The organism is Kineosporia babensis (assembly GCF_021129305.1).
GTDB classification, from domain to species: Bacteria; Actinomycetota; Actinomycetes; order Actinomycetales; family Kineosporiaceae; genus Kineosporia; species Kineosporia babensis.
The window spans coordinates 286,094-343,764 of the sequence record NZ_JAJOMB010000002.1; the positions used below are offsets into that span (position 1 = coordinate 286,094).

Annotated in this window: 48 protein-coding genes and 1 pseudogene (2 of these 49 running past the window's edge); 19 read left to right on the forward strand and 30 right to left on the reverse strand. The window is 69.6% G+C overall.

Features of this window, described 5'->3' with window-relative positions; genetic code table 11:
• Positions 1-555, forward strand: the 3' portion of a protein-coding gene (locus tag LR394_RS04790) for a PP2C family protein-serine/threonine phosphatase (RefSeq protein WP_231439129.1). The gene continues 789 nt to the left of window position 1, outside the view; only the last 555 of its 1,344 coding nucleotides appear in the window; its start codon lies beyond the left edge, outside the window; the stop codon is at positions 553-555.
• Between the two features lie 67 nt (positions 556-622).
• Positions 623-1,750 (forward strand): DUF1565 domain-containing protein, encoded by a 1,128-nt coding sequence (locus LR394_RS04795; protein ID WP_231439130.1) that lies wholly within the window; start codon positions 623-625, stop codon positions 1,748-1,750.
• 3 nt (positions 1,751-1,753) lie between these two features.
• On the opposite strand, the gene LR394_RS04800 is transcribed toward LR394_RS04795, so the two are convergent.
• From LR394_RS04800 to LR394_RS04850, 11 genes are all read right to left on the reverse strand, one after another.
• Entirely contained in the window at positions 1,754-2,707 is a 954-nt protein-coding gene (locus LR394_RS04800) for a glycoside hydrolase family 26 protein (RefSeq protein WP_231439131.1), read from the reverse strand.
• Positions 2,708-2,865: 158 nt separating this feature from the next.
• Positions 2,866-6,384 (reverse strand): BTAD domain-containing putative transcriptional regulator, encoded by a 3,519-nt coding sequence (locus LR394_RS04805; protein WP_231439132.1) that lies wholly within the window; start codon positions 6,382-6,384, stop codon positions 2,866-2,868.
• Complete coding sequence (locus tag LR394_RS04810) at positions 6,381-6,887, reverse strand: pilus assembly protein TadG-related protein (protein ID WP_269328655.1); 507 nt, start codon at positions 6,885-6,887, stop codon at positions 6,381-6,383. The genes LR394_RS04805 and LR394_RS04810 overlap by 4 nt, the downstream gene beginning before the upstream one ends.
• A complete protein-coding gene (locus LR394_RS04815) occupies positions 6,884-7,273 on the reverse strand; it encodes a TadE/TadG family type IV pilus assembly protein (RefSeq protein ID WP_231439134.1) in 390 nt (129 codons plus the stop codon). Before LR394_RS04815 ends, LR394_RS04810 begins: the two co-directional genes overlap by 4 nt.
• Positions 7,274-7,326: 53 nt before the next feature.
• Positions 7,327-7,863 (reverse strand): TadE/TadG family type IV pilus assembly protein, encoded by a 537-nt coding sequence (locus LR394_RS04820; RefSeq protein WP_331283043.1) that lies wholly within the window; start codon positions 7,861-7,863, stop codon positions 7,327-7,329.
• Complete coding sequence (locus LR394_RS04825) at positions 7,749-7,997, reverse strand: hypothetical protein (protein WP_231439136.1); 249 nt, start codon at positions 7,995-7,997, stop codon at positions 7,749-7,751. The genes LR394_RS04820 and LR394_RS04825 overlap by 115 nt, the downstream gene beginning before the upstream one ends.
• A gap of 25 nt (positions 7,998-8,022) precedes the next feature.
• Positions 8,023-8,946, reverse strand: coding sequence for a type II secretion system F family protein (locus LR394_RS04830; RefSeq protein WP_231439137.1), 924 nt, complete (start codon positions 8,944-8,946; stop codon positions 8,023-8,025).
• Positions 8,943-9,824 (reverse strand): type II secretion system F family protein, encoded by an 882-nt coding sequence (locus LR394_RS04835; RefSeq protein WP_231439138.1) that lies wholly within the window; start codon positions 9,822-9,824, stop codon positions 8,943-8,945. The genes LR394_RS04830 and LR394_RS04835 overlap by 4 nt, the downstream gene beginning before the upstream one ends.
• On the reverse strand, positions 9,824-11,152 hold the full coding sequence (locus LR394_RS04840) for a CpaF family protein (RefSeq protein ID WP_231439139.1): 1,329 nt from the start codon (positions 11,150-11,152) through the stop codon (positions 9,824-9,826). The genes LR394_RS04835 and LR394_RS04840 overlap by 1 nt, the downstream gene beginning before the upstream one ends.
• On the reverse strand, positions 11,152-13,371 hold the full coding sequence (locus tag LR394_RS04845; protein WP_231439140.1) for a hypothetical protein: 2,220 nt from the start codon (positions 13,369-13,371) through the stop codon (positions 11,152-11,154). Before LR394_RS04845 ends, LR394_RS04840 begins: the two co-directional genes overlap by 1 nt.
• Positions 13,371-14,117 (reverse strand): SAF domain-containing protein, encoded by a 747-nt coding sequence (locus LR394_RS04850; protein ID WP_231439141.1) that lies wholly within the window; start codon positions 14,115-14,117, stop codon positions 13,371-13,373. The genes LR394_RS04845 and LR394_RS04850 overlap by 1 nt, the downstream gene beginning before the upstream one ends.
• A gap of 286 nt (positions 14,118-14,403) precedes the next feature.
• Between LR394_RS04850 and LR394_RS04855 the strand changes: the two genes are divergently transcribed.
• Positions 14,404-15,162, forward strand: a complete 759-nt coding sequence (locus LR394_RS04855; protein ID WP_231439142.1) for a hypothetical protein — start codon at positions 14,404-14,406, stop codon at positions 15,160-15,162.
• Entirely contained in the window at positions 15,159-16,211 is a 1,053-nt protein-coding gene (locus LR394_RS04860; RefSeq protein ID WP_231439143.1) for a hypothetical protein, read from the forward strand. Before LR394_RS04855 ends, LR394_RS04860 begins: the two co-directional genes overlap by 4 nt.
• A gap of 133 nt (positions 16,212-16,344) precedes the next feature.
• On the opposite strand, the gene LR394_RS04865 is transcribed toward LR394_RS04860, so the two are convergent.
• The 4 genes from LR394_RS04865 to LR394_RS04880 form a co-directional block, all read right to left on the reverse strand.
• Entirely contained in the window at positions 16,345-18,258 is a 1,914-nt protein-coding gene (locus LR394_RS04865; protein ID WP_231439144.1) for a hypothetical protein, read from the reverse strand.
• A gap of 266 nt (positions 18,259-18,524) precedes the next feature.
• A complete protein-coding gene (locus tag LR394_RS04870) occupies positions 18,525-19,220 on the reverse strand; it encodes a hypothetical protein (RefSeq protein WP_231439145.1) in 696 nt (231 codons plus the stop codon).
• 207 nt (positions 19,221-19,427) lie between these two features.
• Positions 19,428-19,859, reverse strand: coding sequence for an SRPBCC family protein (locus LR394_RS04875; RefSeq protein WP_231439146.1), 432 nt, complete (start codon positions 19,857-19,859; stop codon positions 19,428-19,430).
• 99 nt (positions 19,860-19,958) lie between these two features.
• A complete protein-coding gene (locus tag LR394_RS04880; protein WP_231439147.1) occupies positions 19,959-22,247 on the reverse strand; it encodes an HNH endonuclease signature motif containing protein in 2,289 nt (762 codons plus the stop codon).
• A 240-nt stretch (positions 22,248-22,487) separates the two neighbouring features.
• Between LR394_RS04880 and LR394_RS04885 the strand changes: the two genes are divergently transcribed.
• From LR394_RS04885 to LR394_RS04900, 4 genes are all read left to right on the forward strand, one after another.
• Entirely contained in the window at positions 22,488-23,318 is an 831-nt protein-coding gene (locus tag LR394_RS04885) for a PhzF family phenazine biosynthesis protein (protein WP_231439148.1), read from the forward strand.
• Between the two features lie 212 nt (positions 23,319-23,530).
• The gene (locus tag LR394_RS04890) at positions 23,531-24,901 is read left to right on the forward strand and encodes a lysine N(6)-hydroxylase/L-ornithine N(5)-oxygenase family protein (RefSeq protein WP_407936983.1); all 1,371 of its coding nucleotides are present in this window, start codon (positions 23,531-23,533) and stop codon (positions 24,899-24,901) included.
• A gap of 6 nt (positions 24,902-24,907) precedes the next feature.
• Positions 24,908-30,445 carry a condensation domain-containing protein gene (locus tag LR394_RS04895; RefSeq protein WP_231439150.1) on the forward strand — a complete coding sequence of 1,846 codons (5,538 nt, stop codon included), beginning with the start codon at positions 24,908-24,910 and terminating at the stop codon, positions 30,443-30,445.
• 218 nt (positions 30,446-30,663) lie between these two features.
• Positions 30,664-30,882, forward strand: a complete 219-nt coding sequence (locus tag LR394_RS04900; RefSeq protein WP_231439151.1) for an MbtH family protein — start codon at positions 30,664-30,666, stop codon at positions 30,880-30,882.
• On the opposite strand, the gene LR394_RS04905 is transcribed toward LR394_RS04900, so the two are convergent.
• The 7 genes from LR394_RS04905 to LR394_RS04935 form a co-directional block, all read right to left on the reverse strand.
• A complete protein-coding gene (locus LR394_RS04905; protein WP_231439152.1) occupies positions 30,879-31,976 on the reverse strand; it encodes an ABC transporter substrate-binding protein in 1,098 nt (365 codons plus the stop codon). The genes LR394_RS04900 and LR394_RS04905 overlap by 4 nt on opposite strands.
• Before the next feature lie 62 nt (positions 31,977-32,038).
• Entirely contained in the window at positions 32,039-32,410 is a 372-nt protein-coding gene (locus tag LR394_RS04910; protein ID WP_231439153.1) for a beta/gamma crystallin domain-containing protein, read from the reverse strand.
• Positions 32,411-32,500: 90 nt separating this feature from the next.
• The gene (locus LR394_RS04915; protein ID WP_231439154.1) at positions 32,501-33,514 is read right to left on the reverse strand and encodes an NAD(P)H-dependent flavin oxidoreductase; all 1,014 of its coding nucleotides are present in this window, start codon (positions 33,512-33,514) and stop codon (positions 32,501-32,503) included.
• Positions 33,511-34,017, reverse strand: coding sequence for a hypothetical protein (locus tag LR394_RS04920; RefSeq protein ID WP_231439155.1), 507 nt, complete (start codon positions 34,015-34,017; stop codon positions 33,511-33,513). The genes LR394_RS04915 and LR394_RS04920 overlap by 4 nt, the downstream gene beginning before the upstream one ends.
• A gap of 70 nt (positions 34,018-34,087) precedes the next feature.
• Positions 34,088-34,900, reverse strand: coding sequence for an ABC transporter ATP-binding protein (locus LR394_RS04925; RefSeq protein WP_231439156.1), 813 nt, complete (start codon positions 34,898-34,900; stop codon positions 34,088-34,090).
• 4 nt (positions 34,901-34,904) lie between these two features.
• Complete coding sequence (locus LR394_RS04930; RefSeq protein WP_231439157.1) at positions 34,905-35,957, reverse strand: FecCD family ABC transporter permease; 1,053 nt, start codon at positions 35,955-35,957, stop codon at positions 34,905-34,907.
• Positions 35,954-36,994: a FecCD family ABC transporter permease gene (locus LR394_RS04935; RefSeq protein ID WP_231439158.1), complete on the reverse strand. Its 1,041-nt coding sequence runs from the start codon at positions 36,992-36,994 to the stop codon at positions 35,954-35,956. Before LR394_RS04935 ends, LR394_RS04930 begins: the two co-directional genes overlap by 4 nt.
• Before the next feature lie 104 nt (positions 36,995-37,098).
• Between LR394_RS04935 and LR394_RS04940 the strand changes: the two genes are divergently transcribed.
• Together LR394_RS04940 and LR394_RS04945 are read left to right on the forward strand one after the other, a co-directional pair.
• The gene (locus tag LR394_RS04940) at positions 37,099-38,820 is read left to right on the forward strand and encodes an ABC transporter ATP-binding protein (RefSeq protein WP_231439159.1); all 1,722 of its coding nucleotides are present in this window, start codon (positions 37,099-37,101) and stop codon (positions 38,818-38,820) included.
• Positions 38,817-40,586: an ABC transporter ATP-binding protein gene (locus tag LR394_RS04945; RefSeq protein WP_231439160.1), complete on the forward strand. Its 1,770-nt coding sequence runs from the start codon at positions 38,817-38,819 to the stop codon at positions 40,584-40,586. Before LR394_RS04940 ends, LR394_RS04945 begins: the two co-directional genes overlap by 4 nt.
• Here LR394_RS04945 and LR394_RS42695 read toward each other — a convergent pair.
• Positions 40,572-41,249 carry a helix-turn-helix transcriptional regulator gene (locus tag LR394_RS42695; protein WP_231439161.1) on the reverse strand — a complete coding sequence of 226 codons (678 nt, stop codon included), beginning with the start codon at positions 41,247-41,249 and terminating at the stop codon, positions 40,572-40,574. The genes LR394_RS04945 and LR394_RS42695 overlap by 15 nt on opposite strands.
• A gap of 122 nt (positions 41,250-41,371) precedes the next feature.
• Here LR394_RS42695 and LR394_RS04955 point away from each other — a divergent pair, with 122 nt between their 5' ends.
• Both LR394_RS04955 and LR394_RS04960 read left to right on the forward strand, forming a co-directional pair.
• Positions 41,372-42,610, forward strand: coding sequence for an FAD-dependent oxidoreductase (locus LR394_RS04955; RefSeq protein WP_231439162.1), 1,239 nt, complete (start codon positions 41,372-41,374; stop codon positions 42,608-42,610).
• Positions 42,603-42,755 (forward strand): hypothetical protein, encoded by a 153-nt coding sequence (locus LR394_RS04960; RefSeq protein ID WP_231439354.1) that lies wholly within the window; start codon positions 42,603-42,605, stop codon positions 42,753-42,755. Before LR394_RS04955 ends, LR394_RS04960 begins: the two co-directional genes overlap by 8 nt.
• Here LR394_RS04960 and LR394_RS04965 read toward each other — a convergent pair.
• Positions 42,752-43,372: a LysE family translocator gene (locus LR394_RS04965; RefSeq protein WP_231439163.1), complete on the reverse strand. Its 621-nt coding sequence runs from the start codon at positions 43,370-43,372 to the stop codon at positions 42,752-42,754. The genes LR394_RS04960 and LR394_RS04965 overlap by 4 nt on opposite strands.
• Positions 43,373-43,501: 129 nt before the next feature.
• Between LR394_RS04965 and LR394_RS04970 the strand changes: the two genes are divergently transcribed.
• Positions 43,502-43,954, forward strand: a complete 453-nt coding sequence (locus LR394_RS04970) for an Lrp/AsnC family transcriptional regulator (protein ID WP_231439164.1) — start codon at positions 43,502-43,504, stop codon at positions 43,952-43,954.
• 5 nt (positions 43,955-43,959) lie between these two features.
• Here the strand turns inward: LR394_RS04970 and LR394_RS04975 are convergent, their stop codons facing one another.
• Positions 43,960-44,892 carry an endo alpha-1,4 polygalactosaminidase gene (locus LR394_RS04975; RefSeq protein ID WP_231439165.1) on the reverse strand — a complete coding sequence of 311 codons (933 nt, stop codon included), beginning with the start codon at positions 44,890-44,892 and terminating at the stop codon, positions 43,960-43,962.
• Between the two features lie 301 nt (positions 44,893-45,193).
• On the opposite strand from LR394_RS04975, the gene LR394_RS04980 reads away from it, so the two are divergent.
• Entirely contained in the window at positions 45,194-45,664 is a 471-nt protein-coding gene (locus tag LR394_RS04980; RefSeq protein ID WP_231439166.1) for an ImmA/IrrE family metallo-endopeptidase, read from the forward strand.
• Positions 45,661-46,869, forward strand: coding sequence for an MAB_1171c family putative transporter (locus tag LR394_RS04985; protein ID WP_231439167.1), 1,209 nt, complete (start codon positions 45,661-45,663; stop codon positions 46,867-46,869). Before LR394_RS04980 ends, LR394_RS04985 begins: the two co-directional genes overlap by 4 nt.
• On the opposite strand, the gene LR394_RS04990 is transcribed toward LR394_RS04985, so the two are convergent.
• Positions 46,815-47,255, reverse strand: coding sequence for a hypothetical protein (locus LR394_RS04990; protein WP_231439168.1), 441 nt, complete (start codon positions 47,253-47,255; stop codon positions 46,815-46,817). The genes LR394_RS04985 and LR394_RS04990 overlap by 55 nt on opposite strands.
• A gap of 326 nt (positions 47,256-47,581) precedes the next feature.
• Between LR394_RS04990 and LR394_RS42700 the strand changes: the two genes are divergently transcribed.
• The 3 genes from LR394_RS42700 (at position 47,582) to LR394_RS05005 (ending at position 50,620) form a co-directional block, all read left to right on the forward strand.
• Positions 47,582-48,517 carry an RICIN domain-containing protein gene (locus LR394_RS42700; protein ID WP_231439169.1) on the forward strand — a complete coding sequence of 312 codons (936 nt, stop codon included), beginning with the start codon at positions 47,582-47,584 and terminating at the stop codon, positions 48,515-48,517.
• Positions 48,518-48,654: 137 nt separating this feature from the next.
• Positions 48,655-49,362: a calcium-binding protein gene (locus LR394_RS05000; RefSeq protein WP_231439170.1), complete on the forward strand. Its 708-nt coding sequence runs from the start codon at positions 48,655-48,657 to the stop codon at positions 49,360-49,362.
• Positions 49,363-49,450: 88 nt separating this feature from the next.
• The gene (locus LR394_RS05005) at positions 49,451-50,620 is read left to right on the forward strand and encodes a D-alanyl-D-alanine carboxypeptidase family protein (RefSeq protein ID WP_231439171.1); all 1,170 of its coding nucleotides are present in this window, start codon (positions 49,451-49,453) and stop codon (positions 50,618-50,620) included.
• Positions 50,621-50,674: 54 nt separating this feature from the next.
• On the opposite strand, the gene LR394_RS05010 is transcribed toward LR394_RS05005, so the two are convergent.
• From LR394_RS05010 to LR394_RS05025, 4 genes and pseudogenes are all read right to left on the reverse strand, one after another.
• Positions 50,675-53,767, reverse strand: a complete 3,093-nt coding sequence (locus tag LR394_RS05010) for an efflux RND transporter permease subunit (RefSeq protein WP_231439172.1) — start codon at positions 53,765-53,767, stop codon at positions 50,675-50,677.
• A gap of 189 nt (positions 53,768-53,956) precedes the next feature.
• Positions 53,957-54,631: a response regulator transcription factor gene (locus tag LR394_RS05015; protein WP_231439173.1), complete on the reverse strand. Its 675-nt coding sequence runs from the start codon at positions 54,629-54,631 to the stop codon at positions 53,957-53,959.
• Entirely contained in the window at positions 54,628-55,839 is a 1,212-nt protein-coding gene (locus LR394_RS05020) for a sensor histidine kinase (protein WP_231439174.1), read from the reverse strand. The genes LR394_RS05015 and LR394_RS05020 overlap by 4 nt, the downstream gene beginning before the upstream one ends.
• Positions 55,840-55,937: 98 nt before the next feature.
• Positions 55,938-56,258 (reverse strand): annotated as a pseudogene (locus LR394_RS05025) (helix-turn-helix domain-containing protein); the annotation flags it as partial.
• 281 nt (positions 56,259-56,539) lie between these two features.
• On the opposite strand from LR394_RS05025, the gene LR394_RS05030 reads away from it, so the two are divergent.
• Positions 56,540-57,671 carry the 5' portion of a glycoside hydrolase family 26 protein gene (locus LR394_RS05030; protein WP_231439176.1) on the forward strand. It continues 404 nt past the right edge of the window, so the window shows 1,132 of its 1,536 coding nt (coding positions 1-1,132); the start codon lies at positions 56,540-56,542; its stop codon lies beyond the right edge, outside the window.

Genomic DNA, 57,671 nt, shown 5'->3' on the forward strand with positions numbered 1-57,671 from the left:
GTGCTGGTCGACGTGTCCGGCAACGGCTACCAGGCCGGGGCCCGGGCGCTGCTGCTGGCCGGGGCGATGGGCGCGCTGCTCGATGCCGTGCCCTCGTCCGGGCTGCTGTCCGCCGCCAACCAGCACGTGGTGCGCCTGGGCACACAGCTCGGCACCGAAGAGGCCTTCGCCACCGCGGTCCACGTCAGCGTCGACCTGGACACCGGCGTCTTCTGCGTGACCGGCGCCGGCCACCCACCGGTCGCCCACTACCACGCGGGCTCCGGCCGCTGGGACGTCCTGGACGGCGAACAGGGGCCTGCGCTGGGCGTACTCGAGGACGCCGTCTACCCGAAGATCGTCGGCCGGCTGGATCGCGGTGACGCCCTGATGCTGTTCACCGACGGCCTGGTGGAGAGCCGCCGCCTCGACGTCGGCCGGGGCATCGACCGGCTGGTCGGCCGCGCCGATCCGCTGATCGCCCGGGGTGTGGAGAGCGCCGCCGCGCGGATCACCAGCGCCATCCGCACCGAGGAGGGCGACGACCGGGCCCTGGTCATCCTGCGCCGCGGCTGACTACTCCGTTCGGGGTAGTACTGGGGCGTCACTCAAGCGGGGGGCAGGTGGGGTCGAGCAATCCGGGGTGCTGACTCGACGCAACCCACGCGCCCTGTTCCTCGGCCTCGCCACCGCCGCAGCATCCGCAGCCGCCGCCGCGCTGATGGCTGCCCCTTCGCAGGCGGCCTCCGCGAAGACCGCACCGGCCACTTCACCGGCCGCCGGCCGCACCATCCTGGTCTCCTCCGAAGGCCACGACGGCACCACCCGGATGGCCGCCGGACAGCGTCCGCTGGCCACCATCACCAAGGCGATCAAGCTGGCCGAGCCCGGTGACACCATCCTGGTCAAGGGCGGAACCTATGTCGGGGCAGCCGGTTACGGGGCCCGCCCGGGCCGCCGCAACGCCCCGATCCGGCTGCGCGCCGCGGCCGGTGAGCGGGTCGTGATCAAGGGCACCCTGCAGCTCGAGAATGCCGACTACTGGCAGGTCTCCGGGATCAACGTCACCCGCAACCCGGCCGACGGGCGCAAGGAGTTCCTGGTCAAGTTCGACGGCGGGACCGGCTGGTCGTTCCTGAACGCCGAGGTCTGGGGCAGCATCGGGGTCTCCAACCTGATGGTCAGCTCCTCGGCCCGCAACGGGGTGCCACGCGACTACCGGATCGCCGGCAACTGCATCCACGACAACAACGCCGTGGGCGGCGCGTTCATGAACTTCCACAACATCTACCTGATGCCGGGCTACAACTCCGGCCCGGGCGTGATCGAGCGCAACACCATGTTCAACTCCGAGAACGGCGCCGCGGTGAAGGCGGCCGGGCCGAGCGCCGCCACCGGTGCCGCCGACGTCCGGATCCGCCGCAACACGATCACCCGCTCGGCCGCCGGCGTGATCGTCGGCTACGCCAGCCGCCGGATCGAGGTCCGCAACAACCTGATCGCCCAGCAGGTGGTCCGGGCCCCGGCCGGCGCCAAGTACGTGCACAACTACAACGCGGCGGTGATCGGAAACCACGTCAGCGGCTCGGGCAACAAGGTGGTCAGCACCGCCCTGTCCGGGTTCCCCCGGCTGATCAACAACACCAAGGACAGCCGTACGCCGGTCAAGGGCGCCCTGACCAGGCGGCTCACGCCGATCTACACGGCCGGCGTGTCCTGCTCGGGCTACAAGATCAGCGGCGCCGCGGCCCGGTACGGCCGGTTCTCCTGAAACTCAGCCACCGAACAACTGCCGGTACCGGCGGCCGGCGTTCGGCAGCGTCCTCAGTTCGTGGTGTCCCTGAGCCGTGTCGAAGTCGAAGTAGGCGTGGTAGGCCACCCGGTTCTTCGGGTCGTCGATGAAGGCGTGCATCCGGGAGATGAAGTACGGGTTGTCGGCGCCGCCCTTGCGGTCCTCGAACCGGCGCCAGGCGCCCCACTCGGGGAAGGTCAGCGGCTTGTTCTTCGAGCGGGCGAAACGTGACCAGAACTTCAGGCCGTACTTCTGGTCGCGGATCAGCTTCCAGGCCGCGGCCTGACGGTTGTTGCGACAGGTCTTGCCGCAGTTCTTCGGGTAGGGGTAGTGCGGCCACGAGATGTCGTAGACGTCCACCCCGATGAAGTCCACGTACTTGTTGCCCGGGTAGAAGCGTCGTGAGTCGGTCTTGCCACCGTTGTTGACGTTCCAGTCGAACTTCAGGTTCTGCGCCCCCGGCACCGAGCGCATGGTGCGCACCACGTGGCGCCAGTAGGCCTTGAAGTCGCGGCTGTTGCGCGGATGCCACTTCCACGACGAGAGGTTGAACTCCCAGCCCAGCCGGATCACCGCATTGCCCTGGCCGTGGGCCACCAGGTTCTCGGCGAGCCTGCGGTAGTGATGGTTGTACTCGCCCCGGGCCCCGGCCCGGATGCTGGAGCTCTGCCGGGTCGGCAGCATTGCCACCCCGTAGACCATCCGGTACCCCTGGCCCTGCCAGGTCCGCAGCATGTGCTCCGGGTCGGCGATCTCGTTCCAGGTGGTGCGGCTGGAGAAATCGACCACGTACTGCACGTCGCGGTCCAGCCAGTGGCCGAAGGCCCGGACCTGGCCGGGCGAAGTACCGCGGAAAACGCCTAGCTTGACCTTCTTCTCAGCGCCCCGTACCTCAGCGGCCTGAGCGGGGGCGGGAGCGCCGATCGCCAGGAGCACGGCAACCAGGGCAGCAATCGGAGGGAACCAACGGACGGACGCGACAGTCGCGGGCGCAGGCACGCCGAGGACAGTAATCAGGAAAAGTGAACATCTCGGTCATAGCGCAATAAGGTTGCAATACGGTCTCACGCTGCTCGCCGGCAACAGCGGAAGCATCAGTAACTTCCGGTTCCGGTCTGGGCCTGGGCGCGCTGGGTCTGGTGCTGAGCGGCCTGAGTGTGCTGGTGCGAGCCGGGCTGACCCTGGCCGGACCCGGCCAGGTGCTCGATCAGGGTGATGGTCTCCGGCTCGATGTCCACCCCGGACGAAGCCAGCACGAACCGCACGTGATCGGCCACGTCGGGCAGCCGGCCCGGCCCGTGGAGGGTGAACTCGGCGCGGATCACGTAGCGCCACAGGTTCTGCGCGTGCGGCACCGCCTTGAGCGCGGCGGTGGCGGCCTGCTCCACGGCCATGTGGTCGCCGTCCTCGGAGGCGATCTGGCACAGCCGGGTGGCCGCGTCCAGGATCAGCTGCTCGGACTGCCGCTCCACCCCGGTGCGGGGCAGCCAGGTGTAGGTACCGTGCGCGATACCCCCGACCAGCGGCCCGCGCACCAGGTGCAGCGCCCGGATCAGCAGGTCACGCTCGCGGGTCCGGTCCCTCGTGCGGTCAGCCCGGTCGACCAGGGTGCGCACCACGTCCCAGTCGCAGGGCACGTCCGAGGTCAGCCGCAGCCGCCCGTCCGTGCCTTCGCGCAGCCGGGGCTGGCCCGAGCCATCGGCGCCGAGCCAATCCCGGACCTCGGCGATCATGTCGTCCCGGACGTCGCTGGTGACCCCGCGCGGCCAGATCGCGGAGCCGAGCACGGTCGGATGCGTACCCGCCGGGTGCAGCGCCAGGTAAGCCATAATTTCCTCGGCCACCACTAGGCGCCGAGGGTCGATCGGGCCGGGCGCGAAAACCTCGACATTGCCCAGGATCGCCACCCGCACCGGCGCCTGCGCCCAGGTGATGTCGTCGGTCTCGACCACGCCGCCTGGTTCGGCCACGCGCTCGCCCTGCGGGCCGGAAGCGGTAGGTAGGTCCGGAGTCCCGGCGGAGACGAACAGCGAGTGCAGACGCTCGATGCTGCCGTCGCCCAGCCGGTTGGCCGTGACCTGCAGGGAAAGCTCCTCGCAGGTAAGGATTCCGGAGTCGTCCACCTGCAGCCGCCAGCGGGCCCCGGGCAGTTCGCCGGTGACCAGTACAGCGAGATCCGCACCGCGTCCGACCACGGTCTGGAGGCGGGAAGCGGTCTGCACGTTCAGCGGGGCGCCGTAGATGGCGACTCGCTCGGGGCGGGTGCCGGGGGCTGGACCGCCGGTGAGGATCTGGACCGGACCGGTACGGGGCATCCGCGTTGAGCCCTGTTCCAGTTGCTCGGTAAGCGCTTTGGCCCCCGTGCACGGAATCAGTCGCCCTGCGGCGATGGCTGGCAAAGCCGGGGGCAGATCCGCGGTGAGCACTTCAATGCCCCGCGACCACGGGTTTCCGGCCAGCCCCAGCGCCAGGGCCCGCACCACGGCAGCCGCCATGGCAGGGGAGCCAATCACCGCCACCGGTCCGGCCGCGGCGCCCAGGTTGATGAGAGCGTCTCTACCTAGGTTGTCGCGCCCGACGGAGGCCAGTAGTGGGTATGCGCTGTCGCCGTGAGCCACCAGGTGCTGGGCATCGTTGTAGGTAAGGCGCCAGCGCAGCCCGTCGTCCAGGGCGGCCCAGGGCGGGGGAGCGGAGGCATGGGCCATGGTCAGCAGCAGGTCCAGGCCGTCGTCGTCGACCACCGCGCCGTACGCCTGGGGTAGGGGGAGATTGGCTTCCTGGCAGGCCCGGGGCAGCGAACGCAGGGCAAGGTCCAGCAGGGCGCCACGATCGGCGTCCGCGCCGGTGCGTAGCCATACCTCGGTCTCGCGCTCGAACTCGCCCGGCTGGTCTTGTCCGCCCCGCCGCCGGCGTCGTACCAGGAGCAAGGTTCCCAGCATGGCGGCGGTGACCAGTCCGGCGCCGATCAGTTCGGCGGGGAGGCCAAAACCGTCCGATTCGGAAGAGCTTTGATTGGGGACGGGGTCCGCGGCTTTGTTCTCGCCGGTCGCCACCGGGGGAGTCGGGGCGGTCGTCTCCATGGCACTCGGGGGTGAGGCTTGGGTAGTGGTCGAAGTGCTTGAGGACGCGGGTGCGCCGGCGCCGCTGGGAGTGCCGCTTGCGCTCGGGGTACTGGTTGCGCTTGAGCTGGTTGCGCTCTGAGTGCTCGTTGCACTGGGGCTGTTGGTTGCGCTGGCGGCCTGGCTCGGGCTGGCGGCCTGGCTCGGGCTGGCGGCCTGGCTTGGGCCTGCTGGGGAGTTCCCCGCCCCACCGGTGCTCGGCCGGGCGGTGCTGGTACCCCGAGGCGGAGTGGGGTCGGTCGGCAGAACGCCGACCCCCTGCGAGGCCACGTTCGGGTTGTGCGGGGGCAGGAAGTTCGGGTCGCCGGCGCTCGCGATTCGTCCTGTGGCCGAAGTTCCCTGCGCCTCGGTCGAAGACGGCGCAGCTGTGGAGGGCCGGGCGGTGCTCGTAGCCCGAGGCGTGGCGGTCGCCGAAGCGGAAGGCGTCTCCTGCCCGGCCCCAGCACCCGCACCAGCGCCCGAACCGGCCCCAGAATCAGCGCCGTTACCGTTCCCCCGCGGCTCGGCCCGAGGTGTCTCCTCCGGCTCAACCGGAGCCTCGCGCACCGGGTTACGGTCAGCCACCCACCGGGTGACTCCCACCGCATCCTCCGGCAGGATCAGCCGCCATCCCGGCTGGATCAGCCGCGCAAGGTGCAGGGTGCGACCGTCCGGCTGCAAGCGTCCCTCATTGAGCCGGTAGATCTCGTGGTACCGCCGCCCGTCGCCCAGGTGGCGCTCGGCGATCTCCCACAGCGTGTCGTGATGCCGCCCGGTCGGAGCCTCCACCACGTAGACCTTGTGCCCGTCCAGAGCCAGCTCGTCCCGGGCCAGCTGCCCGGTGGATACCCGTTGCTCGGCCTGCGCCGCGCTGCGGCGGGCATTGGCCGCCTCGGCCGCCGCCTGCCGTGCGGTCAGCTGGCGGTTGCTCACCTGGCTGATCGACGCCGACTCGGGCGCCTTCGGCGGGGCGGTGTTGGCGTCGAACACGTAGAAGGTGTCCGGGTCGCTGTAAGCCGCTGCCGTTACTGCGGTTCCGGGCTTGACCGAACCCAGGTCCGGCCGCACCGCCGCCTGCGCCACGCCCATCTGCCCGGCCATCACCCCGACCAGCAGCATCGAGCCGACCAGCCACCGGGCCAGCCGCTGACTCGGCCCGGACAACGGCACCGGCGCGGCCAGCACCCCGCCGCGCAGCGCGGCCCCGAGCTCGACCAGCACACAGATCACGAACTGCAGCCAGGCCAGGGCAGCCACCACCACCAGCACCGCCAGCACCTGGTCCATGCCCAGAGTGCCGGTCAGCGTCAGGGTCTGCGACAGCCGGTCGCCTTCGAGCAGCGGCGCCGCGAGGAAGTACATCAGCGCCGGCACCCCGGCGATCAGCGCGAGCAGGGCCAGCGCGGAGAACAACGCACCGATCCGGGAACGCCGGGGGGCGTCGCCGGAGTCACGTGCCTGCTGGGTGAACCGGCCGGCGCCTGTCGACGACCGGTCCGCGGAATGCGCCGTCATGGCAAGCCCTCCCCGGTGATGCCCACCGCCGGCCGGGCCTGGCCCTGAGCGGTCACGGTGAAACTGTTGAAAAAGATCAAAGAAAGCAGCGCGGTCTTCTGCTCGATCGTCGCCTGCACCGCCACCCCCTCGGCGTCCGCCGTGATGTTCACGCCGGAAGCCGGGTACTGGCGGGCAGCCATGAACTGGGCGGCCGCCGCCCGGGCCGCCTCTGGGTCGATCAGGACCGTCCCGCTCTCGCGCAGCGTGTCCACCTGGATCTCCCGGGCACCGGCCCGGGCCGCCTGTTCCACGTCGTCGGTCACCCGCTGCCGGGCGTTGATCGCCAGCCCGCCGTCCACCACCAGGCCGGCCAGCACCAGCAGGACCACCGCGAAAGCCACCACGAAAATCGTTGCCTGACCAGCATCGTCCCTAGTTCTGAACTGCAACACCGCTCGGAACCGCGCTGCCGATCTGAACTGCACTGCCGATCTGAACCGCACTGCCCACCGGGATCTCATGGCGCACCTCCGGAACCGGTACGCCGGTAGATGTCCAGCGGGGCCGAACTGCTGGCCCGCACCGAGACCGTTCCAGGCAGCCCCAGCAGACCCAGATCGTCCATCGGCACCCGGCAGCTCAGCTCGGTCTCGATCGTGCCACCGGCCACGAAGTTCCCGCTCAGCCCGACCGCCTCACACGTCCAGCGCCCGCCCAGCGAAGCGTTCGCCACCTGCGTCGCGGCCGCCTGAGCAGAGCCCACATCCCGTTCCAGCGAGGCCGCCCGCACCGCGTCCCGGCTCGCCGCCTCCACCTCACCACGCACCGCCACGTACCGCCCGAACGCCACCACCAGCAGCAGGAACGCCACCAGCAAGGGCGTCAACAGCACGATCTCCACCGTCATCGACCCGGTGTCCGACCCAGCACTCTCAGCACTCTCAGCGCTCCGGCGAGTTCTCATAGGTCCGGCCTGAATTCCTCGACCGGCCCCTGGACCACCTGCTCGATCCGCAGCCCGGGGATCCCCGGCACCAGCTGAATCCCCTTACCCGTCACCACGGCCCGCACCTCGTCGGCGCCGACCGCCGAGACCTGTACCGACACGTCCTCGATCACCCCGCGGCCCACCTGTGCCGCATACGCCCGGCCACGAGCCTCCGCCGCGCCGATGTCCTGACTCGTCCGCGCCACCCGGGCCGCCTCTCGCGCCGCGGCCGAGGCCGCCTGGTTGCCGAGGAACAGCAGTGCCGCCTGCACGGTGGCAAAGATGACGAACAACAGCAACGGCATGTACAGCGCCAGTTCGATCGTGGTGGCGCCCCGCTCGGCCCGGACAGCACTGACATCACGGACAGAACGGACAGCAGGAACCGCACGGCCTAGGGAGCGCCGCCGTCGAGGTTGATGCTCTCGGCCTTCGACCTGAGCCGGTCCAGCAGGATGGCTCCCACCGCAGCGGCGATCCCGACCAGCAGGGCGCTGATCACCACCCACTCCACCACCGAGGCGCCGCGGTCGCGAGGCCCCCGGATCACCCGGCTTCGTGCGGCGTCGATCCGCCGCCGGATCACCATCTCTCCGTACCCGGCCGCCGAGGCCGGGTCGAAGCGGAACGGTCCGCTCTTCATCTGTGGTCTCCTTCGTCACGGTGTTTCAGGTCCCGCTCAGCACCCGGACGATCGCCGGGTAGATCAGGAAGATCAGGAAGCCCACCGCCAGCAGGAGCTGGGCGATGAGCATGGACTGGGAGCGGGCCTGGGCCCGTCCCTCGGCGTCGGCCATTTCCCGACGACGCATCGAGGCCGCCCGGGCGGCCAGTGACTCGCGGACCTTCGCTCCGTCGTCCGCGACCAGTTCCAGGGCCGCGCCGAGATCGCTCAGCTCGGCCACCGCGGTCTCCTCGCCCAGCCGGCTCAGCGCCGACCACGGGGTCACCCCCTGCAGCCGGGCGATCGCCAGGGTGTCCCGCAGCCGGACCATCGCCCAGCCGTCGCTGACCGAGGCGGCCGAGTTCAGTGCTTCCGGAATGCCCCGCCCACCGGACAGGTTCAGCGCCACCAGGTCGAGGAACGAGCCGACCACGTGCCGGAAGTCGCGCCGCCGGACCGCCGCCCGCTGACCGGCCTGCATGGTCGGCAGCAGCGCACCGATCAGCAGCCCGCTCAGGCCGAGGAAGATCGGCGTGGTCACCGGCAGCCCGCCGGCCAGGCCGATCAGCAGCGTGCCGAAGAAGAACGGGACGACCGCGCCGGCCGCCGCGCCGAGCAGGCTGTAGGCCAGGTGATTCTCGATCGAGCGGTCGATCAGTGAGAGGTCCGCGCGCAGCCCGGCGGGCAGTCGCACCCCGGAAAGCTCCAGCTGGCGCCGGATCTGACCACCGATGGACGTGGACAGGCGGCCCCCGCTGCTGGTGGCGGTCGGAGTCTCGGCCCCGCCGGCCGATTTCTGCCGCTCCGCGTCCAGGGCGGCCAGCGAGGCCGGGGCCCCGGCGCCCCGCATCACCGGCCGGGCGTAGGCGATCACCAGCAGCAGCACCCCGGTCCCGGCCAGCGCGCCGGCCAGCACGATCGCGATCATGGCTTCACCCCGCTGTGCATGAAGCGCTCCGGAAGGTCGTACGCGGCCAGCTGCTTCAGCCAGAAGAAGCCCGCCGCGAAGAACGCCACCACGATCGCCAGCACGACCTGCCCGGCCGGATGCTGGTAAGGCTCCACGTAGCCGGGGTTGAAGGTGCGCAGCCCGAGCACGAACAGCAAGGTCACCGCCACCACGATCTGCACACTGCGCCGGGTGGCGGCCCGCCCGGCGGTGACCCGGCCCCGCATCTCCACCTCGGCCCGCACCGACTCCGACAGGCTGGTCAGCACGTGCCGCAGGCCCGGCCCGCGCAGCCGGGAGTTCAGCAGCAGCGCGGCCACCACCAGGTCAGCGCTGGCGTCGTTCAGGTCGTCGGCCAGCCGGTGCAGCGCGGTCGGCAGCGGCACCCGCACCCGCAACCGGTCGGCCAGCGTCACGATCTCGTCGGCGATCGGAGCCGGGGCGGCCCGCGAGGTGGCGATCACGGCCTGCTCCAGCCCGACCGCCCCGGCTATCGTGTCGCGCAGCGATTCGGTCCACAGCGCAAGGGCTTCCAGCCGTTCGGCCTGCTGCCGCTCCTCCCGGGCGCCACCCATCAGCGCGGGCCAGGCCAGGATCATCACCACGGCGGCGATCGAGGCGACCGGCCAGGCGGTGATCAGCAGGGTGAACACCCCGGCCAGGACCGCGATCGGCAACCGCGTACCGAAACCCCGGATCCGGCGCATGGTCCGGTCGGAGAACGTCCGGGTGTCGGTACCACCGGTGTGCCGCTCACGCCGCACCAGCGCATCGATCAGCAGGGCCAGCCCGGCGCCGACCAGAGCCCCGGCGGCGAGCATGGCCAGGGCCGGCCCGGTGCTCAGGTCCTGAAGCATCACTGCCACCCCCCTTGCACGGGCACGCTGCTCATCGCCGCCGGGTCGTAACCGGCCACGATCAACTCGTCGATGCAGGCGATCGGCGCGGCCGGAACCGCCCGGCCGTCGTCGCCGGGCTGGAACACCTCGCTGGAGAGCACCCGGCCGTCGACCCCGTTGACCTCACGCACGCTGGTCACGATCCGGCGCAGCCGCCCGCCCTCGGCGTAGTCGTTGCGGCGCTCCACGAACACCACGAAGTCGATGGCCCCGGCGATCAGCATCATCGTGGCCTCGGTCGGCAGTCGCTCGGCCGACTGGATGGCGTAGGTGCAGATCCGGTTGAACACCTCGATCGCCGAGTTGGCGTGGATCGTGGAGAGCGAGCCGTCGTTGCCCTGGCTCATCGCGTTCAGCATGGTGACGATCTCGTCGCCGAGCACCTCACCGACGATCACCCGGCTCGGGTTCATCCGCAGCGAGCGGCGCACCAGGTCGGCCATCCCGATCGAGCCCAGGCCCTCTGAGTTGGGCAGCCGTTCCTCCAGCGGCACCACGTTCGGGTGCAGGTCCGGGAACTCGCCCAGCCCCAGCTCCAGCGACCGCTCCACCGTGATCAGCCGCTCGTGGGGCGGGATCTCGTGCGCCAGGGCCCGCAGCATGGTGGTCTTGCCGGCGTTGGTCGCCCCCGCGATCATGATGTTCTTGCGGGCCAGCACCGCCGCGGCCAGGAACGAGGCCAGCTCGGGGGTGAGCGAGTCGTTGGCCACCAGCTGGTCCAGGGTCACCCGGGACAGCCGCGAGCGCCGGATCGAGACCGCCGGCCGGGGGCAGACTCCCATCACCGCCGACATCCGCGAGCCGTCCGGCAGGCGCAGGTCCAGCTGCGGGTTGGCCACGTCGAACGAGCGGCTGGTCAGACCGGAGTAGGCGCCCAGCAGCTGGACCAGCTCGATCAGCTCGTCGTCGGACTCGGCCACCGGCGGCATGGCCACCTCACGACCGTCCGCGTAGCCGACGAAAACCTGGTCACAGCCGTTGATGTCGATGTTCTCGACCAGCGGGTCGTCGAGCAGCGGCTGCAGCCGGCCGACCCCGAACAGGGCGGCGTGGATGCCCTCGGCGAGCTCGGTCTCCTCGTCCGGTTCCGGGGGTGTGCGGCCGAGCGAAAGTTCCGATCGGGCATGCAGATCCAGTACCCGGCCGATCACTGCGCGGGCGTACTGCCGTTCGTCCTCGGCGCTCATCGGGGCGGCGCCGGTCAGGGCGTCCTCGCGGCGTTGCTGAGCCAGGAGGTCGGCCACTTCTTCCCGGAGCCGCCGCACCACGCGCTGGTCGATCGCCATCAGCGCTCACCTTCTTCGGGTGGTTCGTACGGGTCGCGGATCGGGCGCACGATGGCGGTGTCGGCCTCGATCTCGGTGCTGGGGCTCGGGTCGGTGCTGTTGCTCGTGACGGCATCTGTGCTGGTGTCGTTCAGGTCGGCCTGCGCGTCGGTAGAGGTAGGAGCAACGGACGGTTCGGTGGCCTCACGGTGTCCGGCCCAGGTTCCGGTGCCGTCGGTTCCCAGCCGGGCCCGGTCCCGGATCTCGCGCAGAATGTCGGTGCGGTTGATCGGCAGGGGAGAGACGTTGGCCAGTTCCGGTGATGCTTGTGAGACGGCATTGGCGGGAACCGAAGTCGGCACCACGGCCGGTCGGTAGGGCAGTTCCGAGGGGGAGACGTCCGGGGCGATCCAGCCGGTGCCTCCGTCGCGTTCCTCGGTGAACGTCAGGTTCCGGTCTCGGCGGGGCAGGGGTGGGGGCTCGTCGCCGGTCCGGTCCTCGGGAGCCTGGCCCGTACCGGCCAGATCCGCACGGACCGACTCTTCGCCGACCCCTTCCTTACGGACCGGATCCAGTGGGCTCTCGACGTCCAACGGGCTGCTGAGCGCGTCCAGCCGACTCGATGCCTTGGTCTCGCCCAGTCCCAGCGGATCCTTCGGGTCCGGCTCGATCGTCCTTTCCTGACGCCAGTTCCCGACCGAAGTACTTCCCCCGGAGTAGGTACTCTCGCTCTCGTCGGAAGGCATCACATGGCGCCGGGCCCGACGCCGTTCCGAGGTGTACAGCGCTCCCGGATCCCGACCGAAAGCCGCTCGCCGCGAGCGGGTGTGCCGGAGTTCGTCTCCGGTTTGGTCCGGGCTCGGCTCCGGCACCTGTTCCCGGCCCAGGTCCGAACCGTGCTCCACCGGCTCGGGCGGTGTAGTGAAACCCGCGAAACCCCGGATCTCCTCGGCCGGCGGCGGCGTAAAGATCCCGGGAGCCACGGTCAGCGGCAGCAGGCTCGGATCCTCGTCAACCGGCGGGGCGTCTCCGAAGAACGAGTTCTGGCGGCGCCGCAGCGGCAAGGTCTGCTCGGCCGTCGTCTCCGCAGGCACAGCTTCGGGCCGGGTTCGCGGCTGGACCTGCGGTACGGCAGCAGGTAGCGCCTCGGGCAGATCAACCACCAGGGGACGCGGGTTCTCGGCCACCGGGGCGGGCGCAGGGTTCGAGTACGCGGCCGGCGCCGCCACAACGGGTGATACCGAAGGCCGGACCGAAGATGGTTTCGAAGGCGGCGCCGGAATCTTGCCCCGCGCCTCGGCGAACAGATCCACCTCCGGCGAATCCTGCCCCCTCGGGGCAACCGCAGCAGCCGTATCAACCGCAGGAGCGGGGGCGGCCGGGGCAACGAACCGAGAAGGCGCCGGCCGGGCTGCCTCGACCGGACCGGACAGTTCCGGGATCGTCCCGGCCAGCAGACTCACGGAAGGCAGCAACGAGCGCACCGACCGGATCAGCGTGGAGCGGGCCAGCCGGCTGCGGTTCATCCCGCGCAGCGCCTCGGCTCCGCGCTGGTCGATCGCCATTGCCCCGAGCACCGGCACGCCCACCCCGGAGGAGTGCAGCAACTGCTCGGTCCGGCCGGCCACCGCCCGGTCCCGCTCCGGCGCCACCAGCACCACACCGATCTGCGCACGCCCCGCAAACCGCCCTGGCACTGCACTCGTCAGGAAGCGCAGCCGCTCCCTCAGGTGGGCCAGTTCTTCCAGTTCCGGCCGGGCCACCACGATCACCGCATCGGCCTGGTGCAGCACCGGCATGGTCGGAGCGGTCGGCCCGATCCGCCCGCAGTCGGCGTAGATCGTGCGCCCCGCCTCCGACAGCGCCCGGGCCAGCGGGCTCCACAACGGCCCCAGGCCGGTGGCCTGCTCCGGGCCGTTCACCCCGAGCAGCAGGTCCAGCCCGCCCCCGGTGACCTGTAGGTGGTCCTCGAGCCGGGTCGGGCCCTCAGCGGCCGCGGACCCCTCGGCCGGCAGCCGGCGATGCCCCGGCAGATCCCGGCGCAGCCCCGCCACCAGCGAGAGCAGCCCGAGCTCGGCGTCCAGCGGTGCGCCGTCCGGGCGGCGGTAGCGCAGTGCCAGGTCACCGCCGTCCGGGTCGAGGTCGGCAGCGACCGCGCCCGGGGTCAGGGCGGCCAGGGCAACGGTGAGCGTGGAGACGCCCGGCGCGCCTTTGGCGGAGACGAGGACGACGAGCGCCATCAGTTCCCCTTCGTGGAGGCCCCGCGTTCCAGAAGCACAAGGCTGATCTGGTCGGCGGCGGCCGCGGCGGCGACCTGAACGGCCTCGTCCCGGGCCACGATCAGGGTCACAACGGTGGAACCGTCGCTCCCTCCGGCTCCGAACACCCCGTCCTCCGAGGACTTCACCGAGCTCACCGTGGCCCGTGCCGCGGCCTCCTTGCCCTCACCCTCGACCGCCCGCACCACCTGCACCACGTCCCCGGCCTCCAGACCGCCGGCCGGGAAGCGGCCGATGCTCAGCGGGATCCCGACCGCGGCCTTGTCCGACTTCAGCAGCCCGGCCGCGGCCAGCATCCCGGCGTCGATCAGCCGCCCGGCCGGGATCTCGGCGCTGGCGAACCGGCCGATCACCTCGTCCGCCTGGTCCGCCCCGATCACCGCAACCCCGTCCGAGGCCACCTTGGCCACCGCCAGGTTCTCCGCGGTGATCTGCTGCCCGGCAGTGATGTTCGAGCGGGCGACCAGCACGTCCTGACGCTCGTCGAGACGCAGCGCGAGCAGCCCGGCCACCGCCGCACCGAGCACGATCAGCAGCACCGCGAGCACCGCCAGCCCGGGGCGCCGGGTACCTGGTGGCCGGGGCAGTCGTTCCGAGGCGGCCCCGAGGCCGCTCTTGCCGCGCGGGGAATCGGTCCGGCCACCGGTGCCGGACCGGCCGTCGGCCGACTCCCGGGACCGCATGTCGATGCGTTCCTGCGTGCTCACGAGCTCTCCTTGGCCACCCGGCCCGAATCGTTATCGGATGGTTTGTTCTTGATCTTCCGGTCTGCTCTGATGGGCGGTCTGATGACGCATCCGACAAGCTTCGATGCTGATCGCGATCACCCGTGACGCCAACGCTCCAGGCACTCCACGAAGGGTGACGATAATGCCATCTTGAGGCACCTTATGCACTAATCAGGATGTGATGGTTAGGAAACAGTTGATGGACCGATTCGCGTCGGAAGGGCGATAAGCCCTACTTGCGAGTACAGAGGGAGTCGGAGCTGGCATGAAGCGCCTTTCAGGCGTGGTATACGCGGCCTTCGTGGTGGTCGCGCTGTCCGTCGCCACCCTGTCCGGGTGTGGCTCGGACAACCCCTATGAGCTGCCCGAATATCAGCCCGGACAGGCTGCCGGGTCGCTGTCGGAGGCGGAGCCCGGCCCCGATGCCGACGGTGATCCCGACACCGGCGACGGGCCCAGCGGCGCCGGCTCCAAGTCGTCCGATGCGTCGCCCTCCGAGACCGAACCGATACCAACCGTTTCCCGGCAGCCGAGCCCAGCGTCCTCTGCTGTGACCTATGAACCGGCCGACCCGGCGGGTGAGGGCGCCTGGGTCGAGCGCGGCAAGGTGAAGGCGCGCAACCAGCGCGGCCGGGCCGCCGTCGATGCGGTGGTCGGCTACATGACCCAGCGCGTGCAACTGTCCAACACCTGGCAGGTCGACGAGGACGCCCTCGCCGCCGTCGCCACCGGCCAGGCCGTATCCAGTGCTCGGGAACGCGCCTTGAGCCAGGAGGCCGCCGGGCGCCGGTCCACCGGTGCCTTCGTCGTCAACGTCTCGTCGGTGAAGATCAAGGACGATCGCGCCACGGTGACGGGTTGCCACCTCGACCGTACTTCCGAGGTGGACGAGAACGGATATCAGCTCGTGCCGCCTCCCGGAGGAGTGCTGATCAGCATGGAAGTCGAGTTCGCGCAGGGGGTCTGGCGGGTCTCGTCGTGGCCCACCGAGAAGGTTCCCACCTGCAAGGCGGCCCAGAAGTGAGGGCCCGGCCGGTTCCGCTGGCGCTGGCTGCCCTGCCGCTCGCCGTCCTGGCCTCGATGTCCGCGGCTTCCGGGGCGCGAGCCGATCAGACCCCGGGCGGTGACACGGAGGCCGGTGGCTACTCGGTCTCGGTGCAGGTCAAGTTCACTGGGAATGCAGCGCCGGGTGGGGGCGGCGGCAGCACTCTCGCGGTGAATCTGCACCCGGTCTGCTGGTGGGAAGCGGCCCCCGGCGACTACACGAACGCCGAGGCCATGCTCGACTGGTACGACGCGGTCACCGGTGGGGTGCAGAGCCCCGGCATGTTCGCGCAGTACGGTCCGCGCAGCGTCTGGGAGGACGCCGCCGCCCGGGAGGCGTCCGGGCAGGACCTGTCTTGGTACAAGGCCTACTGCAAGGACCCGCGCGACTACGTGGACTACGGCCTGGGCTCGGTGGACACCGGCGACGACAACCCGATCGCCGGCAACAACCCCACGTGGACCACGTTCCTCTTCCGGGCTTTCGGCGCCGGAGAAGAGATTCCGGCTCCGATGGTCACACCCGAAGAACTGGCCCAGGCCGCCCGCGACAACCTGCAGATCCCCGACCCGGAGATCGACCGCAACCCGCGGGTCCACGAAACTGGCGACGCCACCCTGGTCGGTCTGCCCACCTTCTTCTGGGTCACCGACCCGGACTCGGTGGGCGGCGAGGCCGGGGAGCGCTTCATCCGGGCCGAGGTGGTCGGGGCCGGAGAGGCGGTGTGGGCCGAAGTCACCGCTGCTACGGGCGGTCTCAACCTGGACTGGCCCGGTGGCCACAAGCTCTGCCCGCCTGAGGTGGCGATGAAGCCCTACACCGCCGGCATGGGCGAGGCGGGAGCCTGCACGGTCGAGTTCCAGCGGGCCTCAACGGGTTATCCGGGTGGGTATCCGGTGCAGGCATCCACGGCCTGGACGGCGCAGTGGGTGGGCTCCGACGGAGGTGGCGGTGCGCTCGATCCGCTGGCCAACGAGGTCACTGAGCTGATTCCGGTGGCCGAGGTGCAGAACGTGGTGGAGCCGTAACATTTGGTACGGGGCAGATTTCGAGCAACGGACGCTTGGCGGCGTTCGTGAGGTAGGTAGCCGAGGCGTCCTCTCAGGAAAAGAGGATGGACGCCTCGGCTGGCGTTCGTGAGATCGAGCTACCTAGACCGACCTACCTAGACCGAGGACGCGTAGGCGCCGGATAGCCCACGTCGTCCCACCCGATCGGCCAGACGTAGGGCTCGGACCTGGGGGTAGCGTCCGGCTTCCGGTTCACTGAGGCCATCCTGACCGCCGCCAGTGAACGCGAGAGTCTCTCGGCCCAGGCCGCCTCCACCAGGTCGGGCCGGATCCCCTCCAGCACTGGAGACTCCGCCCGCCGGAAAGCGATCCTGGTGCCCGAATCGGTTTCGGCGTCCGAGCTGTTCGAGCTGTTCCGGGTGTCCGTGTTGCTGCTCCTGGCGTCGGAACTGCTCCGGGAGCCCGAACTGCCTCGCGAGCCCGAACTGCTCCGGGAGTCTGAACCGCTCGCCGTCTCCGGGCCGCAGAGCACCACCGCCCGGCAGAGTTCCGGCAGCGACTGCTCATCCTCGTCCACACAGATCGCGTGGATGCCGGCGTTGGCCCCCTCCTCCAGTAGCGGCAGCACCCCTGGTATCCCCGTCAACTTCCTGGCTCCGTCCAGCACCACCACCACTTCCGGTGAGGCGGTGACCCGCTGGCCAGGGGGAAGGCGCTGCCGCAGGCGTTCGTCGATCAGGCTGCCCAGTTCCAGCAGGCGCCGTTCGATCGACTCGTGGTCGTTGCCGATCAGCACCGAGACCCCTGACGCCTCGTCCGGTCGCGTGTGAGGCAGCCGCGACACCCACTCCCAGCGTCGGCGGGCGGCGTAGTCGTGCCCGGTGAGAACCGTGATCCGTAGCTCGCGGGGAGCATGAAAAGCCGCGCACTGAGCCACCAGCCAGCGGGTAGTGGCCTGCGCGACGGCTGCCCTGCCCACGATCCCCAACACCCCGATGGCCTGCAGGTTCAGCGTGACCGGCACATCTTCGAGCAACGTCGGCAGAGACTCGGGCGGCTGGGTACGCAACCGGGTGCGCCCGACCCGCAGCGGCGCTCCGGAGTCGCGATCCTCGATGACTGTGCGCGGTGGCTGCGGTGCCAGCCCAAGTCTTAGCTGTAGCCAGTCGTCGTCCAGCGGAAGCCGCTCCCACAGGCGGCGCCCCGGCCCGACCGCCGTAAGCAGCGTGACCCCCGGATCAGGAGTGGCCTCCCGCCGCGTCCGGGTCTCCCGGGCCAGAGTGCCCCGGATCTCCTCGCGCGCCTTCTCCCGTTCGCGTATCCACTTCTCCAGCAGCCGGCGCTGCTCGCGCCCCGGTACTGAACGGGCGCTGACCGGACGCGACGGCAGCACGAAGTGGGCTCCACCGCGTGGCCGGGCCGAGCGGGTGTGCCGGAACAGTTCCAGCCCGAGCCCGTTCTCGTACTCCTGGTAGTCGGCGTCCGGTTCGCTGATCGCGGCCAGTTCCAGCACGGTCTCGGACGCCTGAAGGTGGACACCGTGCGGCCAGGTGCGCCGCTCAGTGTGTTCCTGCCCATCCAGCCGGAAGCTGATGCCCTCGCCCGGAATCACATCGACCTGACCACCGGGCCGAGCGCTTAGCGTCAGGGCGTTCGCCGGCAGATCGGCGTCCGGCAGATCCAGTCCGGGGGCTTCGTGACCGATCACGGTCTGCCCGAGGCCCAGCCGGTGCACTCGTCCAGCGCCGGGCCCGTTGACCACCCTGATCTCCGCGACGCCGGTGGGGGCGGGGGCCGGATGTTCTTCGTGCGCGTGCAGTTCGATGACGCTACCCGGACGCACCCCAGCGGAGCGCAACGTGTCAGCCCCACCGCCCGGATTCGCCCGCCGTCCGTCCACCCAGACTTCGACCCGCTCGGCCTGGGCCGGGTCGGTGTCATCGTCCAGCGCCACGAGCAGGTGTGGAAGCACCATGGCCAGTTCGGAATCCGGATGCGCATCGATCAGCGCCTCGGTCTGGGTACCGGCTGCCCTGCCGTCCCGCAGCGTGACAGCAAACCTCACTCGTGACCCCCAGCCGTGTGGCCCGAACCCAGTCCCGGAGCGCTCGAATATGCCACGAAGCGACGGTACGTACCAGTCTGTTGGTGTTCAGCCGGGCACAAAGGGTGGTTAAGAGGCTGGGGCCGGTGGGGGAGATTGTGTCGGCTGGGCCAGGGAGCACGGGGGACTCTGGATCTTGCCGTCAGGTTGGGCCGGGGTTCGCTCGGCGGTTGTGTGCTGCCCGAAGGCGAAGGAGATCGAGTGCTCCCCGGGCAGCCTGATCGACCTTAGGCACATGCCCGGTTCAGGTTCAGGCCGGGGTGGTCCTGACTGGTCTCGTCGGTGACTGCGTCCACCAGCCCAGTCCCGGCCAGCCCAGCCCCGACCAGTCCGGCGCCGACCAATCCGGGCTCCCCGGGACCGGCGTCGATCGCGACCTCACCAGCCGGCTCGGAAAGCGCTGCCCCGGAACCGATCGGTCCGGAACCAGGCGGAAAGAGGACCTTCGCGTTCTCGTCGGGTTCATCGCTCCACAGCGAGCACTCGACCCGGATCACCTTGTCGCTGGACGTTCTCAGTGCGCGAGCCAGATCCTCGTCCGGCGCCTCGTACTGGGCGAGCCAGAGCCGCACCGGACGTCCTCGGAAGACGTCTTGATACGGTTCGACCTCGAGATGATCCTCCACCTCGGCCAGTCCCATACCCAGGGTGACCAGAGCGCAGGCGATCAGGAACGCCAGAGTTGCCCAATCCTGCTCTTCGCCCGGTCGGTAACTTGCCGGCGGGTCGATGAACAGCTCGGGCAGGCCGGCCCATCCCAACCCGTTCGTGTGCACGCGGCGCAGCCGACGAGGCTGGCCGCCCACTACGTCCACTCGTATCTGGGTTGCCACTGCTGACGGCGGCTCGTCCTCCGGTAGATCTGGGTTGTCCGGCAACATGGCCAGACGCTCCAGATAGCGCTGCATCTCGTCGCTCGTCATCGAAAGGTCCTTCCCCCTGAGTCTTTCGGTGAATCCATCATGGAGGAAGGGAGAAGAACGCCCGGAAAGTTGTCCACAGGCCTGAAGTCCTGTGGACAACTCCGGGTTCGTGCGAGTGGCCGTCCCGTGGAAAGGCAGGCCTGTGGATAGTTCGACCTGTGGAAAGCCGCTTCGTGAAATGATCGCCCCTGACGCCCAGGAGCCTGATCAGGAGGACAGCAGAGCCACCAGTTTGTCGAGCTGCTCGTTGGTGCCCTGCTCCATCATGGGAAACATCTCGTCCGTGATCTCTCCGGTGAAGTGCTGCATCAGGCGTGTCTTTCCGCCGTCGTCGCTGAACGAGACAGTGATCTCGCCGCCACCCAGACCACGCTGATCGTCCCAGCCGTAGACCAGCCGGTCGATCGGCTGGAGCTCGCGGATGGTCATCGCGGACGGGTATTCGTTGCCCTCGCCGTCGACCATGGTCAGGTTGAAAGCCCCGCCCTCGCGCAGTTCGACGGTGATCTGGTCGGCCGGGGTGTGCAGTCCGTTCGGCCCCCACCAGCGGGCGATCTGCTCGGGGATCGTGTATGCGTCCCAGACCAGCTGCTGCGGAGCGTCGAAAGTCCGGGTGAGGGTGAGTTCGCGGGTGGGCATCAGAGATTCTCCTTGGTCGGCTCGGTCGATCAGGCTATGAGATGGGCGGCGAGGGTGGAAGCGGCTCCTCGTCTGAAATCGGGTTCTGGTGATGGGCGATCAGAAGGGAGGCGGTCCCAAAGTTTCATCTATCCCGGTGCTTTCACCCCAGGGGGCGTTGGGAGGGCGGTTGACCGGGGGCAGCTTCTGGTTGCGTTCGCGGGCCTTCAGTTGAGCCTGATCGGTCTTGAACTGGCGGTCGAGTCGCTGTTGCCAACGCTTGGTGCGCTGGGTTGTCCGTTCCGCGGCGGGCATGGCGTCTTCGCGAGAGGGGCGGTTCGGCGCCGTATCGGCTGGGCTCGGGGCTGCCGGAGTAGGCTTCGAAGCGGGTTCGGCCTCTGGGGCTGAGGCTGAGGCTGGGGCACTGAGCACGGTCCAGCCGGGCATGCCCGGTAGACATGGTGGTGGGTTGTCGTGATTGACGCCGTCCGGGGTGGTCCAGATGATGGTGCCGGGTGGGTACGGTTCATCCGGACGGACCATGCGGGCTTCCCATCCGCCGAAAGTCTTTGCACGGTGGTGTCTTCTGCAGGCCGCGTGAAGATTGCACGCACAAGTGCGCCCGCCGCGCTCGAACGGCGTCAGGTGATCCAGGTCGCAGGTTGCTGCTGGTCGGGGGCAGTTGGGGTAGGTGCAGGTTTGGTAGCGGGCAATGACCTGGCGGGCCAGGTCATTGCCGGGTCGGTAGCGGTTGGCCTGTGCTGAATCGTGCTCATGGCCCTGGTCGGAGCCTGTACGTGGCGCAGCACCGCATTCTGCACCGGGCTCTGAACCGGATTCCGCCCAAGGCTGCGGCGCTGGGCTCTGGGCAGGGCTGCGCCTTGACACGTCGCGGTGGTCTGGAAAGACCGGCATGAGGACGACACTGGTTGCCTGGGCAGCGATGCGTCGCGCCTGATCGGCCGCGATGGCTCCGTAGCCTTGTAGATGTCCCAAGGTTTCGCTGAGCCCTCGAAGCGTTCTGTCGGTGAGGGTGACAACCGCCAGGGTTGCCCGGCCGTTGCGTTGAGACACCTTGGACAGTTCCCAGAAGGCCGGGATGTGGCCTGTCGGAACGGCTTGCAGGCCGAACTCGGTGAAGAAGCGTTGATCGGCCTCCTCCTGGGCTTGCGTCTCGGACTCCAGACGATCGATCAGAGCGCGCCGCGCACAGGCGGAGCAGACCGAAGGATCGGGCGAATCGCTGTGCTCGGTGCCTTCGGCCGGCGAGTCGGGCGTGCCAACCGGGTCAACTGGGTCAACTGGGTCGGGGTTGTCTGCCTCCGGCTCGGACGGGCGGTGGCCAGGTTGCGGGGCGGGCCGCGGGTCCGGGTCTTCCCGGGTGAACTGTCGTGGATCGCGCGCCAGCGGCACGTCGATTCCTTCAGCCAGCGCCTGGAAGATCGCGGCCAGGGCGTCGGCCCGGCGCTGCTCATGGGTACGTGGATCGGGCCGGCCGGTGGCCAGGGCGGCGTCGCGGGCCGCGTCGGCCATCGCGTCCAGAACTGCCTCGATGAGCTGGATCTTCTCGGCGGAGAGGTTGGCTCCGAAGGCGGCCATACCGTCGGGCAAAGGCTCGGTCCAGACTCGGCGGGCGTCGTTGGCCTGGCGGTGCCGTTCGTTGGTGTCGGTCGGCCGCAGCCCTTGGAGCAACTGCCCGATCAGCTCCTTCAGTTGTGGGTAGGCGAGCGCCGGAGCCTGCAGAACCAGCGCGGCCTGCACGATCGCCCACTCGTCACACCCCGGCTTGAACCACTCAAGACCGGGTGACGGGTTGTGCAGCCGCCGGGCGATCAGTTCGGCCCGCAGCCAGTCCAGGCGGCCGGCCTTCACCAGCGCCATCACCCCGGGCAGATTCTTCGTCAGATGGACGGTGGTGGCCACGATATGACTCATGCGCTGCGGCGTGATGGTCAGCTCGGGCGCCAGCCGGTTTGCCACCATGGTCCGCGAACCGATCTGCGTGGCGTCATCCTCGTCGGGATCGAGGTCGTCATCGGATGCGTCGGGATCGGCCGAACCGTCCGAGACATCCGCTCCGTCGGCAGGACGAGCCACGCGAGCACGCGGACCCCGGCGAGGACCTCGACGAGCAGGCGCCGTGCGCGCCGCCAGCAGAGCGATTGCCTCGGCTTGGCGCGCAGCGAACTGACGCAGAACGAATTCCGACTCCAGCACCGACTCCAGAAGCGCATCCGCTGAGAGGCCCTTCAAATCGTCAAGCTTCGAGAGGTAGGCCCCCGGAACGGTGGCTCCAGCCGAAGCGTCGTGTCGGCCCTCGTAGATCGAGTCGCCGTCTGATCTCGGCGACGTGGGGGCGAGGCTGGGCAGTCCACCCACCCGGAAGGTTCCGTCGCTAAGTCTGCTCACGCCAACACCCCCGTATGGCAACATCTCTCGGCAGTCCCGACTGCTGAGAAAGAGACTAGCTCGCACCACCGACAATCTTGGCCAACCACCTAAAACGCCCATGCGGGGCAGGCGTCGCCGCAAAGGTTCCAAGCCACAAGCGTCCTCAAGATCGAAAGCGGTACAGCCGAACGCGAGACCGGTCCACGGACACTGAATTGGCCGTGTCACCCCCGACCGGCTCGCGGCACCGTAAAGGGCATGCGCAGATTTGCCCAGGTGGATGTCTTCACTTCTCGGCCCGGTCTCGGCAACCCGGTGGCCGTCGTCCTCGATGCCGAAGGCCTCAGCGACGAGGAGATGCAGCGGCTGGCCAACTGGACCAACCTCTCCGAGACCACTTTCGTACTGCCCGCGACCACCTCAAAGGCCGATTACCGGGTCAGGATCTTCACGCCCGGGCGCGAACTCCCGTTCGCGGGTCACCCCACGATCGGCACGTGCAAGGCGCTTGTGGACGTAGGTCAGCTCCAGTCGGGTGCCGCGTGGGTCCAGGAATGCGCCGCCGGGCTGGTCGAACTGCGGCGTTTGGACGATGGCGCGACGGCTTTCGCAGCGCCGGCGGCGGTCTCGGTGGAACCGCTGGTCGACGAGGAACTGTTCACCCGGGTGCTCGGGGGTGTGAAGGCGGACCAGCCGACGATCATCGAGATCGGCCCACGCTGGCTGGTCGGCCGGGTCCGGGTGGAGGAGTTGCACGCGTTGCAGCCTGACCTGGCTGCCTACCGGAAGCTCTGCGCGATCACGACAGACTTCACGCTCTACGCCCTGGACGCCGCCGGCGATCTGCACGTGCGCTCGTTCTTCGATGACGGGGGCAGCCTGATCGAGGACCCGGTCTGCGGCAGCGGTAACGCCTGCGTCGCCCGCCACGTGCAGCTGAGTGGGCTCGATGTGGCGCTGGGCAGTGGGTACCAGGCTTTCCAGGGGCGTCATCGGGGACGGGACGGTCGGATCTCGGTGCAGCTTGGTGAACAGAACTGGATCGGTGGCGAGGCAGTGACCGTCGTCTCGGGCACCATCGCCGTCTGAACTGGGACGTCGGGCCGAAACTGTGGAGCAAGAGCCCGCTGAGTTGGAGGCCTTGGCCGGAATCTTCGAACCCGGAGCCACGTCGTCGGGACCAGGCACTGCACCTGTCGGGTGAATTAGGGTAGCCTCACCTAAGTAATTCGGGCGTCGAGCCCGGCTGCGGTGCGTCCCGGAGGCCCCTGGTGAGCTTGCTGTCATTCGACGGATCGTCCATGGGGACCCCGGACGAGCTGTCCCATCCCGTTCACGACCTGATCGGCGTCGGGTTCGGCCCGTCGAATCTCGCCCTGGCGATCGCCGCGGTGGAGCACAACGACGGGGCCGGGGACGGCGACCGGGTGGCGGTGCGGTTCTTCGAGCGGCAGCAGTCCTTCGGCTGGCACCGGGGCATGCTGCTGGAGGACGCGACGATGCAGGTCTCGTTCCTGAAGGACCTGGTCACGATGCGGAACCCGACCAGCGGGTTCAGCTTTCTGGCCTACCTGCACGAGAACGGCCGGCTGGTCGACTTCATCAACCACAAGACGCTCTTCCCGCTGCGCCTGGAGTTCCACGGGTATCTGGAATGGGCTGCGGCCCGGGTGGCCGACCTGGTCGACTGGGGCCACGAGGTGGTCTCGATCGAGCCGGTGATCAGCCAGGACGAGGTGGTCGCCGTCGATGTCACGGCTCGTGAGCTGACCGCGGACGGCAACGGTCGCGAGGTCACCTACCGGGCCCGCAACGTGGTCATCGGCACCGGCCTGCAACCTCGTTTTCCCGAGGGGATCTCCGGTTCCGCGCACGTGTGGCACAACCACCAGCTGCTGCACCGGGTCGAGGAGATCGACGTGGACGCGGCCCGCCGGTTCGTGGTGGTCGGCGCCGGCCAGAGTGCGGCCGAGGTGACGGCGTTTCTGCACGAGCGGTTCACGGCCGCCGAAGTGGTCTCCGTGTTCTCCCGCTACGGCTACAGCCCGTCCGACGACACCCCCTTCGCGAACCGGATCTTCGACCCGGAAGCGGTGGACGACTTCTACGACGCCCCGGCCGAGGTCAAGCAGATGCTGACGGGGTACCACTCCAACACCAACTACTCGGTGGTGGACGGTGACCTGATCGAAGAGCTGTACCGGCGTCAGTACCAGGAGAAGGTCACCGGGCACGAACGGCTGACCATGATGAACGTCTCCCGGGTGGAAGCGGTTCGTGAGCAGGCCGACCAGGTGAGCGTGACCGTGCGCTCGCTGGCTACCGGCCGCAGCGTCGACATGGACGCCGATCTCGCAGTTTTCGCCACTGGCTACGACCACGTCGACCCGCGGCCGTTACTGGGCGACCTGGCTCCTGACTGCCGACTGGACGCCGAAGGCCGGCTGAAGGTGCAACGCGACTACCGGGTGGAGACCTCACCGGGGATCCGGGCGGGCATCTATCTGCAAGGCGGCACCGAACATACTCATGGGCTCTCGTCCGCACTGCTGTCGACGATCGCGGTGCGCTCCGGAGAGATCCTGACCTCGGTGGTCGGCGCTCGGGCGCAGGCGGCCAGGTCCCGGGGAGCGAAGGCACCGGCGGCTGCGCTGCGTGCCTTCTTGCGGTAGGCCGAAGTGGATTTCCCGCTGACGCCGTTGCAGGAGGGGCTGCTGTTCGAGGTTCAGCAGCGCCGGGAAGACACCCCGGACGTCTACATCGGACAACTGGTGCTGGACCTGCAAGGCGAGCTCGACCCCGTGCGCTGGCGGGCCGCGGCCCAAGGTCTGCTCGACCGGCACCCGAATCTGCGGGTGGCCTTCCGGCCGAGCCGGACTGGCGAGAACGTGGCGTCGGCCGACCACGAGGTCACGCTGCCCTGGCAGGAGATCGACCTCGGGCAGATGTCCGCGGCGGGTTACGGCCGGGCCGTGCTGGAACAGGAACTGGCCGGGCTGCTGGAGACGGATCTGCTGCGCGGGTTCGAGCCTTCGGCGGCTCCGTTGATGCGGGCGACGTTGTACCGGCTCGGTCGGGCGCACCATCGGCTGGTGCTCACCTACCACCAGCTGCTGCTCGACAGCTGGTCAATGCCGGTGCTGCTGGAAGAGCTGCTCATCTTGGCTCGCTCGGACGATACTGCCTCGGACGGTAAGGAACTTTCGCCGCCGTTGGATCATCGGCTGTATCTGGACTGGCTGAGCGAGCGCGATCAGGGGGCCGCGCTGAAGGCCTGGCGTGAAGAACTTGCCGGCCTGACCCGAGGCACCCTGGTGGCCGGCACTCTGCCGAACGACAACCAGCCGGCCCAGGTCGAACGGACGCCGACCAGGCAGACGCCGACCAGGCAAGCACCGACCCGGTTGCCCGAGCGCCTGGTGACCGAGCTGGATCCGCAGACCACCGCCGCACTAGGTGATTTCGCCCAGAAGGAACGGGTCGAGCTGAGCACCGTTGTGCAGGGTGCCTGGGCGCTGGTGCTGTCGTTGCTGACCGGATCGCAGGACGTGGTGTTCGGCGCGACCGTGTCACCGGGCCCCGCACAACGGCCCGAGTCGGGAGTGGGGCAGTTCGCCAACACCGTGCCGGTCCGGTTGCGGATGGATCCGGCGCGGCCGATCGGCGAGATCCTGCGGACCCTGCAGTACTCACAGGATGCACTGCGGGAACATCAGCACCTCAGCCTCGCTGCCATCCAGCACGCTGCCGGGGTGGGCGAGCTGTTCGACACGATCGTGGTTTTCGAGGATCGCTCGCTGAGTGCAGGGCTGCACCGGTGCGTGGACGAGGTCGAGGTGGCCGACGCGGCCGTACGCGACGCGTCGCATTATCTTTTCGCGCTTTCTGCCCGGACCGGCGAACATCTTTGCCTGGAGCTGGAATTCGCGCCCGATCAGCTCGACGCGCAGTCGGCGCAGGAGGCACTGGACCGGCTTGCCGGTGTACTTCGGCAACTTGTTCAGGCTAGTATTTCATCAGCCGGGCGGCTCGACCTGCTCCTGGAGGGGGAGCGGGCCAAGCTGCTCGGCTTTTGGTCATCTGGTGAAAAACCTGTCCACCGGCCCGCAACCATTCTTCACGCGCTCGCGCAGCAGTCTCAGGCCACCCCCGACGCCGTTGCGCTGGTCACCGCGGAACAGCGTTGGACGTACGCCGAGCTGGAGGAGTGGAGCGGGCGGGTAGCAGCGGGCCTGCGCCGGCATCATCATCACGACCTGCGCGGCGAGATCGTGGCGCTGTCACTGCCGCGCGCCTGGATGCTGCCGGCCGTGCTGGCGGTGATGAAGACCGGGGCCGCGGCCCTGGCCCTGGAAGGCGCCGAGCCCGCAGGCCGGGCCTACGTCATGCTCACAGACGCCTCGCCGGCCATGGTCATCCGCTCGGTCGAACAGCTCGAGAATGCCTGGTTCTCGGCGAATTCCGAACTGCCCGAGATCACCGCCGCGATGCCGGCCTACGTCAGTTACACGTCCGGCTCGACCGGTGCCCCGAAGGGCGTACTGACCACGCACGCCGGTCTGGCCAACCTGCTGGCCAGCCACCGGCGTCAGCTGATGCCGAAGTTCACCGGGCGGCTACGGATCGGGCACGTGCACTCGTTCGGGTTCGACGCGTCCTGGGACCCGGTCCTGTGGATGCTGGCCGGGCATCAGGTGCACGTCATCGCCGAAAGCGTCTGCCAGGATCCGGAAGAGCTGGTCACCTATCTGGACAAGCACGGCGTCGACGGCCTCGATCTCACCCCGGCCCACCTGGGCGAGCTGATCGGGGCCGGGCTGCTGGAGAGCCGCCTCAAGCTGGTCGCGGTCGGCGGTGAGCCAATGGATCCGCAGCTGTGGCAGCAGATCTGCGCAGAGCCCGGTTTGCAGGCTTACGACCTGTACGGCCCTACTGAGACAACTGTGGACGCGTATGGCTGGGTAGGCGATCGAGCCGGTCGGCGCAGTGCCTATCGGGTGGACGGGGTGCGGACGTACCTGCTGGACGGCGCGTTGCGTCCGGTGCCGGCGGGGGTGATCGGTGAGTTGTATGTGGCCGGGCCTGGTCTCGCCCTCGGGTACCTGAGGCGCCGGGCTCAGACGGCTGAACGATTCGTGGCTGACCCATTTCGGGTGGGTGAACGGATGTACCGCACGGGCGATCTGGCCCGCTGGAGTCCGGACGGTGTTCTGGAGTTGCTCGGGCGGGCGGACCGGCAGGTGAAGGTACGCGGGTACCGGGTGGAACTCGGCGAGATCGAGGCTTCGCTCAAGGCACTGCGTCTGGTCCAGCAGGCCGCGGTAGTGCCGATGGACGACGGTCGTCTGGTCGGGTACGTGACCACCACCAGGAACGTGGATCCCGAGGAGATCCGGGCGGCGTTGACCGGGCGCCTGCCGGCCGCGATGATCCCGGCCACGATCGTCGTGCTGCAGAGTATGCCGCGTAGCAGTAGTGGCAAAATGGACGTATCGGCCCTTCCGGCAGCGGTTTCCACGGGCGTGCTGCACCCCCGGACCGAACGGGAGCAGGCCCTGGCCGAAGTGTTCGCCGAGGTGCTGGAGGTGAACCAGATCGGCATCCGCGACAACTTCTTCGCGATGGGCGGGCATTCGCTGCTGGCCATGCGCCTGGCCTGTCGTCTGCGGACCGGGCTCGGTGTGAAGGTCGGCGTGCGGGACATTTTCGATGCGCCGGACGTGGAGCAGCTGGCGCGACGTCTGCCGGTTCTGGCCGAACGGTCGGAACTGATCCCGGTTTCGCCCCGTCCGTCGGTGGTGCCCTTGTCGGCGGCTCAGGAGGCCGCGCTGCCGGGTGGCAACGTGCCGATGACGTGGCGCCTGATCGGCCGGCTGAATGTTCAGGCGCTGCGCGAGGCATTGAGCGACCTGGTGATGCGGCACGAGAGCCTGCGCACGGTGCTCGATGCGAGTTCTTCGGTGCAGGTGGTGCTGGAAGGGGCAACTGAGCTTCGGGTCGTCGAGGCTTCCGGCAAGGCTTTGAAGCGTTTGATTGAGGACGCTTCGGGGCACGGCTTCCGCTTGGACGCGGAGGTTCCGCTGCGGGCGACTTTGTTCCGGGTGGCTCCGGACGAGCATGTGCTCCTGCTCCTGGCCCATCGCTTCGCGGTGGACGAGTGGTCGGACGTTCCGCTGCTGCGTGACCTTTCCACGGCCTACGAGGCTCGGGTGCTTGGACAGTTGCCCAAGTTCGAGCCGTTGCCCGTGCAGTACGCTGATTACGCGATCTGGCAGCGGTCCCGGCCCGGGCGGGACAAGCAGGTGGCCTACTGGCGGGAGCGACTGGCCGGTCTGGGCGGGTTCAGCCTGCCTGCCGACCGGAAACCTCCGGCTGTGCGCAGCGACCAAGGCGGTGCCGAACCGTTCCTGATCGAGCCCGAGCTGGCCCAGCAGTTGCGGGCAACCGCCGCTGAGCACGATGTTTCGCTGTTCATGCTGCTGCAGGCGGCGGTGGCGGTGCTGCTGACCAAACTGGGCTCCGGCGAGGATCTTCCGTTGCTCTCGTCGATCAGCGGCCGGGGTGATCCGGCACTGGACGAGATGGTCGGAAGCTTCACCAACGTGCTCGTGCTGCGTACCGACACCTCGGGCGACCCCAGCTTCGCCGACCTGCTGGCCCGGGTGCGCGACTGCGATCTGGCCGCGCTCGATCGCGGGGACGTTCCGTACGCTCAGCTTGCCCAGTTCGCTCAACTCGACCGAATGCCTCAGGTGCGGGTGGCGTGCCGGACCGGAGCGCCACGTCCATTGGTTCTGAGGGGTCTGTCGAGTCTGCCGGTGCGCCTGGAGCAGACCACGTCCGAGTTCGATCTGTCGTTCGACCTGACCGATCTGGGGCCGGACGGTCTGGACGGCGCGATCGCCTACCGGTCCGAGCTTTTCAACTCGACCACGGTCGCGCTGCTCGGAGCCCGGCTGGTCCTTGTCCTGGAGCAGGCGGTGCAGCAGCCGACCGCCCGGCTGAGCCGGTACGACGTTCTGCTGCCCGGCGAACGCGAGAAACTGACCGGGGAATGGGCGGCCGGCGGACCGGTTTCCTTGGAGACGATGGGCCTGACCATCGTGGATCTGCTGGCCCAGCAGGCTCGTCGGCAACCGGCAGCCGCGGCCCTGGTCACCGCGGACACCAGTTGGACGTTCGCCGAACTGGAGGCCTGGACCAACCGCGCGGCCCGGGTGCTGCTGTGGGCCGGGCCGTTGCGCGGTAAAGTCGTTGCGCTGAAACTGGATCGGGCCTGGATGCTGCCTGCGATCCTGGCGGTGCTGAAGACCGGTGCCGCGTACCTGCCGATCGACTCCGGGCAGAGCGACGAGCAGGTCCGGGTCATGCTGCAGGACGCGAAACCGGTTCTCACGCTGGACTCACCGTCATTGCTGGAGGGCGAAGAATTGGATGCGCCGCTGAACGATCCGGACCGGGGCGGTCGGCTGGGACCGGACATGCCGGCGTACGTGACCTATCCGGAGGGGAAGCCGGCCGGGGTGATCGTGGCTCATGCCGGCATCGTGAATCTGGCTGCCTCGCATCGGGAAAGGCTGATCGGATCGGACGCCAAGCCTTGCCGAGTGGCCCAGGCGATGTCGTTCGGGCGGGACGAGGCCTGGGAATCGGTGCTGTGGATGCTCGCCGGGCACGAACTGCATGTGCTGGCCGAACCGGCCGGTGAAAGTCCGGCGGCAGTGGTTGAGTATGTGCGGGAAGCATCGGTGGACGTGCTCAGCGTCGACTCCGAGCGGCTGGGAGAACTGGTTTCAGAAGGGCTTTTGCCGGCTGGGTTGTCGGTGTTGCTGCTGGGCGGAGAGGCGGTGGAATCGGGTTTCTGGAAACAGGTTTGCGCGGTGCCGGGATTGGTGGTTCACGACCTGTACCGGGCGGCCGAGGCATCGGTGGACGCGTACGGCTGGCACGGTGACGCGGCGGGTGGCCGGGCGGCCTATCGGCTGGACGGTGTGCGCACTTATGTTCTGGACGGTGCCCTGCGGCCGGTTCCGACCGGGGCTACCGGAGATCTGTACCTGGCCGGGGTCGGGCTGGCCTACGGCTACCTGAACCGGTTCGATCTGACCGCAGGATCTTTCGTGGCCGATCCGTACCAGACCGGCCAGCGGATGTACCGGACCGGCGACCGGGCCCGGTGGTCGCTGGACGGTGTGCTGCAGATCGCTCCGGACTGATGGATCAGGCCTTGCTCTCGGCCAAAGGCTTTGCGCTAGTATGTATCTGAAGCTTCCGGAAGAAAGATTGCGGGGCCGAGCAGGGTCACGGGGAGAATGCCCGCGGCGAGGGGAGTGCTGGCCCCTCGGCGTCTCCCCGTGGCCTTGCCCGGCCCCGCAGTCGTTTTGGTTCTGAGAGCTCGACAGTTCTGGTCTGGAGACGAGGTGCGGAGAAGAACATGAGCAACCCGTTCGAGAATCCCGACGGCACCTACCTGGTCCTGGTGAACGATGAGAACCAGCACAGCCTGTGGCCCGACTTCATCGAGGTACCGGCCGGCTGGCGCTCCGTTTTCGGTCCGGAGGCCCGCCGGCCGTGCATCGACTACATCGAGACCCACTGGCAGGATCTGCGCCCGGCCAGCCTGGTCGACTTCATGGAAGGGCCGCAGGTTTAGCTTTCGTCCCCGACGGCCGTGGCCGGGTCCCCGTCGGCGGCCTGCGTGATCAGCGGAACCAGCTCCTCGATCAGGAACGGCAGGCTCAGCACCGTGACGAACGAGGTGGCCGCCCCGAGCTCGGAAAGCGGTGCCCCTCCGTCGGTTCCGTCCGAAAGATAGACGTCCCGCGCGTCCTTGAACACGTCGAGCTTGTTGTACAGGTTGTCCGCGGCCAGCCCGGCCTTGTCCTTCACCGGGTCCGGCACCAGCCAGACCAGCGCGTCCACGTCCAGCAGTTCGATCCGTTCCTTGCTGATGCTGGCGCCGAACTGATCGCCCACCGCCTCGGCCAGACCGTCGGGCAGGCTGAAACCGAGCGACTTCAGGAACTGGCCGCGCGGGTCCTCCTCGGAGTAGACGTAGTAGCCCTCGTACAGGGTGGCCATCAGCGCGATCTGCTCAGCGAAGCCCGGGTTGTCGGCGCGGACCTGCTCGAACTGGGCGTTGACCTCGTCGACCAGCTTCTGCGCCTCGGCCTCCATCCCCAGCGCCTTGCCCAGGGTGGGGGTGATCACGTCCCAGGCTACCCCGTAGTCCTTGGCGTCCTTGGGCGCGGGCAGGGTCGGCGCGATCTGCTGCAGCTTGTCGTAGTCCTCCTGGGTCACGCCCGAGTACATGCCCACAATCAGGTCCGGCTGCAGCGCCGCCACCTTCTCGAACTGGATGCCGTCGGTGCTGTTCAGAACCTCGGGAACCGCGGCGCCGCCCAGCTTGTCGGTGGCCCAGGGCCAGATCGCACCCTCCTTCGCGCCGAACCACTCGGTGGTCGCGATCGGCACGGTGCCCAGGGCCAGCAGGGCGTCCTGCTCGACCAGGCCGACCACCACGACCTTGGTCGGCTTGGCCGGGATCTCGGTCGAGCCGAACTTGTGCTCGATGGTCACCGGGAAGGCGTCGGAAGCGGCGTCGGCATCCGCGCCGGAGCCGGGCGCGGTGCTCGAGTCACCGTCGGAGTCACTACCGCAGGCGGCGACGAGGGCCAGGGTGGCAGTGGCGATCGTGGCGCCGAACGCGCGCCGGGACAGTCCTGAACGCACGAGACGGGCAGACATCGAAAGACCTCCAGTGATTAGGTTTGCCTACCCTAATCACTGGAGGTCAGGTGCTCAATGCCTCAGTGGATCGTGACCGAAACGACCTCGACCGAGCCGTCGCCGAGCTGGGAATCGGCACCGTCGGGCAGGTCCACCGTGTGCTGGCCGTCATCGTCGTTGTAGGTGATCGAGGTGCGGTTGACCCCGGTCTCCACCCCGGCGATGCCCGGGATGCTGCCGTTCCAGGTGCCCGCGTTGGCGAAGCACTGCACGGCGGTGTGGACCCCGTCGCCGTCCGGGTCGTTCATCACCCGGACGTAGCCGGATGCGCCGGAATCGGAGCAGGGCGGGCTGTCGATGGCGAGGGCAGGGACGGCCGTGGCCACGGTACCGGCGGCAGCGATCGCGGCGATGGCGGCGGAGCCCAGGGCGGCTCGGGTGCGGGTGATCATGATGCGGTCCTTTCCCACGAAACCGATGGACGACGTTGTCGCCGTCTCCATCAAGTTCGAGGGCCGGCCCGGACATTTGGTTCGAAAGGATCATGCTTTTTCTGCGAGATGCCGGATGACCTGCGCAGCTGAGCCGGTGGGGGCGCTGCGGAATCCGGTGCCGGCCCACAGGTGCAGACGATCGGAGTCACCGGCCCGGGCCGCGGCCTGGCGCAGCGAGCGGGTGAGGTGGTGCACGGCGGGGTAGGCGACCGGCGCGGCCTGGCTGTGACGGTCGGTGAAGCCGTTGCGCAGGGCGCGGGCGGGTCGGCCGGTGAAGGCCCGGGTGGTCACGGTTTCGGCGAACGCCGGGTCGGCCAGAGCGGCTCGGTGCAGCGGGGAGGTGCCGGCCTCGTCGGTGCGCAGAAGGAGCGTTCCCACCGCGACGGCCGAGGCGCCGGCGTCCAGAAGCCTTCGCACGGAGCCGGGCCCGTCGACCCCACCGGCCGCAATCACCGGAAGCCCGACGTTCGCGCAGACCTGGCGGACAACGTCCGTTGTTGAAGCAGTTTCGACGACCCGCGCCGGATCGTGCGTGGCGCTGTGGCCACCGGCGTCCGAGCCCTGCACCACCAGGCCGTCCACGCCCAGGGCATCAGCGGCGACGGCTTCGGCGACGGTGGTGACGCTGGCGAACACCTGCGAACCGGCCTGCTGCAGAGCGGTGATGTCCTCGGCGGCGGGCAACCCGAAGGTGAGCGAGACGACGGGGACCGGGTGCTGCACCAGGAGAGCAACTTTCGCGGCCCAGTCGTCATCGTCGACCACCGGGGAGGGGTCGAGGTGGAGGCCGTACTGGTCCGCCTCCGGCTGGATTCGCTCGGCGTAGGCCTTGAACGCCGCGGTGTCCACGGTCTGCGGGCCCGGCACGAAAAGGTTGACGCCGAAGGGTTTGCCGAGCGAGCGAACTTCCTCGATCTCGGCCGAAAGTGCTGAGGGACTCTTGTATCCCGCTGCCAGGAAAGGGAACGCGCCGGCCTGAGCGACGGCGGCGGCCAGACCGGTCGTAGTGGGACCACCGGCCATCGGAGCGGCGACCAGGGGGAGCGGGGTACCAAGCGTCATGAACGCAGCATGCCAAAGCCGACCACAGAGGCGACGAGCAGCGCGCCGAGACCGGCGCTGGTGGCCGCCAACGACCGGCGGGACTCCCACCACAGCCGGACCGCCGGATAACTGGCTGCCGCGACCAGGAAACTGGCCAGCGCCAGGTAGGAACCGATGAACCCGAACAGCGTGGCGAGCAAGGTGCAGCCCAGACCCACGGCCAGCGCCTCGGCCGAAGTCAGGTCGTCCTTCACCGCCCAGCCGCAGGCCACTCCGATCACGCCGAGGCCCAGCAGCGTGCCGAGCCCGGCCGAGAACTCCGACAGGTAGAACAGGCCGACCCAGTAGGCGGCCACCCCGACGAAGGCCGCAGCACCGACGGCGACGGGCATCGGACGCCGGCGGCGGATCGCGACGAAGACGCTGGTCGCGGCCACGAAGGCGGCGGTGACCAGGAAGAGGGCGATCAGTTCGGGGTCGGGAACGATCAGTTGCCCGTCGAGGTTCTTCAGCTTGTCCATGGTGGACCAGCCTGGCCCGGCCGCAAACCGATCACATCGACCTCAGGGCGGATCCGGCGCGGGCCGGACGTCATCCCAAGGTCGCACCCACACCGCTGCGGCGGGCCGCCCGGTCCACCGGGATGATGAGCGGGGTCCCGGTCTCCGGGTCAGGGATCACCCGGCACTTCAGACCGAACGTCTGCTCGACCATCTCGGCGGTGACGATCCGGCCCGGGTCACCTTCGGCCACGATCCGGCCCTCGCGCATCGCGATCAGGTGGGTGGCGTAGCGGGTGGCCAGGTTCAGGTCGTGCAGCACCGCGACCAGGGTGCGGCCCTGTTCGTGCAGGTCCGCGCAGAGGTCGAGAACCTCCACCTGGTGGGTGATGTCGAGGTAGGTGGTGGGCTCGTCGAGCAGCAGGATCGGGGTCTGCTGGGCCAGCGCCATGGCCAGCCAGACCCGCTGGCGCTGGCCGCCGGACAGCTCGCCGACGTAGCGCTTGGCCAGCTCGTGCACGCTGGTCTGCTCCATCGCCTCGACGACGACGGCCTCGTCCTCCTTCGACCACTGGCGCAGCAGCGACTGGTGCGCGTAGCGGCCGCGGGCCACCAGGTCGCCCACGGTGATCCCGTTCGGGGCGATCGGGGTCTGCGGCAGCATGCCCAGCCGGTGCGCGACCTGCTTGCTGGAGTAGCTGCCGATCGCCTTCTCGTCCAGGTACACCTGGCCGGCCTTCGGGCCCAGCAACCGGGCCAGGGCCTTGAGCAGGGTGGACTTGCCGCAGGCGTTGGGCCCGACGATCACCGTGAACGAACCGTCCGGGACGGTGACGCCGAGGTTCTCGGTGACCACCCGCTGGTCGTAGCTGAGGGTCAGGCCTTCGGCCCGGAGCCTGCTCATGGAATCAACGACCCTTCCGCCACTCGTGAACCAGCAACCAGCACAGATACGCCCCGCCGAGCAGCCCGGTGGCGATCCCGACCGGGACCGGGCCCGAGGGCAGCGCCCGCTGCGCCACCCAGTCGCTCGCCACCAGCAGCAGTGCGCCCATCGCGGCCGAGGAGGCCAGTCCGGACCCGGCGCTGCGGGTCACCCGGATCGCCAGTTGTGGGGCGGCCAGAGCAACGAACGCGATCGGTCCCGCGGCCGAGGTGGCCACGGCGGCCAGCGCCACGGCACAGGCGAACAGCAGGCCGCGGGTGCGTTCGACCGGGACGCCCAGGGCGGTGGCCGTTTCGTCGCCCAGGGAGAGCATGTTCAGGTGCCGGGACTGCCAGAAGGCCAGCGGGAGCAGGACGATCACCGCCAGCAGGAGCGGCCGGACCTGGTCCCAGGAGCGGCCGTTCAGGGTGCCGATCAGCCAGACCTGGGCGCCCACCGCCTCGTCCAGGCGGGCCCGGGTGATCAGGAACGAGTTGAACGCGTCGAGCATGGCGCCGATCCCGATGCCGACCAGGATCAGCCGGAAGCTCTGCGCGCCCCTGCGGTAGGCCAGCAGGTAGATCGCCACCGCGGTGGCCGCGCAGCCGAGCAGGGCGCCCAGCGCGATCTGGTTGGTGCTGCCGTTCAGCACCAGGATCACCAGCAGGGCCCCGGTGGACGCGCCGATCGTCAGGCCGATGAAGTCCGGGCTTCCGAGCGGGTTGCGGGTCAGGCTCTGGAAGATCGCGCCGCTGACCCCGAGCGCGGCGCCGACCAGCAGGGCGGTCAGGGTCCGGGGCAGGCGCAGGTCCAGCACGATGAACTTGGCGCCGCCGGTCTCCTGGCCCAGCAGGGTGCGCACCACGTCGGGCAGCGGGATCTCGAAGTCGCCGCTGGCCAGGCTGTGCAGGGCGATGGCCAGGGCGAGCAGGACCAGGACCAGGGTGACGGCGGCGGCGCGTAGGTCGATCCGGGCGGAGACCGAGCCGGTGGGGTTGCGGACGACCGCGCCGCTGAGCACCTGCGCCCGGCTCACAGCTGGGCCAATCGGCGGCGCCGGGCCAGGACGATGAACACCGGGGCCCCGACGAACGCGGTCACGATGCCGACCTGCAGTTCCGAGGGCGCGGTGATCACCCGGCCGATGATGTCGGCCAGGAGCAGCAGCACCGGCGCCAGCACCATCGAGTAGAGCAGGATCCAGCGCTGGTCGGGGCCGGTGAACATCCGGGTCATGTGCGGTACCGCCAGGCCGACGAAGTAGATCGGGCCGACCACCGCGGTGGCGCCGCCGCACAGCAGGGTCACTGCGAGCATGCCCAGCAGTCGGGTGCGCATCACGTGAGCGCCCAGGGCCCGGCCGGTCTCCTCGCCCATCGCCAGGGCGTTCAGCGCCGGGCCGAGGGCCAGGGCCAGCCCGATGCCGATCGCGACGAAGGGCGCCACCCGCCAGCCGGCCGAGACGCTGACGTCGCCCAGCGAGCCGACCTCCCAGAACCGGTACTTGTTGAACACCTCCGGCCGCAGCACCAGGATCGCGTAGATCCCGCTGCCCATCACGGTGGTGATCGCGATACCGGCCAGGATCTGCCGGTCGGGCGTGGCCGAGCGGCCGGTGTTGCCCAGCAGGAAGACCACGACCGAGGTGAGGGCCGCGCCGGCGAAGGCGAACCAGACGTAGCCGCTGATCGTGGTGATGCCGAAGAACGCGATGGCCAGCACCACGCCGGTGGCCGCGCCCAGGTTGACCCCGAGCAGGCCCGGCTCGGCCAGCGGGTTCAGGGTGAGCGCCTGCATCAGCGCCCCGGAAAGGCCCAGGGCGGCGCCGACCATCAGCCCGACCATGGTCCGGGGCAGGCGCAGGTCGTGGATGATCGCGGCGTTCGAGGAGCCGTCGTTGTCCCACCACAGCCGCCAGCTCTCGCCGAACGGGATGAACTTGGCCCCGAACGCCAGGCTGGCCACGACCACCACGCCGAGCAGGACCAGGGCCAGGAGCAGCCCGGTCAGGCGCAGCGAGTCCCGGCCGCCGCGATCGCGGGTCCGGACCGGCGGATCGGCGGTGACCGCCATGCCATCTCCTTCATGACAACCGTCCTGGCGATCTGACAAGGTCGGCAGACAGCATTCAGTCGGGCATACCTCATGCCTGGAGCGTTAGGTTAGCCTTACTTCATATGAGCCTGTCCAGCCCGGTGACCGGAAAAGACGTTCTCCGGCACGTCCTCACTGCCCGCCGGGGCCAGCTGGTCGTGGCCACCCTGCTGCTGTGCGCGCACCAGTTCGGCGAGGCCCTGGTGCCGGTGGTGATCGGCAAGGTGATCGACGAGGCGGTCAGCGGGGCCGGTGACGGTTCCGGCGGGGTGAGCGACCTGCTGATCTGGATCGGTGTACTCGCGGTGGTCTTCGCGGTGCTGTCGAACAGCTACCGCAACGGCGCCCGCAAGATCGAGGCAGTGGCCGAGTGGGGCGCCCACGATGTGCGGATGCAGCTCACCGAGCGGGTTCTCGACGCTCGCGGCGGGGCCGAGGAAGGCCGCCTGCCCGGGGCGCTGACCAGCATCGCAACCAGCGACGCGCAGCGGACCGGGGCGGTGGCGATGGCCGTCGGGGTGGCGCTGGCGCAGATCACGGCGATGATCGTGGCGGCCGTGGCGCTGCTGTGGGTCAGCCTGCCGCTCGGGTTGCTGGTGCTGATCGGGGCGCCGCTGATGCTCTGGCTGACACACCTGCTGGGCCGGCCGCTGGAGAGCCGGAGCGAGGCCGAACAGGCCGAGGCGGCAGCGGCTTCCGGAGTGGCGGCCGATCTGGTGGCCGGGCTGCGGGTGCTCAAGGGGATCGGCGCGGAGCAGGCGGCGGTGGACCGGTACCGCACGCCGAGTCGCCGGGCTCTGGCCGCGACGGTGCGGGCGGCCCGGGCCCGCGGAGCCTACGAAGGCGCGATCCTGTTGCTGACCGGGGTCTTTCTGGCCCTGGTGGCGGCGGTCGGCGGAAAGCTGGCGCTGGACGGGGAGATCAGCATCGGCGATCTCACCGCGGCGATCGGTCTGGCGCAGTTCCTGCTCGGGCCGTTGCAGGTGTTCGCGTGGGTCGGCTCGGAACTGGCGGCGGGCCGGGCCAGCGCGGGCCGGGTGGCCGAGGTTCTTTCCAGTACCGGGCTGGTCGGCGAGGGTTCCGGGGAGCGCCCAAAGGCGAGTCCGACGTCCCCAGTTGGGATTTCTCTGCAGGGCGTTGCCTCGGGCTGCCTGAAATCGGTTGATCTGCAGGCCGGTCCGGGGGAGATCCTGGGCGTGGTGCCGCGCGATCCGGCCGATGCGGTGGCTCTGCTCAGGCTTTTCGGCCGCGAGATCGATCCGGAGGCCGGGACGGCGAGGCTGGGCGAGGACGACCTGGCCGAGTTGCACCCCGACCACGTCCGGGCCCGGGTGCTGGTGGCCGCACACGATGCCGAGCTGTTCGGCGGACCGCTGCTGGAGAGCATCGAGAGCGCCGAAGGCAACAGCGAACTCGCGGCCCGGGTGCTCTCGGCCAGCGCGGCCGACGAGGTGATCGAGAGTCTGCCCGAGGGCCGGGCCACCGTGCTCACCGAGCGGGCCGGCAACCTTTCCGGCGGGCAGCGGCAGCGGGTGGCGCTGGCCCGGGCGCTGAACATCGATGCGCCGGTACTGGTTCTGCACGATCCGACCACCGCGGTCGACAGCGTGACCGAGGCCCGGATCGCCGAAGGCATCCGTGAGGTCCGGGCCGGGCGGACCACCGTGCTGGTCACCACCAGCCCTGCGTTGCTGGCGGTCACCGACCGGGTGGTCATGCTGGTGGAGGGCCGCAACCAGGCCGAGGGCAGACATGCGGACCTGGTCCGCGACGACGAGACCTACCGATCGACGGTGCTGTCATGACTACGGTTTCGATGAAGGACGACGCCCGCCTGCCGATCGCCACGGCGGCCCGGTGCCGGCAGGTGGTCTGGAGCCTGATTCGCCCGCAGCGGGTTCCGGCCCTGAGCGGGATGCTCCTGCTGGTCGCGGCGACCGCGGTGGGTCTGCTCAGCCAGCCGCTGCTCGGCCGGATCGTCGACATCGTGGCCGAGGGCCAGGCGGCCGGTGCGCTGGTCTGGCCGGCCGTCGGGATCGCGGCGGTCGCCCTGGGGCAGGCCCTGCTCACTCCGTTCGGGCTGGCCCAGCTGGCCACCGCGGGGGAATCGGCGCTGGCCGGGCTGCGGGAGCGGTTCGTCGAGCGGGCGCTGCGGCTGCCGATCGCCGAGGTCGAGCGGGCCGGGTCCGGTGACCTGACCTCGCGGGTGACCAACGACGTCACCAAGATCAGTGAAGGTGTGCGGGAGGCGCTCCCCGAGTTTGCCCGCGCGGGGCTGACCATCGTCCTTACTCTGCTGGCCCTGGCGGTGCTGGACTGGCGATTCTTCCTGGCCGCGCTGGTTGCCGGGCCGGTCCAGGTGCTCACCGTGCGCTGGTACCTGCGCCGCTCCGGGCGGGTATACGCGGCGCAGCGGGTGGCGGCCGGGGAACAGCAACAACAGTTGCTGGAGACGATCGGCGGGGCCCGGACGGTGCGGGCGTTCCGGTTGCGAGGGCGGCAGGTGCCCCGGGTCGCCGATGCCTCCGTGCGGACGGTCGAGCGCACGCTCGACGGGGTGGCTCTGCAGACCGGCTTCTTCGGCCGGTTGAACCTGGCTGAATTTCTAGGTCTTTCCGGGGTTTTGCTGGTCGGATACGCGCTGGTGCGTGACGGCTCGGTGTCGATCGGTACCGCCTCGGCCGCCGCGTTCTACTTCCACAGCCTGTTCACCCCGATCAACACCGCACTCTTCCTGCTCGACGAGGCCCAGTCGGCGGCCGCCAGCCTGGCCCGGCTGGTCGGCGTGGTCGATCTGCCCGAGGCCCCGCGGACCGGGACCGCAGCGATCGAGTCCGCACAGGCGTCCATCGGTGTTGAAAAGGTGCGCCATGCCTACACCGCCGGGCACGACGTGCTGACCGACGTGGACCTGGAGTTCGGGGCGCAGCAGCGGATCGCCGTGGTGGGGGCCAGCGGCGCCGGAAAGACCACGCTGGTCAAGCTGATCGCGGGATTTCATCCGCCCGCGGCGGGGACGATCCGTCTGGGCAGGCGCGACGTCCGGGAGCTGGGGCAGGACGGGGTGCGTCGCACGGTCGCGCTGGTCACCCAGGAAGTGCACGTGTTCGCCGGGCCGCTGATCGACGATCTGCGGTTGGCCCGGCCCGCGGCCTCGGCCGCCGAGCTGGAAGCGGCGCTGACCAAGGTGCACGCGCTGGAGTGGGTGCGGCTGCTGCCCGAAGGCCTGGAGACGGTGGTCGGGGACGGCGGTCATGCGCTCACCGCCGCCCAGGCTCAGCAGCTGGCCCTGGCCCGGCTGGTGCTGGCCGACCCTCCGGTGGCGATCCTCGACGAGGCCACCGCCGAGGCCGGTAGTGCCGGGGCCCGGCTGCTGGAACGTTCAGCGATGCAGGCCCTGGACGGGCGCACCGCGGTGGTGGTGGCGCACCGGCTCACGCAGGCGGCCACGGCCGACCGGATCGTGGTGATGGAGTCCGGCCGGGTCGCCGAGCAGGGCACCCACGACGAGTTGCTGGCGGCCGGCGGGGTCTACGCGCAGTTGTGGAAGGCCTGGTCAAAGGATTCCTGAGCGCAGCGCGTAGGCCACGGCCTGGGTGCGGTTGCGCAGGTTCCAGCGGGTCAGCAGACCGGAGATGATGTTCTTGACCGTGCGCTCGGAGTAGGTGATGCGCTCGGCGATCTCGCTGGTGCCCAGGCCGTCGGCCATCAGGGCGAGCACCTGCACCTCGCGGGCCTCCAGGCCCGAGGCGGTGATCCCGCGCGGGGCCAGCACCGAACGCTGTAGGTCGGCCAGTTCCTGCAGCAGGCGGCTCTGCATCACCGTGGGTAGATCGCTTTCCCCGGAGGAGACCGACAGAAGCAGCGTGGCCAGCCGCGCCGCGTTGGTCTGCTTACGCCACAGCACCCCGCGTAGCCCGGCCTCCACGCCGGCCAGCAGGTCGGCGTCCCCGACGTGATCGAGCACCGCGGCCACCGGGATCGAGCGACCCTCGGTGATGGTCCGGATCCGCCGCAGCACCACCCCGGTGAGGGCAGGGGCGACCACGACCAGCACATCGGCGTGGGCCAGGCGGTTCAGCGGCTGGTTACGGAACCCGGGCTGGTTCTCCAGGAGATTGCCGACGGCCGCCTCGTCCAGGCGGTCGGTGGCCAGCACCGCGAAGCGCAGGGGCTGCAGGGTCTTCTGGGTAGGGGACGGGCCCGGGGCGAAGGTCACTCTCGGCGGGGTCACCATCTGATCACGGCTGGTGCACCGGGAACGGTTCACCGGATCGTTCAGCCCCGGTTGTTCACCTTGGTCGGGTTGATGTTGACGCTTTCGTAGGGTTCCGGCTTGTTCGCATAATCGGGCGCATGACGAAGGCCGCCAGCATGTTCGCGACGATCGGGGTGGCCGGGCCGCCCGCCGTACCCCCGGTCCGGCGCCTAGGTACAGCCGTGGTGATCGGCGCCAGCATGGCCGGGTTGTTGACTGCGCGAGTGCTGGCCGACCACGCCGAGACGGTGCTGGTCGTCGATCGGGACGACCTGTCGGGGCCGCGCAAAGGGGTACCGCAGAGCGGTCAGGCGCACGTTCTGCTGGCCGCCGGGGCCGAGCATCTGGAGCGCTGGTTCCCGGGGTTCGTCGAACGGGCGGTGGCGGCCGGAGCCTGCCGGGTCACCACCGCCCGGGTGCAGATCTGGGACGACCGGGTGCCCCGGGCGAACGGCTCGGAGGTGCTGCGGCTGGCCATGACCAGGCCGTTCCTGGAGGAACTGGTCCGGCGGGAACTGCAGGCGGTGCCGAACGTCAAGATCAGCAACGGACGGGTGAGCGGGCTGACGTTCGAGGGCGCGGTGGTGAGCGGGGTGCAGATCGAAGACGTTTGCGAGCCGGCCGATTTCGTGGTGGACGCCAGTGGCCGGTCCAGCAAGGTGGGCGACTGGCTGGAGGCGGCCGGATTCTCGAAGCCGCCGATGGTCCGGGTCGCCTCCGGCGTCAACTACTCCACCGCCCTCTTCCGGCGTGAGCCGGGTGAGGTGCCGATCGGGCTGGGGATGGCGGTGACCGGGACGACGCGCGGCGGTGCTTCCGGCGGGGCGATCTTCATGACGGTGGAGGGCGACCGCTGGATGGTGGTGCAGGGCGGTTACGGCGCCTTCCGGCCCGGGGCGACCAACCAGGACATGGTCGAGCGCTGCCTCAAGGAGTACCCGGCGCCGTTCGGCCGGGTGGCCGAGAACGAGATGCTCGGCGACGTGGTCACCTACCGGTTCCCGGACAACCGGCGGCGGGACTACTGGGCCTGCGAACGGTTGCCGGCCCGGCTGGCGGTGGTGGGCGACGCAGCGGCCTCGTTCAACCCGATCTACGGCCAGGGCATCAGCTCGGCCGCGCTGCAGGCGGCGGCGTTGTCGATCTACCTGAGTGCGGACCCGGACCTGGATGTACCAGCACGGGAGTTCTTCCGGATGCAGAAGGTGGTCGTGGACGCGGCCTGGGCGATCGCCACCTCCGGGGATGCCGCGGGTGACGCCGGTGCGGCCTCGTCGTTGGCCGATCGGGTCCGGGGCTGGCTGGTGGGAAGGGTAGTGGCCAACCGGCATGCGTGACCACGAGGTCAACCGGGTGTTCGTGGAGGTCTCGCAGATGCTGCGCCATCCCTCCGTGCTGGCCCGGCCGGGGGTGATCGGGCGCTCACTGCTCACCGCGATCGCCGGTGGTCGGCGGCCGGACCCGGTTTCGCCGCTGCGTTAGAGGTGTACGGCCTGCTCGGCCAGTAGACCGATGCTGATCGCGGTCATCGCGACGCCGGAGCAGCGGGCCACGATCTTCGCCGCCGCGGGCCGGGCCCGCAGCAGGGCCCGGGAGCTGGTGCCCACGCCGGTGTAGACGATGGCGCACATCAGCATGTGCAGGCCGCCGAGCGCGATCAGCTGGATGGTGAGGGGCCAGGCCGCCGACGGGTCGGTGAACTGGGGCAGCAGAGCCAGGAACAGCAGCAGGGCCTTGGGATTCAGGCCGCTGATCATGGTGCCGCGGGCCACCTGGCTCAGGGTCGACGTGTTCTCGGTGCTGTTGTGGGCCTGGGGGACCGGCGGATTGAGGATCGTGGTGATACCCAGGTAGGCGAGGTAGCCCGCACCGGCCAGGGTCAGCACGGTCAGGGCGCCGGGCGTGCTCGTGATCACGGCAGCTGCCCCGGCCGCGACGACCACGGTGATCAGCAGGTACCCGGCCAGCAGACCGGAGACGGCCGGCAGCACCGAGCGGTAGCGCAGCCCGGCGGTGATCGCGTAGGCCCAGTCGGCTCCCGGCGTCAGGACCAGGAGGACGGAAACCGCCCAGAACGCCGCAATCATCCCCAAGGCCATTGGTTCGGCCCGCCTTTCGTGAATCCGGGGCACCGGTGTGCCGCCGAACCAGAAAGTTACGGACGATTCACCGGGAAGTGCTGCCCGGATCCGGTACTGCAGGGGCTCGTGATGAGAAAGAATCGGCCGGTGGACGCCCTCGATCGCGAGATTCTTGCGCAGGTGCAGGCCGACGGCCGCCTGACGCTCACCGAGCTGGCCGGGCGGGTGGGCCTGAGTGTGTCCCCGGCCCACCGCCGGCTGCGGGCGCTGGAGCGCGACGGGGTGATCACCGGTTACCGGGCCCAGCTCGACCCGGCCGGGGTCGGGCTCGGCTTCGAGGCCCTGGTGTTCGTCACCCTCACCGAGAGCGGGGCGGGGATCGTCGCGGCCTTCGAGCAGGCCGTGGTCGAGATCCCGCACGTGGTCCAGGCCCAGCGGCTCTTCGGCACGCCCGACTTCCTGCTGCGGGTGGTCGCCAGTGACCTCACCGGATTTCAGCAGTTGTACGACAGCAAGCTGGCCACCTTGCCGGGCGTGCAGAAGCTGACTTCGACGCTGGTGATGAAGAGCGTGGTCGAAGGCCGCGGCCTACCGCTCTGAGGAGCTCAGCAGGCCTGGTAGTGGTACGCCGACTTGCCGGCCGGGACCACGTCGCGGTCGCGCAGGATCACCGAGATGTCCTGGCCCTGGCTCTTGCAGGCGGTGGCGTAGGCGGACCTGCCGTTGTCGGTGTACTCGATCTCGTAGACCTGGTCGCCGTAGATGTCGGTGTAGGCGTCGCACTCCTTCCAGACCTGGCACTCCTCCGCGATGGCGAAGTCGAAACCGGCCGTCCGGGCGTCGTTCTGGTCCAGCTCGGCGGTGTTCTTCTGGGCGATGGCCAGGCCCGCCTCGTGCGCCCGCTGGGCCAGCAACGCCGAGAACGCGACGTTGTCGTCCTTGGTGAGCAGCTCGTCCGAACGCGTGTAGGTGTCCAGGTTGTCCGGCTCGACGGCGTCGAAACCGGCTGCGGCGCAACCGTCGATCCACTCGCCGACGATCCCGGCCAGGGCCTCGCGCTTGGCCTCGGTGGAGGTGTCGAGGATGTACTCGTCCCACTCCGAGTCGCGCACGTACTCGCCGTCGGCGTTCTTCAGCAGCAGGTCGTCCTGCTCGCCGGTCCAGTACTCGGCGTCGCCGGGCTGGGTCTGGAAAGCGTTGACGTAGCAGATGTTGTACTTGCCGGCGGCGGGCTCGGCCTCACGGTCGCGGTCGACGATCTCGACGCCCGTCGCGGGCTCGTAGGCCCCGCCGATCTGGTAGTCGAACTGGCCGTTGGCCGGGGGCAGCGTGACGTCGGCCGAGTTCTGGTTCTCGTCGGCCGGGGTGGTGCTCGGGCTCGGCGCGGGCGTGCTGGTGGCCGGACGCTCGCGGCCGCCCCGGTCGTGCCACGGATTTGCGGCGCCGGCAACGGTGTACGAGCCCACACCGAGCAGCAGGACCAGGCCCGCTGCGGAGGCCATGACGATACGACGGCGGTTGCTGCGCTTGCTGCTCATGTTCTTCCTGCCCCGGAACGCCCCGCCTCGGGCTGACCCCTGGCGACCGGTGCCGGATCGACCGCACGGATGCGGGTTCGCCGGCTGAGCGGTTCCGTTCGGGCCCGAACCTAGGCGGGCCAGTGAAAGTGGGACCTTAAATGCGGTTTAGGTCTGGGCCCGGCCGCCGGCTTCGAGATCTGCCGGTACGACAGATCTGAGCTGGGACGTTGCTCCTGAGGGCAGCACCTTTAGGCACGATTGAGGCGATCCGGAGCACAGGAGGCTTATCGACCGAAGTGGCCGGGTAGCGTGATTCGGGATGCGTGAGCGACAACTGCGACGGCGGTGCCGGGCGCTGCTGCGTGAGCTGGACGTGCCTGCGCCGTTCGGTCCTCGTGAGCTGTGCCGCCGGCTCGCGCAGCACCGGGGCCGGCCGATCCGGCTGGTGCCCTTCGCGATCGAGCAGCCCGGCCCGTTCGGGATCTGGTTCGCCACCGACGCGGCGGACGTGATCGTCTACCAGTCGCAGACCACCCCGGCCCATCAGGAGCACATCATCCTGCACGAGGTCGGGCACATCATCGCTGGTCACGATGGTGAGCCCCGTCTCCGCACCGCCTACGACAGCCGGCCGGAGTGGGAGGCCGAGCTGATCGCGACCATCCTGCACGAGTGGGCCGGGCGGGGCGACGGTCTGGGCGAGGCCGCTGCGCAGGCCGCCGATCCGAACCGGCAGGCCGCGCTCGAGCGGATCGGGCACGCGCTGTCCGGCGGCGGGGGCTGGTCGTGAGGGTCGCGCTCACCGTGGCACTGGAGATCGGCCTGTGGTGGGCCGCGATCGTGAAGCTGCAGCACCTGCGCCGCTCGCCCGGTGATCGGCCGCTGCGCGCGGTCACCGGGTTGTGCTTCTGCCTGGCGCTGGGCCCGCTGGCCGCGATGCCCGGGCTGAACGAGGTGATCGAGGAAGCAGTCCCGGGCCTGTCCCGGCTGCTGCTGAACCTGTTCACGGTGACCGCGACCTACTGCCTGATGGCCTTCTACGGCTACTCGGTGGGTGGGGAGCACACCTCCGGGCAGTTGCGCCGCTGGCTGGCCGGGCTGATCGGGGCGCAGACGGTGATGGCGCTCGCCTGGGTGCTGGCCCCGCCGCCGATCCGGATCGCCCCGGCCGCGCTGGAGAGCCTGGACGACCGGCACAGCGTGATCTTCACGGTGACGGCGCTCGGCTACATGGGATTCGGCCTGAGCCACGCCTTTCGCTGGTCGGTGCGGTACGCCCGGGCCGCCCACCGGGTCCGGCTGCGCACCAGCCTGCGGATCGTCTCGGTGGCGCTGGCCTGCCTGCTCACCGCCTGCCTGAGCAAGGTTGGGGTGGCCCTGACCCTGGGCCTGGCCGGGGACCTGCGGCCGGACGAGGAGGTGATCGCCGCGGTCAGCCTGGTCTACCCGGTCCTGGTGCTGCTCGGAACCGCGCTGATCGTCACGGGTTTCTGCTACCCGGCGGTGGCCTCGTGGCCGGCCCGGGTACGGCAGGCGCGGGAACGGCGTGGCCTGTACCGCCGGCTCGGCCCGCTCTGGTTCCGGATGCGGGCCGCCTTCCCTCATCTGGTGCTGCCCGGCGGCTGGCTGCCCTGGACGGACCGGGCCTACTTCCGCCGGGTGATCGAGATCCGCGACACGATCGTGCAGCTCGGGCCCTACTACGATCCCGAACTGGCCGCCCGCGTGAGAAGTGCGGAGTTCGGGGACAGTTCGGCGACTGCTGAGGACACCCGGGAGATCCGGGTGCGGGCCGTGCTGACCGTCGACGCACTGCGCCGCAAGCAGGCCGGGCAGCCGGTCGAATCGCCTTACGTCATGCCCGCTCTCGGCGGTGACGACCTGGACTCCGACGCCCGCTGGCTGGCCGGGCTGGCGGCAGCGGTCGAGGATGCCGAGGCTCAGTCGGCCGCCGAGCCGGTCTCGTCCAGCACGTCGAGCATCCGCAGTACCTGACGGCGCAGCTGGGGGCTCATCTCCCCGGCCCGCATGGCGATCGCCCGGACCTGGTGATCGGCCAGTTTCTGGCGCCACTCGATCTCCTGCGCATCCTCCCCGAGCAGGTAGGCCGCGGTGATCGGGGCGTCGTGGGCGGCGCGGTGCCGGTCGAAGAACGCGGCGATCGCCCGGACCACCGCGATGGTCGGGTTGGTGTTGCTGCCCGAGCGCAGGGTGGCCAGGTAGACCCGGGACAGAGTGGTGTCGTGGCCTGGGTCCTCGCTGATCGCGCGGGCCACGTACGGGGTGGAGAACTCGCGCCAGGTACCGCTCTCGTCGCGCTGGCCGATCGTGGCGAACAGTTCGTTCAGCCGGTCGGCGAACGCCGGTCGGGAATCGGACACCCTTTCGCCCCCAGTCAGGCCAGCCGGTACTTCCACGCTGGAACCGTTAAGCAGAATGTACGGCTCACGGTTCATCCGCGCGAGTCAGTACAGTATATTTACCGGTGGGCGTCTGGCGGAGCAGGGCGGTCGTTCGCGGTTTCGGTGGGGGTTACCGCGGAGGCCGGAGGGAACCCGGTCCGCTCCGGCGCCCGTGGGGGGCACCCGTGGCCGTCGGTCTGCGCACCTGATCCGGAGGGGGATCGGGACTCCGGACCGGCGGCCATCGGTGTTTACCGACCTCGGGCCGTTTCCATGACGCCGCCAGTAGTGCAAAGGTGGGCATCGTGGAAACCCGGGAGCTGAGTTCCGAACGGCATACGGACAGTGAACTCGATCTGGGTGAGTCCGGCTCGCCCGAGCAGGGTTCCACGCCGCCGCGCCTGCCGTTCGGTCTGTCGGTCCGCGGGCTCCAGGGCACCGCCGCCGTGCTGGGTTTCGTCACCATCGTCTCGGCCGCGGTGATCGGCGGTGCACTCGCGGTGGATTCGGTGGCCCGCTGGGACGGTGACCGGCCCGACGGCAGCGCCCTGCTGAACGACAGCGAGCGCAAGGAGGCTCAGCTGGACGCGCTTCCGCCGAGCCCGGAGGACGATGCCCCGGCGGTCGAGGACGAGAAGGCCGGCCAGGGCGACGGTGAGGCTCCCAAACCCAAGAGCGGCAAGGAGTCCGGCGACCAGGCATCGGGATCGGGCGAGGGCCGGAACGACTCCGGCGGCAAGCAGGTCGACCAGGTGAAGTCGGAGAAGAAGGCGCCGAAGGCCAAGGCGCCGGCCCCGCTCGCCTCGATGGGCATCATCCGTAATCTGGCCACCGGGCAGTGCATCGACCTGCCCGCCGCGGACGTGCCGGCCGTGGGCACCGCGGTCAACCAGTACAACTGCATCCCGGGCCCGAACGACAACCAGGACTTCGAGCTGGTCGAGCAGTTCGGCGAGCTGATGCTGCGCAACCTGAAGACGAACTACTGCCTCGACCTGCCCGGCACCGGCAGCGTGAAGCCGGGGGCGGTGGTGATCGTCAGCCCGTGCCAGTCCGGTGACACCGAGAACCAGATGTTCCGGGCCGAGCCGCAGACCGACGGCTACTACCTGCGGCACGTGAAGAGCGGCCTGTGCCTGGACGTCGACGGCGCCGGCGACGACGAGCGCAACCGGCCCGGTCAGCTGCTCACCGTGTACACCTGCTCGCCGGACGACGACCACATCTGGACCGTCGGCTAGGGAGCGTCTCACCTACGGGCGCCGGGTGCGACCAAAGTCTGACCAAGGCAACCATTCCGGAGACGGACGCGGTGGACCGGCCTGGAGGGCCAGTCTTGACCACGTCAGCAAACGTCGCTCGGAAGGAACGAAACATCATGCGTACCAAGCGAATCGCCGTCTCCGGTATGGTCGCCGCCCTGGGTGTCAGCGGTCTGCTCCTGGCTTCGGTGGTCTCGGCCCAGGGAGCCTCCGCGCAGCCCCGGGCCACTGCCACCTGCGAGGGGCTCGAGGCCACGATCCTCGGCACCGCGGGCGATGACCACCTGGTCGGTACCGAGGGCGACGACGTGATCGTGGCGCTCGGCGGCGACGACCTGATCGACGGCAAGGGCGGCGACGACATCATCTGCGCCGGCCCGGGTAACGACATGGTGGACGGCGGCAAGGGCAGCGACAGCATCGACGGTGGTGCGGGTGACGACGTGCTGATCGGTGGCGCCGGCATCGACTTCATCCTCGGTGGCAGCGGCGAGGACCTGATCACCGCGGACGCCGGCCACGACTTCGTCTCCGGCGGCAACGGCGACGACACCATCATCGGCGGCAAGGGCGACGACGTGCTGGACGGCGGCAAGGGCGACGACCAGATCGCCGGTGAGGCCGGGGACGACCTGATCACGGGCGGTGCGGGCAAGGACGAGATCCAGGGCGGCAAGGGCGATGACAGCATCCTCGGCGGCCCGGGGGCGGACAAGCTCTACGGCAACGCCGGCAACGACCTGATCGCCGGTGAGGGCGGCAAGGACAAGATCTTCGGTGGCTCCGGCAAGAACAAGATCTACCAGGGCAACGCCCCTGAGTGATCCCGCTTCGGCGGATGGGGTCTGGCCGGCCGCATCCGCCGTCGCTGTTTTGACGTTCCCTTTGTCCGGTTTCCCCTAAAGTCGGCCTGTGAAGATCAGTCGAGGCACCTTCAAGAAGCGTTACGTGGCGCTGGCCGCCGTGACCACCGCCGCGATCGCCGTGCCGGTGGTGCCGAACCTGGCCTCCGCGCTGCCCGGCGCCACCCCGACCAAGGCCCAGCTGGTGGTCCCGGCCGGCCAGAAGGTGGCCGGTAAGGCGAAGATCAGCTGGCCCAGCACCGGCCGCGCGCGGATCGAGGTGGCCGGCCTGGGCACGGTCGGCACGCTCGGCAGCACCACCGAGTCGGTGCCGATCGCCAGCATCACCAAAGTCATGGCGGCGTACACCGTCCTGGAGAGCCACCCGCTGAAGGCCGGCGCCAAGGGCCCGAAGATCAAGATCACCAAGGCCGACGTCAACAGCTACAACCGGCTGAAGAAGGAGGGCGCCTCGGTGGTCAAGGTGAAGAAGGGCGACAAGCTGACCCAGCGGCAGGCGCTGCAGGGTCTGCTGATCTCCTCCGGCGGCAACCTGGGCGAGACCCTGGCCCGCTGGGACGCGGGCTCGACCGGCAAGTTCGTCAACAAGATGAACGCGAACGCCCGCGAGCTGGGGCTCACCTCGACCAGTTTCAAGGACGTGCACGGGGTCGACTCCGGTTCGCGCAGCAGCACCGAGGACCTGCTCGACCTGGCCCAGGCGGCGATGAAACAGCCCGCCTTCCGCGAGGTGGTGCGCCTGAGCAGCGCGAAGATCCCGCAGAACAACCTGAAGTCGACCAACAAGCTGCTGGGCAGCAACGGCGTGATCGGGATCAAGACCGGCACCACCTACGCGGCCGGCGGCTGCCTGCTGTTCGCCGCCACCGACAAGGTCGGCGGCAAGACCCGGACGATCTACGGCGTGATGCTCGGCGCCCGCGGCGACGCGTACTCGGCCAACGCGCAGAAGTTCAGCAAGAACATGGTGATCTCGACCCGCAAGGAGCTGCGTGAGGTCACCCTGCTGAAGCCGGGCAAGGCCCTGGTGTCGGTGAAGAAGGACGACGGGCGCACCTACCGCTACGGCGTGAAGAAGACGGTGAAGTCGGCCGGCTGGTCGGGGATGCCGTTCAAGATCGGCCTGCCGGGTGCTCTGGCGGCCGGCCAGACCCCGAAGAAGCTCAACGTCAAGGTCGGCAGCAGTACGATGAAGGTGGACCTGGTCCGGGTGAACTGAAAAGCCGAACGGCCGCTCCCTTTCCGGGGAGCGGCCGTTCTGGTTTTGGGCGGATCAGGCGTTGACCGGAGACTTCCGGGACGTCTGCTGCGGCACCGCCGCCTTACGCTGCCGGCGGCGCTCCCGCCGGCCCTCGACCATGGTGTACAGGACCGGGATCAGCACCAGGGTCAGGGCGGTCGAGCTGACCAGGCCGCCGATCACCACCACGGCCAGCGGCTGCGAGATGAACCCGCCGTGCCCGGTGATCCCCAGCGCCATCGGCACCAGAGCGAAGATCGTGGCCAGCGCGGTCATCAGAATCGGCCGCAGCCGCCGCATCCCGCCCTCGGTCACCGCCTCGAGCACCCCCAGGCCGCGCTCGCGGTACTGGTTGATCAGGTCGACCAGGACGATCGCGTTGGTCACCACGATGCCGATCAGCATCAGGATGCCGATCATCGCGGCGATGCCCAGCGGGGTGTCGGTGACCAGCAGCAGGGCGAACGCCCCGATGAACGCGAACGGGATGGAGACCAGCAGGACCAGCGTCTGCCGGATGCTGCGGAAGACCGCCACGATGAGCAGGAAGACCAGGGCGACGGCCATCACCATGGCCAGGCCGAGGGCCGCGAAACTCTCACTCTGGTCGGCACTCACACCACCGATGCTGTGCTCGGCCCCGGCCGGCAGGTCCAGGCCGTCGAGGGCCTTGGTGACCGCCGCGGTGGCCGCCCCGGTGTCGTCGCCCACCGGGGTCACGGTGACCGTCGCGGTGCGCTCGCCGTCCACCCGGCTCTGCTCGGTGGGCGCCTCGACCTCTTCGACCTTCGCCACGTCGCCCAGCGGGATCGTCCCGGTGGCCGTAGGCACCGGCAGAGCCCGGATGTCAGCAATGGACGCGGGTGCCTGGGGAGTCGTCTTCAGGACGACTTCCTGCTCGGTCCCGCCGAGACTGATCTGGGTGACCGTGGTTCCGGCGATCGCGGTGCGCAGGGTCTCGCTGATCACCGTGTCGGTGAGCCCGGCCTGGGCGGCGGCCCGGCCGATCCCGGTGATGGCGAACTGCGGCGAGTTCTCGCTCAGGTCACTGCGCACGTCGCCGGCCTCGGAAAGCCCGGAAAGAGCGTCCTGCACCTGCTGAGTGGCCTCGCCGAGAACCGCGTCGTCGGTGGCGGTGACCACCACCTCGATGTCCGAGCTGAGCCCGGCCGCGGCCTGGATCGCGAACTTGCCGGCCTCGGGCATCGCGTCGAACTGCTTGCGCAACTCGTCCCGCAGCGCCTGGGTGTCCGCGTCCTCCTTGAGGGTGAGCGTGTAGGCGGCGTGATTGGCCGAGGACCCGGTGGCGAACAGGCCGCCCGAGGAGCCGATGCTGACCTGGTAGCTCTCGATCCCGTCCAGACCCTCGACGACCTCCTCGACCTTCTGCACGGCCGCGTCGGTGGTGGCCAGGTTGGTCCCGGCCGGCAGGTCCTGGGTGATCGACAGGCTCTCCTCGCCGGAGTCGCCCAGGAAGCTGGTCTTCAGCCCACCGGCCATCGCCAGGCTGGCGAACAGCAGCACCACGGCCCCGGCCAGCACCCGCTTGCGCCGGTTCACCGCCCAGGTGATCACCGCCAGGTAGGTGCGCGGCAGCAGGCCCTCGCGCTCCTCGGCCTCGACCCGCTCGCGGTACTCCTGCGCCGAGACCCCCACCGCGTCCTTCGGGGTCTTCAGGAACCAGTAGGCCAGCACCGGGATGATGGTGAGCGAGACCAGCAGCGAGGCCAGCATGGCCACCGTGATGGTGATCGCGAACGGTGCGAACAGCTCCCCGACCAGCCCGCCGACGAAGGCGATCGGCAGGAAGACCGCCACCGTGGTCAGGGTGGAGGAGGTGACCGCGGAGGAGACCTCGCGGACCGCGGTGAAGATCGCGCTCTGGCGGTCCTCGCCGTAGCCGAGGTGGCGTTTGATGTTCTCCAGCACCACGATCGAGTCGTCCACGATCCGGCCCACCGCGATGGTCAGGCCGCCCAGGGTGAGCATGTTCAGCGAGTAGTCCTGCAGCCAGATCACGATCAGCGCGACCAGCAGCGACAGCGGGATCGACATGGCGGTGACCAGGGTGGAGCGGGCCGAGCGCAGGAACAGCACGATCACCAGCACGGCCATCACCAGGCCGAGACCGCCCTCCTCGAGCAGCCCGCGCACCGCGTCCCGCACCGGCGGCCCGCTGTCCGAGACCACCACGATGCTCACGCCGTTGCCCAGGGCCTGTTCCAGGCCGGGCAGTTTCTCGGTGACCCCGTCGGAGACCGAGGAGGAACTGCCGTTGTGCGCCATCGTGATCGAGACACCGAGGCTGGGACGACCGTCGGTCCGGGTGATCGAGGTGGCGTCGGTCTCGGCGGAGGCGACCTGGGCGACGTCCTTCAGCTGCACGGCCTGGCCACCGGTGGGCGGGGCGGGGAGCCAGAGGTTCTGGATCGCCTTGAGGTCGGAGACGGCGGCACCGACCTGGACGCTGACGTCCTTGCCCTCGGTGTCGACCGAACCGGCCGCCGAGACCGTGCCCATGGTCTGCAGCGCGGTGGTGACGGCGGTGACCGGCTGGCCGGCGGCGGCGAGCTTCGCGGCGTCCGGGGTGACGGTGACCGTCCGTTCGGTGACCCCCGAGACCGAGACCTCGTTCACCCCGTCCACACCCTGCAGGGCGGGCACGACCTCGGACTGGACCTTCTGAGCCAGGGCCTCCTGCGCCGCCTGGTCGCCGTCGGACAGGACGGCCAGCGTCATCGTCGGCAGGTCGCCGGTCGAGCCGGTGGCCACCTCGGGCTCCACCGTCGAGGGGAGCGAGGCGACCCGGCTCAGCGCCTGGCGCACCGAGTTCGCGACGTCCTCGGTGTCCACCCCGAACTCGAACATCATCGTGGTGGTGGACAGTCCCTGCATCGAGGTGGACTGGTAGGTCTCCAGCCCGTCCAGGTTCGCCACCGCGTCCTCGATCGGGACGGTGACCTGCTCCTCGACCACCGCGGGGGAGGCCCCCGGATAGGGCGCCACCACGGTCACGGCCGGAAAGGCCAGATCGGGCAGCAGTTGCTGCTTCAGGGACCCGGCGGCGTAGACCCCCAGTCCCACCACCAGGACACAGACGAGCGCGACCAGCTTGCGGTTGATCACGCTGAATCTCGAGAGTATCGACACCGGAGACCTCGGTTCGGGAGATGTCTTCTAGGGCGGCCGCGCGACGTCGCTGCGGCCTGCTTCAGTCTCGAAGAGACGAAGGGCCCTTCACATCAGCCCGAGGGCGATACCGGGCTGCTACTCCAGTAGCAGAGTCTCGACCCCTGGCTACCGCAGGAGTAGACCTCAGACCGGGCGTTCACCCGGCCGGGCCAGGCCGTGCTGGTAGGCGAGAACTACCAATTGCGCCCGGTCTCGCACCCCGAGCTTGGTCATCGCCCGGTGCGCGTGGGTTTTCGCGGTCAGGGTGGAAACGCCCAACCGAGTCCCGATCTCCTCGTTCGAGAAGCCGTAGGCGGCCAGCACGGTCACCTCGCGCTCGCGGGCGGTCAGCAGACCGGCCTGGGGCAGTTCGGGCAGCGGGGTCTCGGACCGGGTGAGCAAGTGACTCACCAGGCCGCGAGTTGCCTTGGGGGACAGCAGGGACTCGCCGGCCGCGACGGTCCGGATCCCGTTGAGGACGTCGTCCGGGCCGACGTTCTTGCCCAGGAAACCGCTGGCCCCGGCGCGCAGCGCGTGCAGCACGTTCTCGTCGTTCTCGAAGGTGGTGAGCACGAGAACCCTTACCCCGGCCAGATCCTCGTCGGCGGCGATCTGCCGGGTGGCCTCGATCCCGTCGGTACCGGGCATTCTCAGGTCCATCAGGACCACGTCGGCGCGCTCGGAACGGGCCAGGGCCACCGCCTCGGCCCCGTTCCTCGCCTCGCCGACCACCTCGATGTCGTCCTCCGACTCCAGGATCAGCCGGTATCCGGCCCGGATCAGGGCCTGGTCGTCGGCCAGCAGCACCCGGATGCTCACGCCGGCTCCGGCGCGGTGCGGGTGATCGGGGGAGTGGGCATACTGACCTGGACCACGAAACGTCCTTCGCCGGTGAGTTCGGTGTGCAGGGTGCCGGCGGCCGCCGCGACCCGTTCGCTCATCCCGAGCAGACCGTAGCCGGAACCCGCACCGGGGGTGTGAGCGGCCCGCAGATTGCTCACCCGGATCTCGATCGTGCTGTTCCGGTAACGAATTTCCAGGTCGGTGCGGCCGGTGCCGTACTTGTGCGCGTTGGTGAGCGCCTCCTGGATGATCCGGTAGGCGGCCAGATCGGTCACCGAGGGCAGTTTGCGCGGGTCCCCGCTGATCGCGGTGGCGACCTCGTGGTCCACCCCGGCCATCGACTGCAGCAGGTCGGGCAGGCGTTCCAGGCCGGGGGCGGGCTCGGTGGAGGCCGGATCGCCGGGCTGGCGCAGCACCCCGACGATCGAGCCGAGTTCGGTCAGCACGGTGTCGCAGGCCTCACGGATGTGCAGCACGGCCGGGGCGATCGCCTCCGGCCGCCGGGTGAGCAGGTGGCTGACCGCCCCGGCCTGCACGTTGATCACGGCGATGTGGTGCGCCACCACGTCGTGCAGCTCTCGGGCGATCCGCAGCCGTTCCTGGATCACCCGGCGCTGGGCCTCTTCCTCGCGGGTCTGCTCGGCTCGCTGGGCCCGGTCCTGGATCGCGGCGATGAAGGCCCGGCGGTTGCGCGCGGCCTCGCCGACCGCCGTGCCCACGGTGACCCACAACAGCGTGCCGATGCCCTCGGCGGGTACCGGCCAGCCGTCCGAGACATAGATCTCGGCCACCCACATCGCAGCGACCGCACCCGCTGCGACAGGTACCGCGTTCTTCCGCGCCACCTTCAGGCCGAGCGAGTAAGTGATGAACCCGAGGGCCATCTGCGGGCCCGGGTCGTGGCCGTCGGTGACCACCGAGAAGAGCGCGCAGACGGCGGCCGTGCCCAGGGTGACCAGGCGCGGGTCGAAACTGCGCAGGGAGACCGCGACCAGCACGATCGCGGCGCTGATCGAGACGGTGAGCGGGGTGGCCGGATGGTTCAGGCCGGGTGGTTCGGTGTCACGGGTGGTCCACCAGCTCAGCAGCAACAGCCCGGCGACCGCGAAACCCCAGACCAGGTCGGCGTAATGGGGATGCTCGCGGATACCGCGCCGGATCCGGGAGACGGCGGTGTCGGGCACGGCGTCAGGCTACGCTCCGCCCGGTGGCGGTTTCGTCCCCCGCGCGGCGTAGCCGCAGGTCCTCCCCGCTGCTACTGGAGTAGTAGGGGCTCCTGGCCGAGCAGGTTCCCGAGTTCGCAACGGGCCCGCTCCAGCCGTTCGATGTTCTCGGTGAGCTCGGCGTGCAGCGTGCTCAGGGCCTCGCGGGGCACCTGCTCGGCGGTGCCCATCTCGGCGATCCGGTGCAGCGAGAACCCCAGGTCGGTGAGCTGTTTGATGCGCAGGATGCGGGCCCGGTGGGCGCTGTCGTACTGCTTGTAGCCGTTCGTCCGGCGCTGCGGCTCGGGCAGCAGGCCCACCTCGTGGTAGTGCCGGACGGTGCGCAGCGTGACTCCGGTCAGCTCGGCGATCTCGCGGGTGCTCCAGGACGGGTTGGTCATGACGCTCGTTGTTCCCTCCGGCTCGGCGGCTGCCCTTCTACTGTCGGGCGGGCCGGGCCCTGGGGGCAGTGACGTGACGTCATCCCTGGACCCGGACGAATGTCATGTCCCACCGATGAGCTTTGCCCGATTCCGGTCCGTTCTCTTACGGTGACGCATAGCGCCGGTCAAATCTTCGTCAAGCAGGCTGAACCGGCCAAGCCAGCGGTTACGCTTCCTGAACGTAATCAATCGTCGCCTCAGCGCGCTCGCGGGCTGAGGCAGGAGGCCGGTGCCCGTTCATGCCTGATCGTCCCTCGCACCCGTACGGGCTGGACCCGGCCGACGAGCCGGCCCGGCCGACGCGGCGGCTGTCCGAACCGGAACCGGCGTCGGTGGCCGACGAGGAACCCCAGGTGCAGCCGCCGCACGCCCGTGGCTTCGGGGCCGACCAGGCTGCTCGCGCGGCCCGCTCCGAGCGCCGGGCGGCGCCGCGGCCCGGCAGCCGCCGCGCCCTGCGCGAGGAGGAGGACGCACAGCGCCCGCCCCGCGGCCGGCACCTGCAGCTCCCGCAGATCGCGGCCGCCGCGCTGGGCGTGCTGGCGATCCTCGGCGGAGTGGTCGTGGCGCTGGACAAGATCCCCGCAGACGCTCCGGAGAGCAGCGCGGCGATGACCTCCACCACCGCGGTCTCCGAACTGCCCTCGGTCTCGATGGACGCCACCCCGTCGATCGCCGCCGAGGTGGCCGAGACCCAGGCCGCCCGGCGGCCGGTCAGCCTGGGCCAGGCCCCGGCGATCGCCCAGGTCGCGGACCGGGACAAGCTGGCCGAGGCCGCGGCCAAGGCTGCTCAGAAGGCCAAGAAGGCGGAGGAGGCGGCGCAGACCAAGGCCGTCGCCGACACCGGCCGCCCGCGCAGCTTCGGCGCGGCCGAGCACGTGAAGCTCGGCGTGTTCCGCGGCACCTCACCGGCCGAGGTGGACAGCTTCGGCAACTGGCTGGGCCGCGACGTCGACTACGCGCTGGACTTCTCCACCCGCACCAGCTGGGACGAGATCGCCAACCCGCACTACATGCTGGACGCCTGGAAGGGCTCCGGCTACCGGATGGTCTACGCCACCGCGCTGCTGCCCACCCAGGACAAGTCGGCCACCATGGCGGCCGGTGCCCGCGGGGAGTACGACGAGCACTTCCGGACCCTCGCGCAGAACCTGGTGAACGCCGGGCAGGGCGATGCGATCCTGCGGCTGGGCTGGGAGTTCAACCTGAGCGCCTCGCGCTGGCACCCGGACACCAAGGAGAACTTCATCGGGTACTGGCAGCACATCGTCAAGGCGATGCGCTCGGTCCCGGGCACCGAGAACCTGCAGTTCGACTGGAACCCGAACATCGGCGGCGAGAAGTACGACTCGCGCAAGTACTACCCGGGCAACG

What these genes read in the sequence shown, in the direction of transcription:
- LR394_RS04805 (WP_231439132.1), bottom strand. Translation starts at nt 6,384, where the DNA reads ATGACGGCGCATTCCGCGGACCGGTCGTCGACAGGCGCCGGCCGGTTC.
- LR394_RS04810 (WP_269328655.1), bottom strand. Translation starts at nt 6,887, where the DNA reads ATGAGATCCCGGTGGGCAGTGCGGTTCAGATCGGCAGTGCAGTTCAGA.
- LR394_RS04815 (WP_231439134.1), bottom strand. Translation starts at nt 7,273, where the DNA reads ATGACGGTGGAGATCGTGCTGTTGACGCCCTTGCTGGTGGCGTTCCTG.
- LR394_RS04825 (WP_231439136.1), bottom strand. Translation starts at nt 7,997, where the DNA reads ATGAAGAGCGGACCGTTCCGCTTCGACCCGGCCTCGGCGGCCGGGTAC.
- LR394_RS04830 (WP_231439137.1), bottom strand. Translation starts at nt 8,946, where the DNA reads ATGATCGCGATCGTGCTGGCCGGCGCGCTGGCCGGGACCGGGGTGCTG.
- LR394_RS04835 (WP_231439138.1), bottom strand. Translation starts at nt 9,824, where the DNA reads ATGCTTCAGGACCTGAGCACCGGGCCGGCCCTGGCCATGCTCGCCGCC.
- LR394_RS04840 (WP_231439139.1), bottom strand. Translation starts at nt 11,152, where the DNA reads ATGGCGATCGACCAGCGCGTGGTGCGGCGGCTCCGGGAAGAAGTGGCC.
- LR394_RS04845 (WP_231439140.1), bottom strand. Translation starts at nt 13,371, where the DNA reads ATGGCGCTCGTCGTCCTCGTCTCCGCCAAAGGCGCGCCGGGCGTCTCC.
- LR394_RS04855 (WP_231439142.1), top strand. Translation starts at nt 14,404, where the DNA reads ATGAAGCGCCTTTCAGGCGTGGTATACGCGGCCTTCGTGGTGGTCGCG.
- LR394_RS04870 (WP_231439145.1), bottom strand. Translation starts at nt 19,220, where the DNA reads ATGACGAGCGACGAGATGCAGCGCTATCTGGAGCGTCTGGCCATGTTG.
- LR394_RS04875 (WP_231439146.1), bottom strand. Translation starts at nt 19,859, where the DNA reads ATGCCCACCCGCGAACTCACCCTCACCCGGACTTTCGACGCTCCGCAG.
- LR394_RS04885 (WP_231439148.1), top strand. Translation starts at nt 22,488, where the DNA reads ATGCGCAGATTTGCCCAGGTGGATGTCTTCACTTCTCGGCCCGGTCTC.
- LR394_RS04890 (WP_407936983.1), top strand. Translation starts at nt 23,531, where the DNA reads ATGGGGACCCCGGACGAGCTGTCCCATCCCGTTCACGACCTGATCGGC.
- LR394_RS04900 (WP_231439151.1), top strand. Translation starts at nt 30,664, where the DNA reads ATGAGCAACCCGTTCGAGAATCCCGACGGCACCTACCTGGTCCTGGTG.
- LR394_RS04905 (WP_231439152.1), bottom strand. Translation starts at nt 31,976, where the DNA reads ATGTCTGCCCGTCTCGTGCGTTCAGGACTGTCCCGGCGCGCGTTCGGC.
- LR394_RS04910 (WP_231439153.1), bottom strand. Translation starts at nt 32,410, where the DNA reads ATGATCACCCGCACCCGAGCCGCCCTGGGCTCCGCCGCCATCGCCGCG.
- LR394_RS04915 (WP_231439154.1), bottom strand. Translation starts at nt 33,514, where the DNA reads ATGACGCTTGGTACCCCGCTCCCCCTGGTCGCCGCTCCGATGGCCGGT.
- LR394_RS04920 (WP_231439155.1), bottom strand. Translation starts at nt 34,017, where the DNA reads ATGGACAAGCTGAAGAACCTCGACGGGCAACTGATCGTTCCCGACCCC.
- LR394_RS04925 (WP_231439156.1), bottom strand. Translation starts at nt 34,900, where the DNA reads ATGAGCAGGCTCCGGGCCGAAGGCCTGACCCTCAGCTACGACCAGCGG.
- LR394_RS04935 (WP_231439158.1), bottom strand. Translation starts at nt 36,994, where the DNA reads ATGGCGGTCACCGCCGATCCGCCGGTCCGGACCCGCGATCGCGGCGGC.
- LR394_RS04940 (WP_231439159.1), top strand. Translation starts at nt 37,099, where the DNA reads ATGAGCCTGTCCAGCCCGGTGACCGGAAAAGACGTTCTCCGGCACGTC.
- LR394_RS04945 (WP_231439160.1), top strand. Translation starts at nt 38,817, where the DNA reads ATGACTACGGTTTCGATGAAGGACGACGCCCGCCTGCCGATCGCCACG.
- LR394_RS04955 (WP_231439162.1), top strand. Translation starts at nt 41,372, where the DNA reads ATGACGAAGGCCGCCAGCATGTTCGCGACGATCGGGGTGGCCGGGCCG.
- LR394_RS04960 (WP_231439354.1), top strand. Translation starts at nt 42,603, where the DNA reads ATGCGTGACCACGAGGTCAACCGGGTGTTCGTGGAGGTCTCGCAGATG.
- LR394_RS04965 (WP_231439163.1), bottom strand. Translation starts at nt 43,372, where the DNA reads ATGGCCTTGGGGATGATTGCGGCGTTCTGGGCGGTTTCCGTCCTCCTG.
- LR394_RS04975 (WP_231439165.1), bottom strand. Translation starts at nt 44,892, where the DNA reads ATGAGCAGCAAGCGCAGCAACCGCCGTCGTATCGTCATGGCCTCCGCA.
- LR394_RS04980 (WP_231439166.1), top strand. Translation starts at nt 45,194, where the DNA reads ATGCGTGAGCGACAACTGCGACGGCGGTGCCGGGCGCTGCTGCGTGAG.
- LR394_RS05000 (WP_231439170.1), top strand. Translation starts at nt 48,655, where the DNA reads ATGCGTACCAAGCGAATCGCCGTCTCCGGTATGGTCGCCGCCCTGGGT.